Annotated in this window: 45 protein-coding genes and 1 pseudogene (1 of these 46 running past the window's edge); 28 read left to right on the plus strand and 18 right to left on the minus strand. The window is 73.2% G+C overall.

The window, feature by feature from the left end; all coding sequences use genetic code 11:
* From ACF1AK_RS24025 to ACF1AK_RS24045, 5 genes are all read left to right on the plus strand, one after another.
* Window positions 1-679 carry the 3' portion of an LAETG motif-containing sortase-dependent surface protein gene (locus tag ACF1AK_RS24025; protein ID WP_391500874.1) on the plus strand. It extends 89 nt beyond the left edge of the window, so 679 of the gene's 768 nt are visible here — the last part of the coding sequence; its start codon lies off the left edge, out of view; its stop codon occupies window positions 677-679.
* A gap of 172 nt (window positions 680-851) precedes the next feature.
* Window positions 852-1286: a hypothetical protein gene (locus ACF1AK_RS24030; RefSeq protein ID WP_391500875.1), complete on the plus strand. Its 435-nt coding sequence runs from the start codon at window positions 852-854 to the stop codon at window positions 1284-1286.
* A gap of 3 nt (window positions 1287-1289) precedes the next feature.
* Window positions 1290-1769, plus strand: coding sequence for a hypothetical protein (locus ACF1AK_RS24035; RefSeq protein WP_391500876.1), 480 nt, complete (start codon window positions 1290-1292; stop codon window positions 1767-1769).
* Between the two features lie 50 nt (window positions 1770-1819).
* Window positions 1820-2986: an alpha/beta hydrolase gene (locus ACF1AK_RS24040; RefSeq protein ID WP_391500877.1), complete on the plus strand. Its 1167-nt coding sequence runs from the start codon at window positions 1820-1822 to the stop codon at window positions 2984-2986.
* Complete coding sequence (locus tag ACF1AK_RS24045; RefSeq protein ID WP_391500878.1) at window positions 2983-3519, plus strand: hypothetical protein; 537 nt, start codon at window positions 2983-2985, stop codon at window positions 3517-3519. Before ACF1AK_RS24040 ends, ACF1AK_RS24045 begins: the two co-directional genes overlap by 4 nt.
* 65 nt (window positions 3520-3584) lie before the next feature.
* Here ACF1AK_RS24045 and ACF1AK_RS24050 read toward each other — a convergent pair whose 3' ends face one another.
* A complete protein-coding gene (locus ACF1AK_RS24050; protein WP_391500879.1) occupies window positions 3585-4373 on the minus strand; it encodes an ABC transporter permease in 789 nt (262 codons plus the stop codon).
* Window positions 4370-5296, minus strand: a complete 927-nt coding sequence (locus tag ACF1AK_RS24055) for an ABC transporter ATP-binding protein (protein ID WP_391500880.1) — start codon at window positions 5294-5296, stop codon at window positions 4370-4372. Before ACF1AK_RS24055 ends, ACF1AK_RS24050 begins: the two co-directional genes overlap by 4 nt.
* Before the next feature lie 164 nt (window positions 5297-5460).
* On the opposite strand from ACF1AK_RS24055, the gene ACF1AK_RS24060 reads away from it, so the two are divergent.
* The 8 genes from ACF1AK_RS24060 to ACF1AK_RS24095 all read left to right on the plus strand — a co-directional run bounded on the left by ACF1AK_RS24060 (window position 5461) and on the right by ACF1AK_RS24095 (window position 12271).
* Window positions 5461-6306, plus strand: coding sequence for a helix-turn-helix transcriptional regulator (locus ACF1AK_RS24060; RefSeq protein ID WP_391500881.1), 846 nt, complete (start codon window positions 5461-5463; stop codon window positions 6304-6306).
* Window positions 6307-6315: 9 nt separating this feature from the next.
* Window positions 6316-7731: a Fe-S cluster assembly protein SufB gene (gene sufB, locus ACF1AK_RS24065; protein WP_350567561.1), complete on the plus strand. Its 1416-nt coding sequence runs from the start codon at window positions 6316-6318 to the stop codon at window positions 7729-7731.
* A 61-nt stretch (window positions 7732-7792) separates the two neighbouring features.
* Window positions 7793-9040, plus strand: a complete 1248-nt coding sequence (gene sufD / locus ACF1AK_RS24070) for a Fe-S cluster assembly protein SufD (RefSeq protein WP_391500882.1) — start codon at window positions 7793-7795, stop codon at window positions 9038-9040.
* A gap of 5 nt (window positions 9041-9045) precedes the next feature.
* Complete coding sequence (locus ACF1AK_RS24075; RefSeq protein WP_391500883.1) at window positions 9046-9363, plus strand: bifunctional 3-phenylpropionate/cinnamic acid dioxygenase ferredoxin subunit; 318 nt, start codon at window positions 9046-9048, stop codon at window positions 9361-9363.
* A 6-nt stretch (window positions 9364-9369) separates the two neighbouring features.
* Complete coding sequence (gene sufC, locus ACF1AK_RS24080) at window positions 9370-10134, plus strand: Fe-S cluster assembly ATPase SufC (protein ID WP_391500884.1); 765 nt, start codon at window positions 9370-9372, stop codon at window positions 10132-10134.
* A gap of 32 nt (window positions 10135-10166) precedes the next feature.
* Window positions 10167-11414, plus strand: a complete 1248-nt coding sequence (locus ACF1AK_RS24085; protein WP_391500966.1) for a cysteine desulfurase — start codon at window positions 10167-10169, stop codon at window positions 11412-11414.
* Window positions 11415-11434: 20 nt separating this feature from the next.
* Entirely contained in the window at window positions 11435-11887 is a 453-nt protein-coding gene (sufU, locus tag ACF1AK_RS24090) for a Fe-S cluster assembly sulfur transfer protein SufU (RefSeq protein WP_380288504.1), read from the plus strand.
* 9 nt (window positions 11888-11896) lie between these two features.
* The gene (locus ACF1AK_RS24095; RefSeq protein WP_391500885.1) at window positions 11897-12271 is read left to right on the plus strand and encodes a metal-sulfur cluster assembly factor; all 375 of its coding nucleotides are present in this window, start codon (window positions 11897-11899) and stop codon (window positions 12269-12271) included.
* A gap of 68 nt (window positions 12272-12339) precedes the next feature.
* On the opposite strand, the gene ACF1AK_RS24100 is transcribed toward ACF1AK_RS24095, so the two are convergent.
* The 4 genes from ACF1AK_RS24100 to ACF1AK_RS24115 all read right to left on the minus strand — a co-directional run bounded on the left by ACF1AK_RS24100 (window position 12340) and on the right by ACF1AK_RS24115 (window position 16826).
* Entirely contained in the window at window positions 12340-13443 is a 1104-nt protein-coding gene (locus ACF1AK_RS24100) for a serine hydrolase domain-containing protein (protein ID WP_391500886.1), read from the minus strand.
* Window positions 13444-13484: 41 nt separating this feature from the next.
* Window positions 13485-14357, minus strand: coding sequence for a hypothetical protein (locus ACF1AK_RS24105; protein WP_391500887.1), 873 nt, complete (start codon window positions 14355-14357; stop codon window positions 13485-13487).
* Between the two features lie 433 nt (window positions 14358-14790).
* The gene (locus ACF1AK_RS24110) at window positions 14791-15222 is read right to left on the minus strand and encodes an NUDIX domain-containing protein (RefSeq protein ID WP_391500888.1); all 432 of its coding nucleotides are present in this window, start codon (window positions 15220-15222) and stop codon (window positions 14791-14793) included.
* Window positions 15223-15494: 272 nt separating this feature from the next.
* A complete protein-coding gene (locus ACF1AK_RS24115; RefSeq protein ID WP_391500889.1) occupies window positions 15495-16826 on the minus strand; it encodes an MFS transporter in 1332 nt (443 codons plus the stop codon).
* Window positions 16827-17161: 335 nt separating this feature from the next.
* Here ACF1AK_RS24115 and ACF1AK_RS24120 point away from each other — a divergent pair, with 335 nt between their 5' ends.
* Entirely contained in the window at window positions 17162-18766 is a 1605-nt protein-coding gene (locus ACF1AK_RS24120; RefSeq protein WP_391500890.1) for a hypothetical protein, read from the plus strand.
* Window positions 18767-18837: 71 nt separating this feature from the next.
* Here the strand turns inward: ACF1AK_RS24120 and ACF1AK_RS24125 are convergent, their stop codons facing one another.
* Entirely contained in the window at window positions 18838-19284 is a 447-nt protein-coding gene (locus tag ACF1AK_RS24125; RefSeq protein WP_391500891.1) for a VOC family protein, read from the minus strand.
* 244 nt (window positions 19285-19528) lie between these two features.
* On the opposite strand from ACF1AK_RS24125, the gene ACF1AK_RS24130 reads away from it, so the two are divergent.
* Together ACF1AK_RS24130 and ACF1AK_RS24135 are read left to right on the plus strand one after the other, a co-directional pair.
* Window positions 19529-20692 carry a hypothetical protein gene (locus ACF1AK_RS24130; protein WP_391500892.1) on the plus strand — a complete coding sequence of 388 codons (1164 nt, stop codon included), beginning with the start codon at window positions 19529-19531 and terminating at the stop codon, window positions 20690-20692.
* Window positions 20693-20946: 254 nt separating this feature from the next.
* Window positions 20947-22428: an alkaline phosphatase PhoX gene (locus tag ACF1AK_RS24135; RefSeq protein WP_391500893.1), complete on the plus strand. Its 1482-nt coding sequence runs from the start codon at window positions 20947-20949 to the stop codon at window positions 22426-22428.
* Between the two features lie 45 nt (window positions 22429-22473).
* Here ACF1AK_RS24135 and ACF1AK_RS24140 read toward each other — a convergent pair whose 3' ends face one another.
* Window positions 22474-24075, minus strand: a complete 1602-nt coding sequence (locus ACF1AK_RS24140; protein WP_391500894.1) for a PucR family transcriptional regulator — start codon at window positions 24073-24075, stop codon at window positions 22474-22476.
* 188 nt (window positions 24076-24263) lie between these two features.
* Here ACF1AK_RS24140 and pruA point away from each other — a divergent pair, with 188 nt between their 5' ends.
* From pruA to ACF1AK_RS24155, 3 genes are all read left to right on the plus strand, one after another.
* Window positions 24264-25892, plus strand: a complete 1629-nt coding sequence (gene pruA, locus ACF1AK_RS24145; RefSeq protein ID WP_391500895.1) for an L-glutamate gamma-semialdehyde dehydrogenase — start codon at window positions 24264-24266, stop codon at window positions 25890-25892.
* Between the two features lie 151 nt (window positions 25893-26043).
* Window positions 26044-26973, plus strand: coding sequence for a proline dehydrogenase family protein (locus ACF1AK_RS24150; RefSeq protein ID WP_391500896.1), 930 nt, complete (start codon window positions 26044-26046; stop codon window positions 26971-26973).
* Between the two features lie 214 nt (window positions 26974-27187).
* Window positions 27188-27883 (plus strand): RraA family protein, encoded by a 696-nt coding sequence (locus tag ACF1AK_RS24155; RefSeq protein WP_391500897.1) that lies wholly within the window; start codon window positions 27188-27190, stop codon window positions 27881-27883.
* A gap of 62 nt (window positions 27884-27945) precedes the next feature.
* Here the strand turns inward: ACF1AK_RS24155 and ACF1AK_RS24160 are convergent, their stop codons facing one another.
* Both ACF1AK_RS24160 and ACF1AK_RS24165 read right to left on the minus strand, forming a co-directional pair.
* The gene (locus ACF1AK_RS24160) at window positions 27946-29235 is read right to left on the minus strand and encodes a TerD family protein (protein ID WP_391500898.1); all 1290 of its coding nucleotides are present in this window, start codon (window positions 29233-29235) and stop codon (window positions 27946-27948) included.
* A 148-nt stretch (window positions 29236-29383) separates the two neighbouring features.
* Window positions 29384-30793 carry a hypothetical protein gene (locus ACF1AK_RS24165; RefSeq protein ID WP_391500899.1) on the minus strand — a complete coding sequence of 470 codons (1410 nt, stop codon included), beginning with the start codon at window positions 30791-30793 and terminating at the stop codon, window positions 29384-29386.
* A gap of 503 nt (window positions 30794-31296) precedes the next feature.
* On the opposite strand from ACF1AK_RS24165, the gene ACF1AK_RS24170 reads away from it, so the two are divergent.
* Window positions 31297-31833, plus strand: a complete 537-nt coding sequence (locus tag ACF1AK_RS24170; protein WP_391500900.1) for an SsgA family sporulation/cell division regulator — start codon at window positions 31297-31299, stop codon at window positions 31831-31833.
* A gap of 62 nt (window positions 31834-31895) precedes the next feature.
* On the opposite strand, the gene ACF1AK_RS24175 is transcribed toward ACF1AK_RS24170, so the two are convergent.
* The 3 genes from ACF1AK_RS24175 to ACF1AK_RS24185 all read right to left on the minus strand — a co-directional run bounded on the left by ACF1AK_RS24175 (window position 31896) and on the right by ACF1AK_RS24185 (window position 35108).
* On the minus strand, window positions 31896-33401 hold the full coding sequence (locus ACF1AK_RS24175; RefSeq protein WP_391500901.1) for a GAF domain-containing protein: 1506 nt from the start codon (window positions 33399-33401) through the stop codon (window positions 31896-31898).
* 154 nt (window positions 33402-33555) lie between these two features.
* Window positions 33556-34731 (minus strand): M48 family metalloprotease, encoded by a 1176-nt coding sequence (locus tag ACF1AK_RS24180; RefSeq protein ID WP_391500902.1) that lies wholly within the window; start codon window positions 34729-34731, stop codon window positions 33556-33558.
* Window positions 34728-35108, minus strand: a complete 381-nt coding sequence (locus ACF1AK_RS24185; protein WP_391500903.1) for a BlaI/MecI/CopY family transcriptional regulator — start codon at window positions 35106-35108, stop codon at window positions 34728-34730. The genes ACF1AK_RS24180 and ACF1AK_RS24185 overlap by 4 nt, the downstream gene beginning before the upstream one ends.
* A gap of 273 nt (window positions 35109-35381) precedes the next feature.
* Here ACF1AK_RS24185 and ACF1AK_RS24190 point away from each other — a divergent pair, with 273 nt between their 5' ends.
* From ACF1AK_RS24190 to ACF1AK_RS24210, 5 genes and pseudogenes are all read left to right on the plus strand, one after another.
* Window positions 35382-36056, plus strand: coding sequence for a phosphatase PAP2 family protein (locus ACF1AK_RS24190; RefSeq protein ID WP_391500904.1), 675 nt, complete (start codon window positions 35382-35384; stop codon window positions 36054-36056).
* 165 nt (window positions 36057-36221) lie between these two features.
* Window positions 36222-36734: a pyridoxamine 5'-phosphate oxidase family protein gene (locus ACF1AK_RS24195; RefSeq protein WP_391500905.1), complete on the plus strand. Its 513-nt coding sequence runs from the start codon at window positions 36222-36224 to the stop codon at window positions 36732-36734.
* Window positions 36735-36884: 150 nt separating this feature from the next.
* Window positions 36885-38006 carry a TIGR03364 family FAD-dependent oxidoreductase gene (locus ACF1AK_RS24200; RefSeq protein ID WP_391500906.1) on the plus strand — a complete coding sequence of 374 codons (1122 nt, stop codon included), beginning with the start codon at window positions 36885-36887 and terminating at the stop codon, window positions 38004-38006.
* Between the two features lie 63 nt (window positions 38007-38069).
* Window positions 38070-38747, plus strand: a complete 678-nt coding sequence (locus ACF1AK_RS24205; protein WP_391500907.1) for a phosphonatase-like hydrolase — start codon at window positions 38070-38072, stop codon at window positions 38745-38747.
* Window positions 38748-38844: 97 nt separating this feature from the next.
* Window positions 38845-39150: pseudogene (locus ACF1AK_RS24210) on the plus strand (VOC family protein); the annotation flags it as partial.
* A 140-nt stretch (window positions 39151-39290) separates the two neighbouring features.
* Here ACF1AK_RS24210 and tgmC read toward each other — a convergent pair.
* From tgmC to ACF1AK_RS24230, 4 genes are all read right to left on the minus strand, one after another.
* Window positions 39291-40406 carry an ATP-grasp peptide maturase system methyltransferase gene (tgmC, locus tag ACF1AK_RS24215; protein ID WP_391500908.1) on the minus strand — a complete coding sequence of 372 codons (1116 nt, stop codon included), beginning with the start codon at window positions 40404-40406 and terminating at the stop codon, window positions 39291-39293.
* Complete coding sequence (gene tgmB / locus ACF1AK_RS24220; RefSeq protein ID WP_391500909.1) at window positions 40403-41356, minus strand: ATP-grasp ribosomal peptide maturase; 954 nt, start codon at window positions 41354-41356, stop codon at window positions 40403-40405. The genes tgmC and tgmB overlap by 4 nt, the downstream gene beginning before the upstream one ends.
* Before the next feature lie 11 nt (window positions 41357-41367).
* The gene (gene tgmA / locus ACF1AK_RS24225) at window positions 41368-41631 is read right to left on the minus strand and encodes a putative ATP-grasp-modified RiPP (RefSeq protein ID WP_391500910.1); all 264 of its coding nucleotides are present in this window, start codon (window positions 41629-41631) and stop codon (window positions 41368-41370) included.
* A gap of 268 nt (window positions 41632-41899) precedes the next feature.
* A complete protein-coding gene (locus ACF1AK_RS24230; protein ID WP_391500911.1) occupies window positions 41900-42079 on the minus strand; it encodes a hypothetical protein in 180 nt (59 codons plus the stop codon).
* Between the two features lie 166 nt (window positions 42080-42245).
* On the opposite strand from ACF1AK_RS24230, the gene ACF1AK_RS24235 reads away from it, so the two are divergent.
* Both ACF1AK_RS24235 and ACF1AK_RS24240 read left to right on the plus strand, forming a co-directional pair.
* Window positions 42246-43472 carry a helix-turn-helix transcriptional regulator gene (locus ACF1AK_RS24235; RefSeq protein WP_391500912.1) on the plus strand — a complete coding sequence of 409 codons (1227 nt, stop codon included), beginning with the start codon at window positions 42246-42248 and terminating at the stop codon, window positions 43470-43472.
* A gap of 180 nt (window positions 43473-43652) precedes the next feature.
* Window positions 43653-44435, plus strand: a complete 783-nt coding sequence (locus tag ACF1AK_RS24240; protein WP_391500913.1) for an alpha/beta fold hydrolase — start codon at window positions 43653-43655, stop codon at window positions 44433-44435.
* 28 nt (window positions 44436-44463) lie between these two features.
* Here the strand turns inward: ACF1AK_RS24240 and ACF1AK_RS24245 are convergent, their stop codons facing one another.
* Window positions 44464-45132: an HAD family hydrolase gene (locus tag ACF1AK_RS24245; protein ID WP_391500914.1), complete on the minus strand. Its 669-nt coding sequence runs from the start codon at window positions 45130-45132 to the stop codon at window positions 44464-44466.
* Window positions 45133-45629: 497 nt separating this feature from the next.
* Between ACF1AK_RS24245 and ACF1AK_RS24250 the strand changes: the two genes are divergently transcribed.
* Window positions 45630-47057 carry a sulfatase gene (locus ACF1AK_RS24250; protein ID WP_391500915.1) on the plus strand — a complete coding sequence of 476 codons (1428 nt, stop codon included), beginning with the start codon at window positions 45630-45632 and terminating at the stop codon, window positions 47055-47057.
* Window positions 47058-47189 lie beyond the last annotated feature (132 nt).

The raw sequence follows: 47189 nt of genomic DNA on the forward strand, positions 1-47189 counted from the left end.
GGCGACCAGCGCCTCGGCCCATGTGCCGACCTGGCGGGTGACGTGCGACAGCATCGTGGTCGACCTGACCAACTACAGTGCCGAGGCGGGGATCAAGAACGCCGTCAGCCTGACCCTGGACGGCGTGAAGCTGCTGGACCAGAAGGAGTTCGGCAAGGAGTTCCACCAGACCTTCCCGGTGGCGGCGCACAACGCGCCGGTCGACGCCACGCTCGTGGTAACCACCACCGAGGACCCCAAGAACAGCGACTGGAACAAGACCGAGACCAAGACGATCCCGGTCTGCGCCACACCGACGCCCAGCCCCACCCCGACGGTGACGCCGACCCCCACCCCGACGGTGACGCCGACGCCCACCCCGACCCCCACGGTGACGCCGACCCCGACGCCGACGCCCACCCCGACGCCGACCCCCACGCCCACCCGGACGGCCACCCCGACCCCGACGCCCACCCCCACCCCCACGCCGACGCGCACGGTGACGCCCACCCCCACCCCCAGCCGCACGGCGACCCCGGCCCCGGTCGTCACGCCGACCCCGGCCGCCCCGGCGCTCGCGCAGACCGGTAGCAGCGACGCCACCCCGGTCATCGCGGCCGTCGGCGGCGGCGTGGTGCTCCTCGGCGGCGCCCTCCTCCTGCTCGCCCGCCGCCGCCGCAGCGCCGACACCGAGAGCTGACGCACGTACGACGGGCAACGGCAAGGGCTCGCCGCTCACTTGAGCGGCGAGCCCTTGCCGTTCACCGTGCGGCGGGCCGTGGAGTTGAGTACGGGTACTCATTCACACCGGCAGGGCGAGCCCGACAGACTGTGCGGCATCACGATCTCAAGACGACGCACAGGGGGGAACCGTGCCGAATCCCGATCTTGCTTCGGAGTTCAAGGTCAATCCAGCGGTGCTGGCGAGCTGCGGACAGAGCGCCCAGTACATGGCGAGCCAGGTGCCGGGGGAGACGGCGAAGATCATCGCGCCGAGCAGTCAGGCGGCCGCCACCCTGCAGGGCTGGCTCACGGCACCTGCGATACAGAACTGCGGCACGAACTGGAAGACACTGCTGGACAAGCTCGCCGGGACCATGGCGGACACCGGCTCCAGGCTCGTCCAGACGGCGGCCCACTACCGGCAGGGCGAGCAGAGCGTGTACGCCCACCTCCGCGGCGCGGCGGGCCCCGCCCAGGCGGGCCCGGCGCCGGCACCGGAGACCGACCCGTTCGGTACGGTCCTGGCCGGCGGGAACCCCTCCGCCGCCGCGGGCCGTGCCGCCGCAGAGCGGAAGGCCCAGTAGCCGGTGGATGTCACGAGCCTCTACAACGCCAACATCAACAACATCACCATCGCGAAGAACGCCTTCGATGCTCTGGCCACGGCCTTCGGGCAGCACATGGAAGCCTGGAAGCACGAGGTCACCGACCGGCTGAGCGCCTCGCACTGGACCGGTCCCACCTCCACCGTGGCCCAGGGGCGCGTCGCGGATCTGGGGAGCGAACTGCAGGCCGCCCGGCAGGAGCTGTCGTTCGTCAGCAAGGCGCTGGCCAGTGCCGCCGAACAGTTCGCGCTCGCCCAGTCCCACTTGATCAGCGCCCTGGACGACGCAGGAACGCGAAGCTCGACGTCGCCCCGGACGGGCGGATCACGTGGGACAACGAGCCGTCCTCCCCGAACTTCGCCGGCGCCGGCGCCGAGACGGCCGCAGTCGCCATCAGCGGCCGCATCACCGCCGCACTCAACGAGGCGGCCCATGCCGACCGGGAGATCAGTACGAGGCTGAATCGCCTGGCGTCCAACGCGGGCAACGGCACCGGACTGAACGCCGCCACCGTGGCGCAGGACCAGGCCGCCGAGACCGCCCGCGACAACATCCCCGCCACGGGCACCGACCCGAACAGTGTCAAGCAGTGGTGGAACGGGCTCACCGAAGCCCAGCAGCAGAAGTTCATCGAGGCCCACCCCGACCGGATCGGCAATCTCGACGGCATCCCGTCGGTCGCCCGTGACCGGGCCAACCGCATCACCCTCCAGCAGGCCAAGCAGGACCTCCAGTCGCAGCTCGATCACCTGGGTCCCGAGCCGCCCGCGAAGGTGGCCGACGCGAGCGGCGCCGTGTCGAACCCGGCCCACGACGAGTGGGAGAGGAGGAGGGCCCTCCTGCAGGAACAGCTCACGGGTGTGAACGCCATCGACAAGCGGCTGACGACCAAGGTCGATGACACGCACCCGCCCACCTTCCTGCTGGGCTTCGATACCCAGGGCAACGGTCACGCCATCGTGGCGGTCAACAATCCCGACACGGCTGACAACGTCTCGACGTATGTCCCCGGCACCGGGGCGCGACTCGGCGGCATCGAGGGCGACATCGTCCGGTCGGACCGGATGGTGGCCTCGGCGAACGCCGCTCAAAGGGGACAGAATCCGAAAACCACGTCGTCCATCACCTGGATCGGCTACGACGCACCGCAGTCGATCGTCCCCCAGGCGACGAAGGACACCTACGCCAAGAATGCGGCGAACAGTCTGCACAGCTTCGAGACGGGCCTTCGCGCCACGCATGAGGGAGCGCCTTCGAACAACACGATCCTCGGCCACAGCTACGGGACGACGACCGTCGGCTACGCCATGCGCGACAAGGGCCTGCCGGTCGACAACGTCGTCCTGATCGCCAGCCCCGGGGCCGGCGTCGAGCATGCGCGCGATCTCGGCGTCGATCCGTCTCGCGTCTTCGTCGCGAAGGGCGACATCGACAAGATCGACATGGCGCCCGCTCTGTCCGCCGACAAGCTGGCGAGCAACGGCGGTAACAACCTCGGCTCCTGGTACGGCTTCGTCCAGAGCCCCGACCACCATCTGATCCACGGGCGTGATCCCATGCTTCCCGGCTTTGGCGCGCAGACCATTCCGACCAGTCCCGGAACGGGCCACTCCGATTACTGGAACCCCAATTCACGCTCCCTCAAGGCCATGGGAGAGATCATCGCTGGAAGGAAATGATGAGAATCACCGGGCGCGCATCCGAAACCCCCTCACGGTTCGGCCGGGCAGCCCTCGCCGCAGTGGTGGCTACGTCCATGCTGGCTCTGAGCGCCTGCGGCGTGGAGACCGTCTCGGAGCGCCGGAAGGCCACGATCACGCTGGACCAGGCAAAGGCGCAGGTCGACGGCTATCTCGCGGAGATCGTGGCGAAGCTGCCGGTGGAGCCCCTGGCGAGCCGGTCGGGTGATTTCGTCGACTCCTACTGCGACTCCAACGACGTGGGCCCGCAGGGCAGGAAGCAGACCTCGCGCGGATACGGCTTCGGGGACGTCCCCCTGGACCGCAGGGCAGAGTCCGCTGCTTCGTTCCGCACCCTTCTGATGGCGAAGGGATTCGAGACAGTCCAGGAGGCCACGGCCGACTGGGTGAAACTGAGGAATCCCGAGAACGAGTTCGTGGCGGTCCTCAGCGGAGCGTCGGACGACAGCAGCGATCTCTCGTTGGAGGTCAGCACGCCCTGTCTCTGGCCGAAGGGGACCCCCTCACCCTGAGCCGGCCTGCACGAAGGCCCTCGCCTGGCGGGGCGAGGGCCTTCGAAGCAGTGTCCGGCCGAGGGTCACTCCCAGCGGAAGAAGCGGGCGGCGGCGGTGAGGGCGGCCACGGCCCAGGCGGCGAGGACGGCGAGGTCGGTCCAGGGGGTGGCGGCGCCGGTCTGCAGGACGGCGCGCAGGCCGTCGGAGAGGGCGGCGATGGGGAGGAGTTCCAGGACGGACTGGACGGTGGCGGGGAACTTCGAGAGCGGGACGATCACCCCGCCGGCCAGCAGCAGCAGGACGAAGACCAGGTTGGCGGCGGCCAGGGTGGCCTCGGCGCGCAGGGTGCCGGCCATCAGCAGGCCGAGGCCGGAGAAGGCGGCGGTGCCGAGCACCAGGAGGGCGAGGACGCTGAGCGGGTTGCCCTGCGGGGACCAGCCGAGGGCCAGCGCGATCACCGACAGCAGCGCCACCTGGAGCGCCTCGGTGACCAGCACGCAGCCGGTCTTCGCGGTGAGCAGCGCCCAGCGGGGGAGCGGGCTGGCGCCGAGGCGCTTCAGCACGCCGTAGCGCCGCTCGAAGCCGGTGGCGATGGCCTGGCCGGTGAACGCGGTGGACATCACCGCGAGCGCGAGCAGCCCCGGGGCGAGGAAGTCCACCCGCTCGCCGGGCCCCTCGACGGCGACGACGTCCACGGCGGAGAAGAGCACCAGCAGCACCGTCGGGATGACCACGGTGAGCAGCAGCTGCTCGCCGTTGCGCAGCAGCATCCGGGTCTCGAACGCGGTCTGCGCGAGCAGCATCCGGCCGACCGGCGCGGCGCCGGGCCTCGGCGCGTGGTCGGCGGGGTCGGCGTGGTCGGTGGTGGTCATGAACGCAGGTCCCGTCCGGTCAGGTCGAGGAAGACGTCTTCGAGGCTGCGGCGCTGCACCGCGAGCCGTTCGGGCAGCACGCCGCCGGCCGCGCACCAGGCGGTGACGGTGGCCAGCAGCTGCGGGTCGACCGGCGCCTCGACGCGGTAGCTGCCGGGGGAGGTCTCGGCGGCGGTGGCGCCCTCGGGCAGCTCCTTGAGCAGGGTGGCGAGGTCCAGCCCGGGCGGCGCGTCGAAGCGCACGGTGGACTCCGCGCCGCCGCGGCAGAGCTCGTCCGGGGTGCCCTCGGCGATCACCCGGCCGCGGTCGACGATCGCGACCCGGTCGGCGAGCTGCTCGGCCTCCTCCATGTGGTGGGTGGTGACCACCACGGTGACGCCGTCCCGGCGCAGGTCGCGCACCAGCTCCCAGGTGGCGCGGCGGGCCTGCGGGTCCAGGCCCGCGGTGGGCTCGTCCAGGAAGACCAGCTCGGGGCGGCCGACCACGGCCATCGCCAGGGCGAGCCGCTGCTGCTGGCCGCCGGAGAGCCGGCGGTAGGCGGTGCGCCCGCAGGAGCCGAGGCCGAGCCGCTCGACCAGCGCGTCGACGTCCAGCGGGTGGGCGTGCAGCCGGGCGGTGTGCCGGAGCATCTCGACGGCGCGGGCCCCCGGGTAGACGCCGCCGGACTGCAGCATCACGCCGATCCGGGGGCGCAGCTCGGCGCCCCGGGCGACCGGGTCCAGGCCGAGCACCCGCACGGTGCCGGCGTCCGGCCGGCGGTAGCCCTCGCAGGTCTCGATGGTGGTGGTCTTGCCGGCGCCGTTGGGACCGAGGACGGCGGTGACCGTGCCGCGCGCGATGCTGAGGTCGAGACCGTCCACCGCGGCCTTCTCGCCGTAGCGCTTGACCAGCCCGGTGATCTGGACCGCGGGTTCGGATTGCATACGGGTGAGTCTAAGAGCCCCCAACAGGCCGTTCGTCCACTGGGCTTGATCACTTCATCCGTTGGTCAGGTAAGGCTTGCCTGCGTGACAGATGCCACGGGTGAGGCCTGGGTCACGGCTTGTCCTGCCGGAAGTAATTACGCAACACTGGTGTTGTGAAAAACATGCGCGAGCACCCCACGCAGCAGGAGGCCGAGTCGGCCCCCGGCTGCGCCGTGCCCGCGACGGCGGCCGAGGTGCTGCTGGACGGCCACCGGGCCACCCGGGACCGGGTCGCCCGCTCCATCCTGGACCACGGCCCGTCGTCCGCCGCCGACCTGGCGAGCAGGCTCGGGCTCACGGCCGCGGCCGTCCGCCGTCACCTGGACGGCCTCACCGCCGCCGGTCTGGTCGAGTCCCGCGAGCAGCGGGTCTACGGCAGCCGCGGCCGGGGCCGCCCGGCCAAGGTCTTCGCCCTCACCGACGCCGGCCGGGACGCCTTCTACCAGGAGTACGACCAGCTCGCCGCCGACGCCCTGCGCTGGATCTCCGACTCGGTCGGCGGCGGCAAGGCGGGCGAGGAGGCGGTCGCCGCCTTCGCCCGTGCCCGGTTCGGCCGGCAGGCCGAGAAGTACCTGGAGGCCCTGCGGACCGCCGGGGCGGCGGAACGCACCGAGGCGCTCGCCCAGGCACTCAGTGCCGACGGGTACGCTGCCACGGTGCGGCGGGTCCCGTCGGCCGCGGCGAAGGCCCCGGCGGGCGCCCAGCTCTGCCAGCACCACTGCCCGGTCGCGCACATCGCCGAGCAGTTCCCGCAGCTGTGCGAGGCGGAGACCGAGGTCTTCTCCCAGCTGCTGGGCACCCATGTGCAACGGCTGGCCACCATCGCCCACGGCGACGGGGTCTGCACGACCTATGTGCCGGCACCCGGTGCCGCATCGTCGCCCGCCCTGCGCACCGCCGCGGGCCGGGACACCGGTGCCGCGCCGACTGCCGGTACGTCCACCGATGACTCAGCGTCCGCGCGTTAGGAAGCCCGCATGACTGACACCGTTTCGCACCCCGAGCTCGAAGGCCTCGGCACTTACGAGTACGGCTGGGCCGACCCGGACGTGGCCGGCGCCGCCGCCAAGCGCGGACTGAACGAGGACGTCGTCCGCGACATCTCGGCCAAGAAGAACGAGTCCGAGTGGATGCTGAACCTGCGTCTCAAGGGCCTCAAGCTGTTCGGTAAGAAGCCCATGCCGACCTGGGGCTCCGACCTGTCCGGCATCGACTTCGACAACATCAAGTACTTCGTCCGCTCCACCGAGAAGCAGGCCGAGTCCTGGGAGGACCTGCCGGCGGACATCAAGGCGACGTACGACAAGCTCGGCATCCCGGAGGCGGAGAAGCAGCGCCTGGTCGCCGGTGTCGCCGCCCAGTACGAGTCCGAGGTCGTCTACCACCAGATCCGCGAGGACCTGGAGGAGCAGGGCGTCATCTTCCTGGACACCGACACCGCGCTGCGCGAGCACCCGGAGCTGTTCAAGGAGTACTTCGGCACGGTCATCCCGGCCGGCGACAACAAGTTCGCCGCGCTGAACACGGCCGTGTGGTCCGGAGGCTCCTTCATCTACGTGCCCAAGGGCGTCCACGTCGACATCCCGCTGCAGGCCTACTTCCGGATCAACACCGAGAACATGGGCCAGTTCGAGCGGACGCTGATCATCGTCGACGAGGACGCCTACGTCCACTACGTCGAGGGCTGCACCGCGCCGATCTACTCCTCCGACTCGCTGCACTCGGCGGTCGTGGAGATCATCGTCAAGAAGGGCGGCCGCTGCCGCTACACGACCATCCAGAACTGGTCGAACAACGTCTACAACCTGGTCACCAAGCGCGCCGTGGCGTACGAGGGCGCGACCATGGAGTGGATCGACGGCAACATCGGCTCCAAGGTCACCATGAAGTACCCGGCCGTCTACCTGATGGGCGAGCACGCCAAGGGCGAGACCCTGTCCATCGCCTTCGCCGGCGAGGGCCAGCACCAGGACGCCGGCGCCAAGATGGTCCACATGGCGCCGAACACCTCCTCCAACATCGTCTCCAAGTCGGTGGCCCGGGGCGGCGGCCGCACCTCGTACCGCGGTCTGATCGAGATCGGCGAGGGCTCCAAGGGCGCCAAGTCCAACGTCCTGTGCGACGCGCTGCTGGTCGACACCATCTCGCGCTCGGACACCTACCCGTACGTGGACGTCCGCGAGGACGACGTGTCGATGGGCCACGAGGCGACCGTCTCCAAGGTCAGCGAGGACCAGCTCTTCTACCTGATGAGCCGCGGCATGACCGAGTTCGAGGCCATGGCGATGATCGTCCGCGGTTTCGTCGAGCCCATCGCGCGCGAGCTGCCGATGGAGTACGCGCTGGAGCTGAACCGGCTGATCGAGCTGCAGATGGAGGGGTCCGTCGGCTGACCCGCCGACCGCCCCGCCGTCCATCGACACGTTTTTGAGGAAGAGAGCACAACGAACAGCCATGGCTGACACGCCTTTGAACGCCGCTGCGAACACTGCCGGCTCCACCACCGCCGGTTCGATCGAGGTCGGCACCGCCGGCGCCGGCGCCCAGCTGGCCGGCCCCGGCACCGGCCGGGACAGCGTCCGGCAGCCGATCGACGCCCGCGTCGCCGTCGCGCCGTCCTTCGACGTCGCGGACTTCCCGGTGCCCACCGGCCGCGAGGAGGACTGGCGGTTCACCCCGCTGCACCGCCTCGGCGGCCTGCACGACGGCACCGCCGTCGAGGCCGAGAAGGGCGAGGACAAGGTCGAGCTGAGCCTGCCCGAGGGCGTCACCGCCGAGACCGTCGGCCGTGACGACGCCCGCCTCGGCAAGGCCGGCAAGCCGGTCGACCGGGTCGCCGCGCAGGCGTTCAGCGCCTTCGAGCAGGCGCTCGTGGTCACCGTCCCCAAGGAGACGGCGCTCACCGAGCCGGTGCGGATCGACGTGCACGGCGAGGGCGGCACCCGCTTCGCGCACGTGGTCCTCGACGTCAAGCCGTTCGCCGAGGCCGTCGTGGTGCTGAACCACACCGGCACCGGCACCCGGGCCGCCAACGTCGAGCTGCTGCTCGGCGACGGCGCCAAGCTCACCTTCGTCTCGGTCCAGGACTGGGACCGCGACGCCGTGCACGCCGCCCAGCAGACCGCGCTGATCGGCCGCGACGCCTCGCTGAAGTCCGTCGTCGTCACCTTCGGCGGCGACGTGGTGCGCCTGCACCCGCGGGTCACCTACGCCGCGCCCGGCGGCGAGGCCGAGCTGTTCGGCCTCTACTTCGCCGACGCCGGCCAGCACCTGGAGCACCGTCTGGTCATCGACCACGACACCCCCCACTGCCGCTCCAACGTCGTCTACAAGGGCGCGCTGCAGGGCCAGGACGCGCACGCCGTGTGGATCGGCGACGTGCTGATCCGCGCCGCCGCCGAGGGCACCGACACCTACGAGCACAACCGCAACCTGGTGCTCACCGACGGTGCCCGGGTCGACTCGGTGCCGAACCTGGAGATCGAGACCGGCGAGATCGTCGGCGCCGGCCACGCCTCCGCCACCGGCCGCTTCGACGACGAGCAGCTCTTCTACCTGCAGGCCCGCGGCATCCCGGCCGACGAGGCCCGCCGCCTGGTGGTGCGCGGCTTCTTCGCCGAGCTGGTCCAGCAGATCGGCGTCGCCGAGATCCAGGACCACCTCATGGAGAAGATCGAGGCCGAGCTGGAAGCGGCGGTCTGACCCCGATGAGCTTCCTTCGCGCCTGCGCGCTGAGCGACCTGGCTGAGGACGTGCCCAAGCGCGTCGACCTCAACGGCGTGCCGGTGGCCGTCGTCCGCACCGACGAGGGGGTGTTCGCGATCAACGACGTCTGCTCGCACGCGAACGTCGCGCTCTCCGAGGGCGAGGTCGAGGACTGCATGATCGAGTGCTGGCTGCACGGCTCCAGCTTCGACCTGCGCACCGGCAAGCCCTCCGGCCTGCCCGCCACCAAGCCGGTCGCTGTCTACCCCGTAAAGATCGAAGGGGACGATGTGCTCGTCTCCGTCAACCAGGAGTCCTGAGTACACATGGCTACCCTTGAAATCCGCGACCTGCACGTCTCCGTCGAGGCGGAGAACGGCCCCCGGGAGATCCTGAAGGGCGTCGACCTGACCGTGAAGCAGGGCGAGACCCACGCCATCATGGGTCCCAACGGCTCCGGCAAGTCCACCCTGGCCTACTCGCTGGCCGGCCACCCCAAGTACACCGTCACCGGCGGCTCCGTCCTGCTGGACGGCGAGGACGTCCTGGAGATGTCCGTCGACGAGCGCGCCCGGGCCGGCGTCTTCCTGGCCATGCAGTACCCGGTCGAGGTCCCCGGCGTCTCGGTCTCCAACTTCCTGCGCACCGCCGCCACCGCCGTCCGCGGCGAGGCCCCCAAGCTGCGCACCTGGGTGAAGGAGGTCAAGGAGGCGATGGCCGCCCTCCAGATGGACCCGGCCTTCGCCGAGCGCAACGTCAACGAGGGCTTCTCCGGCGGCGAGAAGAAGCGCCACGAGATCCTCCAGCTGGAGCTGCTCAAGCCGAGGATCGCGATCCTCGACGAGACCGACTCCGGCCTGGACGTCGACGCGCTGCGGATCGTCTCCGAGGGCATCAACCGCGTGCGTTCGACCGGGGAGGTGGGCACCCTGCTGGTCACCCACTACACCCGCATCCTGCGCTACATCAAGCCCGACCACGTCCACGTCTTCGCGGGCGGCCGCATCGTCGAGTCCGGCGGTGCCGAGCTGGCCGACAAGCTGGAGGAGGAGGGCTACGAGGCCTACGTGAAGGGTGGCGCGTCCGAGTGATCCATACGCACGAGTCGCACGGGCCGGCGGTCCTGCCGGGCCTGCTCGACACCGACGCGATCCGCAAGGACTTCCCGGTCCTGCAGCGCCTGCTGCACGACGACAAGCAGCTCGTCTACCTGGACAACGCGGCCACCTCGCAGAAGCCCCGCCAGGTGCTCGACGCGCTGAACGCCTACTACGAGCGGCACAACGCCAACGTCCACCGCGGCGTGCACGTGCTCGCCGAGGAGGCCACGGCGCTCTACGAGGGCGCCCGGGACAAGGTCGCGGCGTTCGTCAACGCGCCGAGCCGCGACGAGGTGATCTTCACCAAGAACGCCTCGGAGTCGCTCAACCTGGTCGCCAACATGCTCGGCTGGGCCGATGAGCCGTACCGGGTCGACAAGGACTCCGAGATCGTCATCACGGAGATGGAGCACCACTCCAACATCGTGCCGTGGCAGCTGCTGGCGCAGCGCACCGGCGCGAAGCTGAAGTGGTTCGGGCTGACCGACGAGGGTCGGCTCGACCTGTCGAACATCGACGAGCTGATCACCGAGAAGACCAAGGTGGTCTCCTTCACCCTGGTCTCCAACCTGCTCGGCACCGTCAACCCGGTCGAGGCGATCGTGCGCAAGGCGCAGGACGTCGGCGCCCTGGTCGTGATCGACGCCTCGCAGGCCGCGCCGCACATGGTGCTGGACGTGCAGGCCCTGGAGGCGGACTTCGTCGCCTTCACCGGGCACAAGATGCTGGCCCCGACCGGCATCGGCGTGCTCTGGGGCCGCCAGGAGCTGCTGGAGGACCTCCCGCCGTTCCTCGGCGGCGGCGAGATGATCGAGACCGTGACCATGGGCTCGTCCACCTACGCCCCGGCGCCGCACAAGTTCGAGGCCGGCACCCCCCCGATCGCCCAGGCGGTCGGTCTCGGCGCGGCCATCGACTACCTGTCCGGCATCGGCATGGAGCGGATCGCCGCCCATGAGCACGCCATCACCGCGTACGCGGTCGAGCGGCTGCTGGAGGTCCCGGACCTGCGGATCATCGGCCCGCGCACGGCCGTCGACCGCGGTGCGGCGATCTCGTTCACGCTGGGCGACATCCACCCGCACGACGTGGGCCAGGTGCTCGACGAGCAGGGCATCGCGGTGCGCGTCGGCCACCACTGCGCGCGGCCGGTCTGCCTGCGGTACGGAATTCCGGCGACCACCCGGGCGTCGTTCTACCTGTACTCGACGCCGGGCGAGGTCGACGCGTTGATCGACGGCCTGCACCACGTCCGGAATTTCTTCGGCTGACGGGACGGGGCAACGCGACCATGAAGCTCGACTCGATGTACCAGGACATCATCCTGGACCACTACCGCAACCCGCACGGCAAGGGGCTGCGCGACGGTGACGCCGAGGTGCACCACGTCAACCCGACGTGCGGCGACGAGATCACCCTGCGGGTGAAGCTCGACGGCGCCACCGTCACGGACGTCTCCTACGAGTCCCAGGGCTGTTCGATCAGTCAGGCCAGCGCCTCGGTGCTGAACGACCTGGTGGTCGGCAAGAGCGTGGGCGAGGCGCAGGCGGTCCAGGAGGCCTTCCTGGAGCTGATGCAGAGCAAGGGCCAGGCCGAGGGCGACGAGGAGGTGCTGGAGGACGCCGTCGCGTTCGCCGGCGTCTCCAAGTACCCGGCCCGGGTCAAGTGCGCCCTGCTGAGCTGGATGGCCTGGAAGGACGCCACCGCCAAGGCCCTCGCCGAGCACCCCGCCGTCACCGACTGAGGACACCACATGAGCGACGAAACCACCTCCCCCGCGGAGGAGACGGCCACCGGCCCGGTCGGCACCAGCGCCGGCACCGTCTCCGTCGAGGACCTGACCGAGGCCCTGATGGACGTCGTCGACCCCGAACTGGGCATCGACGTCGTCAACCTCGGCCTGATCTACGGCGTCCACATCGACGAGTCCGACGTGGCCACCATCGACATGACCCTCACCTCGGCGGCCTGCCCGCTGACCGACGTGATCGAGGACCAGGCGAAGACCGCCACCGACGGCCTCGTCCAGGACCTGCGGATCAACTGGGTCTGGATGCCGCCGTGGGGCCCGGACAAGATCACCGACGACGGCCGCGAGCAGCTGCGGGCCCTCGGCTTCAACGTCTGAGGCCTGGCTGACGCCTGCCGCTTCCGCATGGCCCCTTCCCCTTTTCCGGGGAAGGGGCCATGCGCGTTTCAGCCCTCCACGGCCTTCGCGACCAGCTCGCCGATCCGGTCGACGGCGGTGGAGGGGCCGGGGAAGAACCGGTTCCTGGTCAGCGCGAAGGCGACTCCGGTCGCGGTGTCGGCGTACGCCGCGCTGCCTCCCATGCCGGGCATGCCGAAGGTGCTCAGGGTCTGCTGCGGGTCGGCCCCGGGCCGGCCGAGGTTCCAGCCCAGCGCGCGCGGCACCGGGAAGCCGACCAACTGGTCGACGTCGGCCGTGGCCAGAGCCGTGACCTCGCGCAGCCGCTCGTCCGGGAGCAGCCGGACCCCGTCCACCTCGCCGAGCAGCGCGGCGTACATCCTGGCCACCGCGCGGGCGGACATCGTGCCGCCCGAGGGGATGTCCGAGGTGAGCACCAGGGGGTCGTTGCCGTACGCGGCGCTCGGGGTCACGGCGGGCGGCGTGGCCCTGAACAGCGGCAGGTCGGCGGGCATCGCCGCCATCATCTCGGCGGAACCGGGCGCGTCCTCAAGCCGCGCGAGCCGCCCGAGCTCGCTCTCCGGGACGCCGAGGAACAGCTCGTCGGCGATGCCCAGCGGCTGGGCCACCTCCTCCCGGAGCACCTGCGAGACCGGCCTGCCGGTGGCCCGGCGCACGATCTCGCCCAGCACGAAGCCCCAGGTCACCGCGTGGTAGCCGGTCCTGGTCCCGGGCTCCCACCAGGGCTCGGAAGCGGCGATCAGCGCACACATCCCGTCCCAGTCGGCGAGCTCCCGCACCGTGAGCCCGGCCGGCACCGCCGGGACGCCGAGCGAGTGCGTGAGCGCGTGCCGCACGGTTGCCCCGCCCTTGCCGTGCGCCCCGAACTCGGGCCACAGCTCCACGATCCGCTGGTCGTACCCGATCACCCCGCGCTCCGCCAGCACGTGCACCACCGTCGCGGTCACGCCCTTCCCCGTGGAGGCGCTGTAGAACGGCGTGTCCGGCCGGACCGCCCGCCCGCTCACCGGATCGGCCACCCCCGCCGCGACGTCCACCACCAGCTCCCCGTGCCGGTACACCGCGACCTGGATCCCCAGCTCCTCGCCCGACTCCACCATCGCGTCGACGACCCGCTGCACGAGCTCCTGCATCCCGCTCTCCTCCTCGGCTGCGGCGCTCCGGTGCGCACCGCTCACCCTTGGGTCGCCACCGGCGGAGCGATCTCGACATGCGGTGCTCTCGGCCCCAGCAAGGCCGCACGTGCGCGGGCGACACCTCTCGCCGTTGCCCCGGAAACGCCGCCCCCGACCGCCTTGGGCTGCCCGCCGAGGCCCGCGCAGGGACGGCAGATCCCCGGCCGGGGCACCGGATCGTGGCACCTGGCGCACTCGGAGTAGCTGACCTTCCGGGTCCCTTCCACCTGCCGACAGGGCGGCAACTTGTGCTCCAGCCGGTAGCGGAGCACGGCCGCTGCCGAATGCATCGGAGCGGGCAGACCCGGCACCAGGGCGTGCGCGAGGTCGGCCGCAGTACAGCCGCGCGCCAACCACTGCTCCACCAGAGGCGCCAGTTCCCGCGCCTCGGCCTCGCCCAGACGCAACCGCGGCTCGCCCCGGATCGCGCGGAACAGGGTGTCCACCGCTTCCCGGTCGCCGTCGTCGGCCGGCCCCGGGGGGAGGGTGGGTTCTTGACCCCGGTCCTTTACCACAGGGCTGTCAGCACGGCCGGTTGGCGGCCCACCGGACGCCGGGAGGGTGACACCCGGGCGCACGAGCTGCGGGGTGTCGTAGACGTGCGCCTCACTGCGGAGCGTCCCGTCGGGCAGCCGGACCTTCTCGACCCGGTAGTACCCGGCGTCGGCGAGCTCCTTCAAGGCCTTGCGAACGGCCCCGCGCCCCTGCGGACTGGTGTCCGCCATGTGCCGCCCGTCCTCCCGCCACCCGTCGGGCCGGGAGAGCAGATCCGCGAGCAGACCGCGGGCGGTGTAGCTCAACTGCCGATTCTGCAACACGCAGTTGGGTAGAACGGTGAAGTTGCGCGTGTGCGCGCTACGATGGATGTGCATGGGAGGGTTTGCTCCTGTTGCCTGACCCCGGGGTGTTCCAGCACCGCCGGGGTCGCACTTTTCTCTTCGAGCACGGAACGTACCACGCCCTTTGACGCAGCGTGAGACGTTCGTGACTGTCTGATAGGGTCGAAGGCTTCCCGTGGCGGACTCTGCGCCGGGTGCCCGTGGACGAGGTGCTGGAACGGGTCGAAACCGCGCGGGGAACCCGGCCCGACCGGGCATCGGTGGTCCGCAAGCGCCGCTCCGTGGGCGCCCGCCCGCCCCGGCCACCCGCGTCCGCACCGAGCGAACCGCGGACTTCGCGACCAGCGACGGCAGGCTGATGACCCTGTTCGCCGCGGCGAAGATCCTCGGGCCGCACGCGCATCCGAGGACCCTCGCCTTGAGGGGGCCCGCACCTCGGCGGAGCGGACGGTGGAGGAACTCGTGACTACCTGACGGCGGTGAAGCCCCCGCGTGCGACGGCCTCGCGGAGGACCGTGGCGATCTCCTGCGGCAGGAGGTTGACCGCGTCAAGGGCGTCGGTGGTCAGCGGGATCTCCTCCAGGAGGTACTCGCCCCGTCCCTCCTGGCTGAACTCGGGACCGCTGCGGTCCTCGAAGCTCCACTTCTCGATGGTGGCGAGGTAGAAGTCCTGGCGCTCGCCGCCGCCCTCGATGGTGTGGAGCAGGCGGACGATCTCCGCTTCACCGGCGATCTCCTCCCGCACCTCGCGCAGCAGGGCGTCCTCGGGGCCGGTGTCGGTCGGCTCGACCTTGCCGCCGACGATCACCCAGTAGGGGTCGACGCCGGGGCGGATGCGTTTGATCAGCAGCATGGTGCCGTGAGGAGTGAGGAGGACGGCCCGGACTCGGTGCTGCATGTCGCCTTCTTCCTGGGTGGGGCGGGTTCCTTCTGCTCAACGGCCCGGCGGCGTCGGGGTTCCAGGTGTCGGCCGCAGAAATCAGCACCGAGAGGTGGAAGTCCCCTCCGGGCGGCACGTGGCCAGACCAGGGGCGGGCACCCGCCGGCGGGCGGGTGGGGGCGGATGGGTGGGGAACGGCGGTAGGACTGCTCGACGAAGCGGATGAGGCGTGGAAACGGCGCTGCCCGGGACTTCGGAGGGAGTCCCGGGCAGCGCCGTGGGTGGGCGGGTCAGGCCGGCCTGGGCTTGCGGGCGACGGCGATGGCCAGGGTGGCGCAGAGGAGGGCGGCGAGGAGGGTGAAGCCGCTGGTGGCGGGGAGGAGGCCGTAGGCCTGGACGAGGGCGCCGACGGCGACGATGGGGAGGGAGGAGCCGAGGTAGATGATGATCCAGAGGGAGGAGAGTTCGGAGCCCCTCCGTTCGGGGTTCATGGCGGCGACGGCGGCGGTGAACAGGGAGCGGAAGGCGATGCCCTGGCAGGCGCCGCCGAGGACGCTGCCGATGAAGAGGAGGGCGGGGGTGCCCGTGTACTGGGCGGTGACCACCAGGGCGAGGCCCGTCGCGAGGCCGGCCATGCCGAGGGCGATGACCAGGCGGTCGGCGGTGGGCGGGACGAGCAGCTGGGCGACGGCCGAGGAGCCGAGCAGCAGGGCCGCGACCACGGCGCCGATCAGCTTGGAGTCGGTGTGCAGCAGCTTCGCGGCGAAGGCCGGGGCCAGGCTGAGGTAGACGCCGAAGACCGCGTAGGAGATGAACCCGGCCGAGGCGGCGAGCAGGAACTCCCGGCGGCCGGTGCGCGGCAGCCGGGGGCGCTGGGGGCGCAGGTGGGCCGGGGTGGTGATGCGCGGCGGGGACGCCGGGGGGCGGTTGCGGCCGGGCATGCGGGGGTGGACGAGGGCGAGCGGCACGCAGAGTGCGAGCAGGGCGATGGAGTGCAGCAGGAACGGGCTGAGCAGGGGGTCGGCTCCGCCGGCCAGTAGGGCGCCGATCACCGGGCCGAGGGCGACGCCGCCCGCCGAGCAGGCCAGGGTGATCTTGGCGGCCCGGGCCGGGTGGTCCGGCATCAGGTCGCCGAGGGCGGCTCCGGCGGCGCCGGTCGACAGGCCCACCGCGATGCCCTGGACGGCGCGCCCGGCGGCGAGCTGCCAGAAGCTGCCGGAGGTCGCGAACACGACGTCGCCGACGGCGGACAGGGCCACGGCGGGCAGGATCAGGGCGCGTCGGCCCAGGTGGTCGGACCAGTGGCCGACCACGGCCAGCACCGGGACCAGGGCGAACACGTAGATCGCGAAGAGGATCGTGGTGTCCAGCGCGGTCAGGTGCAGCTGCTGCTGGAGCAGCGAGTAGATCGGCGTGGCCAGGTTGGCGCCGATCAGCATGAGGAGCAGGGCGGCGGCGACGAGGCCGACGCGTACGCCGCGCAGCGCGTTCCAGCGGCTGATCGCGGAGAGCTGGAGCTGGGCGCGTGGCGCGAGCTCCAGGGGAAGCAGGGCCTCCGACAGTCGGCGTCCGTCGAACTGCGCGGTGCGCAGGCCGGAGCCGGCGGGGGAGAGGTCCGCCATGGCAGGGATCTCCTGTGGCCGGGCACCACCCGGGTCGGCGGGGTGTGCCGGCACGCCCGTCCTGGCGGCGCTGTGGTGGTGGCCTCGGTGCGGGCTCCCTGGTGGAGCGGGTGAGCTTGAAGAGGGGGGCTACGTTGCCCGTCGGCGCGCGCGGGGTTGTGCGCGGTACCGACTTCGAAGGATAAGGGGTGGGCGCACGGTTGCGGCGCGCGCCCCTTGAGGCCGGGCGTCGGGGGTGCCCGGCCTATACGCTGAGGTGGTGGACCGGTGACGCGGAGGTGATCTCCGCGGGCCCCGGCCCCGCTGACCGCTCGGCGTAGGGAGAACGCGCAACGATGGCCGCACGACGTCGTAGGAACGCCGACACCCCGGCGGCGGGTGCGCCGGGCGAGGGCGCGGTGCTGCCCGCCGACCTGGAGCTGCAGGATCTGTACGGGGCGTTCGCCGCGCACGGGCTGGACGACGACGACCTGGACGACGCGGCCGTGCTGGTGCCGCCGGTCACCCTGCCGTCCGAGGCGGAGCTGGCCGAGCAGGCGAAGGCCGTCCCGATGATCGGCTGGGCGCTGAAGCTGGCCCGCTGGGCGGCCCCGCACCGCGCGGTGGACGAGCTCGGCGACCTCACCGGCCCGGACCGGGCCCCGGCCGCCCGGCTGCTGGGCCTGGCCCCCGAGCAGGGGGACGCGCCGCAGGAGGCGGTGGTCGAGGCGATGCGCGCCTGGTCGCTGGCCTGCGACCTCGACCTGGTCGAGATCGGCACCACGGCGGCCGGCGAGCACGTCGCGGTGCCCGGCCCGGACCTGGAGCAGGCCGAGGCGGGCGACCCGGAGACCGTCCTGGAACTGTGGCTGACCGCCGCCGGGATCGTCCGGGAGCTGGCGGTGGAGGCGGACTCCCAGGAGCTGGAGTCCGCCGAGGACACGGCGGAGGCGGACGAGGACGGCCTGAACGAGGTCGAGGACGCCCGCGACGAGGCCGCCGAACTGCTCGACGAGGCGCTCCAGGTGCTCTACGAGACCACGGCCTTCGCCGAGCCGGGCAACGAGACGGTGCCGCTGGGCGTGCTGGCCGCGCTGCTGGTCGTCCCGGAGGGCGAGGAGCCGAGCGACGAGCTGCTCGGTGACATCACCGATGTGATGGTCGCCCTGGACCCGATGCTCGCCGACCTCGCCGAGCTGGGCGTGCTGGAGTACCGGCCGATCGATCCGGAGCTCTTCGACGAGGAGGAGGGCGAGGACGAGCAGGCGGAGCCGGCGGAGCTGGACGAGGCGGAGTCCGCCCGGTTCGGGCTGGTCCGGCTGACCCCGCTGGGCCAGTACGGGATCCGGCAGTGGCTGCTGGAGGACGGGTACGACGCGCCGCTGGTCGGTGACCTGGCCCGGGGCGACGCGGCCGAGCTGCTCCGCGGGATCAGCGAGGCCACCAATGTGCTGCCCGAGGAGGAGCTGAAGGTCTGGGTGGCCGGCCGGGAGCCGGTGGCGGCGGCGCGCGAGCTGCTCGCGGCGGCGCGCGGCACCGACGCGTACGCCCCGATGCGGCGGCTGCTCTGCCACTCGGCGCTGAGCCTGCTCGGCGCGCCCGCCGAGCCGGCCGCCCGGGAGGTGCTGGACGACCCGGAGCTGGGCGGCGGCGTGCGGGCCTGGCTGGTGTCGCTCGGGGTGGCGGACGTGCCCGCGCCGGACCGGGCGATGGCCCTGTGGACGGTCGTGGACGCCTTCGCGGCCCAGCTGCTGGACACCGGGGGCGATCCGGACCAGCTGCGCGAGCTGGTGACCGAGCTGCCGGTGACGGACGAGCCGGTGGGCTACTTCGGCGAGCTGTGGCGGGTCGAGCACCCCTACACGGCGGACGTGCTGGAGGCGGTCGGCGAGCTGCATCCGGACCGGGCGGTGGCCAAGGAGGCCCGCAAGGCGGCGTTCAAGGCGCGCTCCCGGGGCTGAGAGCTCCCGGGTCCGAGCGTCCGGGTCCGAGCGTCAGGGGCCGGGGCCCGCGCCCGCGCCCGGGCCCGCCGTCAGTTCGGCAGGTCGAGCGAGCCGTCCTCGGTGAAGGCGAAGAACGGGTTGTGGGCCAGCTCCCAGAGGTGGCCGTCCGGGTCCTCGAAGTACCCGGAGTAACCGCCCCAGTCGGTGGCGGCCGGTGCCTTGACCACGACGGCGCCGGCCGCCACCGCCGTCTCCAGGGCGGTGTCCACCAGCGCCGGGGACTCCAGGTTCACGGCGAGGGTGACGCCGCGGAACGCCGGTTCGCCGGCGGACGGCACGCCCGCGTCGGCGGCCAGCTCGTCGTGCGGGAAGAGGCCGAGCACCGAGTCGGCGGTGCGGAACCAGACGATCGAGGGACTGGAGGCGGCGGAACGCCGCCAGCCGAGCGCCTCGTAGAAGCGGGCGCTGCGGTCGAGGTCGGCCACACCGAGGGTGACGATGCTGAGCCGGGCGGGGAAGGACGTGGTTGCTGTCATGCCCGCCAGCCTAGGGAGGGGGACCGACAGCGGCGCCCCGGACGGGGCCGTCCGGCGGGGCAGCCGATCGGCCCGGCGGGCAAAGGGCCTGATGACCCGGCAGTTCGGGGCACGTATCGTTGCCCGGGTGTCGACGGCGCGGTGCCGACGGCACGGCGGGACGGCGAGGACAGGGGGTGCGACGCGGGTGACGCGGGCGAGCGGAGGGGGCCGGGACGGCCGGTACGGGGACGGTGCGGGGACGGTGGACCCGTACGACCACCCGGGGGAACCCCTGGACGGGCGTCCGGACGGACCTGCGGCCGGCGACCTGGAGGAGTTCCTCGCCGTCCAGGAGGAGCTCGCCCGCCGCACCCTCGGTGCGGCCGGCTTCCCGGTGTACGGCGTCGTGTCCGTGCCGGACCTCGGCGCCGCGGCGCTGGTCGACTACGGCGCGGACGGCGGCACGCCCGGCTGGATCGAGGTCGGCTTCGGCGACTGGGCCTCGCCGCAGGGCCCCTACATCACCGTGCGCACCCACCGGCCCGGCGTCGAGCGGTGCGAGCCGCTGCCGGAGCTGGAGGACGTCGTCGAGGACGAGCGCGACCGGGTCTACGAGCAGCTCGGCGTCGACGAGGGCGACACCCCCGGCCGGGTCCGGGCGCTGCGCGAGTGGATCACCGTGGACGGCGTGGCCTGCGCGCTGGAGGTGCACGAGGACCGGCGCGGCCCGTGGTCCGGCGCGGCGCTGCCCGGCTGCTGCCCGATCGGCGGGGCCGAGCCGGTCTGGGCGGGCCGGTTCCGGGTGGACGGGCTGACCGTCACGGTCTGCGGGCGCGGCGTGCCGCCGGGCGGCGTCGAGCTGGCGCGGGTCCGCGACCACGAGCACTGGCTGAGCGGCCGCACCGCACTGCTGCGCGAGCTGGCCGTGCGCCGCGGCCGGCACCTGCCGGTGGAGCGGCGCGAGCTCGCCCCGGTCGCCGGGCTGGAGGCGCACCGGGCGGTGATCTCCCACGGCATCGCCGAGGCCGCCGCGCTGGAGGCGCGGCTGCGCTCCGGACGCCCGCCCCGCCCGCCCCGGGGCGCGCGCGCGGAGGCGGGCGCGCTGCGCTGGGAGGCGGCGGTGCGCCAGCAGATGCGGCTGGCCTCGGAGACCCGGGCGGAGGCGGCCGAGGCGGTGGCCGCGATGGTCGAACAGCTCGGCCGGCTCTCCCAGCTGACGCACTGGGTGGTGGGGACGCCGGAGGGCGACGCCGCGGTGGAGGAGTCGATCCGGTACACGGTGTTCGCCAGCGAGGTGGCGAGCGTGCCGGCGCAGCGCGCCTGGCAGCAGGTCAGGGCCGGGGAGCGCGGCGAGCACGGGATGGGCGAGCGGCTGTGGCTGGCGGCCTGGGAGCAGTGGCGGTCGGCGCGGACCGGCGGGCGCTGAGCCGACGGACCGTCGGTGGCCGAACAGCGGGTGACGGCGGGCCGACCCGCGGTGTGACCAGTGGTGACGGGGCAAAGGGTGGGTCATGGGTTCGCATAAGGTCGGCAAATGACCACTCCGGCGAGGCGTCCGCTTCACCGGCCGTTCACCGGGCGGGCCGAGTCTGCTGGGCGTCGACGACCACCTCGACACCTCGCACGGCCTCGCACCGGGAAGCTCCCCGGTCGGCGGCCCACCCCTCAGGAGTGACTGCCATGTCGCTGTCCCGCCGGGACTTCGTGAACCGTTCCACCATCGTCGGGGCCGGCGTTCTGATCGCCGGCAGCGCCGAGGCCCTGGCGAGCGCGCCGGGCGCGATCGCCGCCCCGGCCGGTGGCGAGGTGCCGGTCGCCGAGGCCGCCGCCGCCGAGCGCGTCGCGGTCGGCTACGGCCAGCTGGTCGCCGACCCGGAGGGCCTGCTCGCGCTGCCCAAGGGCTTCAAGTACAAGGTCCTGAACCGGGCCGGCGTCACCAAGCTGCGCACCGGTGAGTTCACCCCGAGCAACCACGACGGCACCTCGGCGTTCGAGGACGAGCGCGGCGGCAACCTGCTGGTCGTCAACCACGAGCTGGGCGGCGCCCGCGCCAACTGGCCGAACCCGGTCCCGCTGACCGAGGGCCACGTCTACGACCCGGGCGCGGCCGGCGGCTGCACCATCGTGCACGCCAAGGCCAACGGCAAGGTCGAGCAGTGGGTCGGCATCGCCGGCACCGCCACCAACTGCGCCGGCGGCGTCACCCCGTGGGGCACCTGGCTGTCCGGCGAGGAGACCGAGGACAAGGCCGGCAAGAACGGCTTCACCAAGGACCACGGCTACATCTTCGAGGTCGACCCGTTCGACGACGACTACAACCGCGACCCGCAGCCGGTCAAGGCGTTCGGCCGCTTCGCCCACGAGGCCGTCGTCGTCGACCCGAAGCGCGGCCACGTCTACCTGACCGAGGACGCGGGCAACCCCAACGGCCTGCTGTTCCGCTGGACCCCGCCGGCCGGCTTCAAGCACGGCCGCTACCAGCTGCGCAAGCTGGCCGCCGACGCCGGTGTGCTGGAGGCCTTCAAGGTCTTCGACGCCCAGGGCAAGTTCATCGACGACCTGTCCCGCGCCACCAAGGTCGGCACCACCTACGGCGTGGACTGGGTCAAGGTCGAGGACCGCGACGCCAGGACCGTCTCCATCCGCAAGCAGTTCAAGGACGGCGAGGTCACCCGCGCCCGCAAGCTGGAGGGCATGTGGTGGGGTGACGGCGGCTTCTACTTCGTCTCCAGCTTCGCCCGCTCCGAGAGCCCGGTGCAGCACGACGGCCAGGTCTGGTTCTACAACCCGGCCCGCCGCACCATCACCCTGAAGGTCCTGCTGGGCGTCAACACCGACGTCTGGGGCGACCACGACAACTTCGACGGCCCGGACAACATCACCGTCTCGCCCTACGGCGGCATCGTGATCGCCGAGGACGGCGAGGGCGTCTCGCACCTGTTCGGCGCCACCGAGGACGGCCTGACCTACGCCATCGCCCGCAACGAGCTGAACATCGGCACCGCCGAGAAGCCCGAGTTCAGCGAGTTCACCGGCGTCACCTTCTCGGACGACGGCAAGACCCTCTTCGCCAACATCCAGACCCCGGGCATCCAGCTGGCCATCACCGGCCCGTGGCACCGCCTGAACGAGCACAAGCGCGGCCAGGGCTACGGCGCCTGAGCCCGATCGCCGAGCAGGGGGCCCGTTCCTCGGAGCGGGCCCCTCTCACGTGTCCGCGGGCAGCCGCAGCTGGAGCATGGCGAGCAGCCGCTGCTGGGGCTGGGCCAGGTCGATGCCGGTCAGCTGCTCGGCGCGGCGGACCCGGTAGCGCAGGGTGTTCGGGTGGATGTGCAGGGCGTCCGCCGCGACCCGGACCTCGCCGAGCGCGTCCAGCCAGGCCAGCACCGACTCGGCGAGCCGGGTGCCGTGCCGCCGGTCGTACTCGGCGAGCGCGGTCAGCCGCGGGTCGCGCAGGCCGCCGCGCTCCTGGAGCAGCGCCAGCATCTCGCTGACCAGCACCTCCGCCTGGACGTCGATCAGCGCCGCGACCTCCAGGTCCACCCCGCCGCGGCCCATCGCGTCCAGGATCCGGTCCGCCTGGGCGCGCGACTCGGGCACCCGGGCGAGGCCCTCCACCGTCGAGCCGATCGCCGCGCGCAGCGGGACGCCCAGGTGGTCGCGGGCCGCCTCGACCACCTCCTGCGCCCAGCCGCGCACGGTGGCCATCGGCAGGTTGGCGGGCAGTTCGGGCAGCAGCACGTAGACCCGGGACTCGATCGGCGCGAGCAGCGCGGCGCGGTGCCGGGCCGCCGTGTGCACCGAGATCAGGCCGGTCACCTCGGCCCGGGTCAGCTGCTCGGTGGTGCCCGCGCTGTACGCCAGCACGGTCGCCGGGCGGCGCAGGTCGAGGCCGAGGTGGGTGGCGAGCGACTGCGGGCCGGTGGAGCCTTCCAGCAGGCCGGTGAGCAGGGTCTGGGTGAGCCGCACGTCCGCGGACAGCTCCCGGCGCCGGCGCACCAGCTGGGCCGCGGCGACCCGGGCCGCGCCGACCAGCGCCTGCTCGGCGAGCGGTGCGAGCGGCTGGGCGCCCTCCTGGACCCAGATGGTGCCCAGCGGCTGGGCGCCGGCCCGGATGCCGATCGCCAGCCGGCGGCGCAGGCCCAGCTCCGGGTGCGGGTCGACCGCGAGGGCGGTGTCCGAGGTGCGCAGGTGCTGGAAGACGCCCCACTCGCGGAGCTTGGAGAGGTACGGCTCGGGGCCCTGCCAGCCGAGGATGGACAGCCGGCGCAGGTCGTCGACCTCGTCGGAGTCGGAGGAGCGGGAGTAGGCGAGCACCCGGCTGGAGGTGTCCTCGATCGAGACGATGCCGTTGGTGAGGACGGCGACGGTCTGGGCGAGCGAGAAGAGGTCGCCGGCGTTGTGCTCGCCGCTGCCGGGCGCGTCCGGGGCGTCCGGCCCGGCGATGATCGCCCGGGCGAGCGAGTCGAGGTGCTCCCAGCGGGTCTCCCGGCGCACCGAGAGCAGGGCCACGCCCGCCTCGGTGGCGGCCTCGCGCAGCGCGTCGGCCTGCCCGGGGGCGTCCAGCTTGACGGCCACCGCGGCGGCCCCGGCCCGCCCCGCGGCGCGCAGGGCCGGGAGCGCGGCCCGGCCGCGGGCGCCGATGGCGAGCACCAGCTCGCCGGGGGCGGCGGTCGGGGGGTCCTCGGGGTCGAGGATGGCGACGTCGCGCACCGGGACGTCCAGCCCGTTCGGCGCGGCCTGGAGCTCGACGAGCGGCTCGCCCAGGGACATCAGCAGCTGCCGGAGGGGGAGGCCGGGGGTGGTCATACGGGCCTCCTCGGGGCGGCCGGGGCGCTCGCACCCCGATCCTTCATCCGGGCGGACAACGCCGTCCGGATGATTTTAGCCGTCCGGCCAATCAAGCGGGGGCCGGTGCAGGAATAGCGTTCGTCATGTGGCCGGCGTGCGACCCGCGCCGGCATCCCCCCGCAAGAAACGAAGGAGAGCGTGCGCTCATGGACGCTGTGACCCAGGTCCCCGCGCCGGTGAACGAGCCGGTCCACAGCTACGCCCCGGGCAGCCCGGAACGGGCCCGTCTGGAGGCCAAGCTGAAGGAGCTGGGCGGCCAGGAGCCGGTCCAGCTGACCATGACGATCAACGGTGAGCGCCGGATGGGCGGCGGCACCGAGTTCCACGTCGTCCAGCCGCACAACCACGCGGCTCGGCTCGGCACCCTGCGCAACGCCACCCAGGCGGACGCGCAGGAGGCCATCGACTCTGCCCTGGCCGCGGCCCCGGCCTGGCAGGCGCTCTCCTTCGACTCCCGCGCCGCGATCTTCCTGCGCGCCGCCGACCTGCTGGCCGGCCCCTGGCGCGAGACCCTGGCCGCCGCCACCATGCTCGGCCAGTCCAAGACCGCGCAGCAGGCCGAGATCGACACCCCCTGCGAGCTGGTCGACTTCCTGCGCTTCAACGTGCACTTCGCCCGCCAGATCATGGCCGAGCAGCCGCTCTCCTCGGACGGCGTGTGGAACCGCAGCGACCACCGCCCGCTGGAGGGCTTCGTCTACGCGATCACCCCGTTCAACTTCACCGCCATCGCCGGCAACCTGCCGACCGCCCCGGCGCTGATGGGCAACGTGGTGCTCTGGAAGCCCTCGCCGACCCAGCAGTTCTCCGCGCACCTGCTGATGCAGCTGCTGGAGGAGGCCGGCCTGCCCAAGGGCGTCATCAACATGGTGACCGGTGACGGCCTGGACGTCTCCGCCGTCGCGCTGAAGCACCCGGCGCTGGCCGGCATCCACTTCACCGGCTCCACCGCGACCTTCCAGCACCTGTGGCGCGAGGTCGGCAACAACATCTCCGGCTACCGCACCTACCCGCGGATCGTCGGCGAGACCGGCGGCAAGGACTTCCTGGTCGCCCACCCGTCCGCCGACCGGGCCGTGCTGAAGACCGCGATGACCCGCGGCGCCTTCGAGTTCCAGGGCCAGAAGTGTTCCGCCCTGTCGCGCGCCTACGTCCCGGCCTCGATCTGGGCCGAGCTGAAGGACGAGCTCCGCGACGAGGTCGACGGCCTCACCATGGGCGACGTCACCGACCTGTCCAACTTCATGTCGGCCGTCATCGACGACCGCTCCTTCGCCAAGAACAAGGCCGCGATCGACCGCGCCCAGGCCGACCCGAAGGTCGAGGTCCTGGCCGGTGGCACCTACGACGACTCGGTCGGCTACTTCGTCCGCCCGACCGTCCTGGTCTGCGAGGACCCGGCGAGCGAGTACTTCAAGGACGAGTACTTCGGCCCGATCCTGTCCGTGTACGTCTACGAGGACGACAAGTACGACGAGATGCTGGAGCAGATGGAGTCGGTGTCGGCCTACGGCCTGACCGGTTCGATCATCTCGCAGGACCGCGAGGCCGTGCAGCACGCGATGCACAAGCTGCGCTTCGCCGCCGGCAACTTCTACATCAACGACAAGCCGACCGGCGCGGTCGTCGGCCAGCAGCCCTTCGGCGGCGGCCGGGCCTCGGGCACCAACGACAAGGCCGGCGCGAAGCAGAACCTGGCGCGCTGGACCTCGACCCGCTCGGTCAAGGAGACGTTCGTCCCGCCGACGGACTACCGCTACCCGCACATGGGCTGAGTGCCCCACCGGGACCCCTTCGCGGTCCCCTGACGCCCCCGGTCCCGCAGCCGGGCGCGTCACGCACGGGCGGCGGACTGACCACCCCTCCGGTCCGCCGCCCGTCGCTTTTCTGCCACCCTTTTCAGAAGCACCAGCTCCAGGAGTCACGATGCTCCGTTCCGCCCTCCTCGCGGCCTCCCGTTCCTCGCAGGTCCGCACCGTCGTCGAGAAGTTCCCGCCGACCCACGCGATAGTCGAGCGGTTCGTCGCCGGCGAGGCCCTCGACGACGCCGTCACCGCCTGCGACGACCTGGTCGCCACCGGCCGCAAGGTCACCCTGGACCACCTCGGCGAGGACACCCGCGACGCCGCCCAGGCCGCCGGCACCGCCGAGGCCTACGAGTACCTGCTCAAGGCGCTCAAGGAGACCGGCCTGGCCGCCGGCGCCGAGGTCTCGGTCAAGCTCTCGGCCGTCGGCCAGTTCCTCCCGGTGGACGGCGAGAAGATCGCGCTGGAGAACGCCCGCCGGATCTGCGAGGCCGCCGCCGACGCCGGCACCACGGTGACCCTCGACATGGAGGACCACACCACCACCGACTCCACCCTCGCGATCGCCCGCGAACTGCGCGAGGACTTCCCCTGGCTGGGCGTCGTCCTCCAGGCCTACCTGCGCCGCACCGAGGACGACTGCCGCGAGTTCTCCGGCGCCGGTTCGCGCGTGCGCCTGTGCAAGGGCGCCTACAAGGAGCCCGAGTCGGTCGCCTTCCAGGGCAAGCACGAGGTCGACCTCGCGTACGTCCGCGCGCTCAAGATCCTGATGGCCGGCGAGGGCTACCCGATGATCGCCTCGCACGACCCCAACATGATCAAGATCGCCGGCCAGCTGGCCCAGTGGAACGGCCGCAAGCGCGACTCCTTCGAGTACCAGATGCTCTACGGCATCCGCCCCGAGGAGCAGCTGCGCCTCGCCGGCGAGGGCAACACCATGCGGGTGTACCTCCCGTACGGCCAGGAGTGGTACGGCTACTTCATGCGCCGCCTCGCCGAGCGCCCGGCCAACCTCACCTTCTTCCTGCGCGCCATGGCCACCCGCGGCTGACGCGCACGAGCACCCGACGGCCCGCGTCCTCCCTCCGGAGGGCGCGGGCCGTTTGCGTGCGGCGCTGGAGGACGGTGTCGGGCCGGCGTCCACGCCGGTGCCGGGTGCGGCGGACGTGTGCCGTGCGCGGCGGCATTTCACCCGGCGGTGTGCGGGGGTGGACGGCGTAGGCTCTGCTTGCTGGTGAACTGGGCTTTCGGCGATGGGAGTTGGCATGGTGGTGAAGCGGTTCGCGGAGTTGTCGACGCCGTTGGTGGCGGACGCGTGCGTGCGGCTGGGCGTGCCGGTGCGGGTGGCGCCGGCGGGGGTGCGGGCGGTGGTGCCGGGGAGCCGGGTGGCCGGCCGGGTGCTGCCGGTGCGGCACTACGGGAGCGTGGACGTGTTCCTGGAGGCGTACGGCGCGGCCGGGCCGGGGGACGTCGTGGTGATCGACAACGGCGGGCGCACCGACGAGGCCTGCATCGGGGACCTCGCCGTCCTGGAGGCGCGGGCCGCCGGCGCCTCCGGGGTGGTGGTCTGGGGGCTGCACCGGGACACCCCGGAGCTGGTGGAGATCGGGCTGCCGGTGTTCAGCTACGGCGCCCTGCCGCTCGGGCCGCTGCGGCTGGACGGGCGGGAACCGGAGGCGCTGTCCAGCGCCAGGTTCGGGCCGCACCTGGTGGGCGTCGAGGACGTGGTGTTCGCGGACGCCGACGGCGTGCTGTTCGTGCCCGGCGACCGGCTGGACGAGGTGCTGGAGGCGGCGGACGGCATCGCCCGCACCGAGCGCGCGCAGGCCGGGCGGATCCGCGCGGGCGACACCCTGCGCCGGCAGACCGACTTCGACGCCTACCTGGAGCGCCGCGCCGCCGATCCGGCGTACAGCTTCCGGCAGCACCTGCGGCGGGTCGGCGGGGCGATCGAGGAGTGAGCGGACGACGGCGCCCCCCGGCACGGAGCCGGGGGGCGTCGTCGGGGGCGCCGGCGGAAGGGTCAGAGCATCGCGGCGGCGGGCTTGACCATGGCGCGGGCGGTCTTGGCGTCGACGTACTCGCCGATCGCGGTCATCACCCACTCGCCGGAGAACTGGCGGACCAGCTTGCACATCACCACACCGGTGCGCGCCTCGGAGTGGGTGAGGTCGAAGCGGACCAGCTCCTGGTTGGTGGCGGCGTCCACCAGGCGGCAGTAGGCGTTCTTGACCTCGGTGAACTTCTGGCCGGAGAAGGAGTTCACGACGAAGACCAGACCGCAGACCTCCGCCGGCAGGCCGTCGAGGTGGACGGTGATCGACTCGTCGTCGCCGCCGCCCTCGCCGGTCAGGTTGTCGCCGGAGTGGGCGATCGCGCCGTTGAAGATGCCCAGCTTCATGAACCAGGCGGTGTCCAGCTTCTCGCGCCTGGCGTCGAAGGCGAGGCAGGACGCGTCGAGGTCGATGTTGCGGCCGCGGCCGGCGGGCTCCCAGCCGAGGCCCATCCGGACGGCGGAGAGGAACGGCTTGCCGTTCTTCTCCAGCGAGACCGAGCCGCCCTTGGTCAGGCTGACCCGGCCCTTGTCCAGGGTGACCTTGGTGAAGGACGGCGCGGCGGCGGGCGGGGCCGGGGGAGCGGGGGGCATCGGGGGTGCGGACTGCGGCATCGGCGGGGCGGAGGCCATGGCGAGCCTGGGGTCGACCGGGGCCGGGGGCGCCGGCGGCGGGGTGACCGGGGCCGGTGCCGGTGCGGGTGGCGCCGGCGGGGCGAGCGGCGGCGCGGCGGGGGCCGCGGCGGCGGCCGGCTGGTCGTCGACGGTGACGCCGAAGTCGGTGGCGATGCCGGCCAGGCCGTTGGCGTAGCCCTGGCCGACCGCGCGGACCTTCCAGGCGCCGTTGCGCTGGTAGACCTCGACCACGATCAGCGCGGTCTCCCGGCTGAGCGGCGGCGGCGTGAAGGTGACCAGCACCGCGCCGGTGGCGGCGTCCCGGACGGTCGCGGTCGGCTCGATGCCCGCGAAGGTGGCCCCGGCCTCGTCGGGGCTGGCGGTCACCACGATCTTGGTGATTCCGGCCGGGACGGCCGTGGTGTCGACGATGATCGCGTCCGGAACCCCGGCGGCGGCCGGACGGTGGGTCACCCCCGGCCCGTTCGGGGCGTTGTAGAAGACGAAGTCGTCGTCCGAGCGGACCTTTCCGGCGTCGGTCAGCAGCAGGCCCGAAACGTCCAGCGCCTTGGGCGCGGTGACCTCGACGGTCACCCGCGCGGCGGTCAGCGGGGCGTTGCCGCCTTGGGTCAGGACCGTGGACACGAACTCCTCCTGGGATGCGGTGGTACGGCGCCGGCCCCGGCGGTGGGGCGGCTGTGCCGGCTGGCGACCACAGTAACGAACGAGCCCGGCCGGATGAGCCCGAACGGGGCGCTGACCTGTCGGGTTGCCGGCCCCGGCCGGACCGGGTTCAGCCGGCCGGGGCGGCGGCGTGCGGTGCCGGTGCGGGCACCGGTGCCGGCACCGGCGCGGCGAAGGCGCCCAGGGCGGCGACGGCGCGCGGCCGGCCGATGCCGAAGGCGCTGGCGCTCCAGGACTCGGGGCTGCGCCGCCCGGGGGCGTGCCGGCCGGCGGTCCGCCGGTCGGTGCTGCGGGGCGGGGCGGTGGTGGCCGGGCGGGCGGCGTGCCCGGCGGGCCGGTTGCCGCGCACGGTGAAGGTGTAGCGGCCGGCGCGGACGTCCGTGCCGGGCGGGGTGGTGAAGCGGTAGACCACCGCGCCGTGGTCCTGATGGCTGGTGACCACGGCTCCGGCGAGGTCCGTCCAGGCGGCGCCGGTCCCGGGGGCCGCCGTGCCGGGGGCGAGGCGGATCTCGGCCTGCAGCGCGGTGAGCGGCTCGGTGACGGTCAGCGCGAGGACGTGCCGGGTGCCGTCGCGGCCCAGCGACTGGACCGCGGCCGTACCGGCGAGCGCCTGGTCGTCGCTCTCCTCCGGGGCGCCGGCCGGGCGGCCCGCCCCGGTGCCGCCGGTGCCCTCGCCGCCGACGGCGGCGTCGTCGGCCGTGCCGAGGATCCCGCCGGTCCACTCGCGGGGGGCGGGAGCGGGGACGAACGGCCTGGGCGCGCTCGGCGAAGGGGAGGGCGCGGGCTCGGAGGGGGACGGCGAGGGCGACGGGGACGCTCCGGGCGGCGCCGGGTCCTCGCCGGGCCGGCGGGCGGTCTGCGCGCCGGTGCCGTCGGCCGAGAGCGGCTCGTCGGCGGACTGCGCGCCGTCCGCCGGGTCGTCGGCCAGGGTTCCCTGACCGCCCCCGGGGCCGCTGCCGTCGTCCTGGGGACCGACGGTGACGCCGTGTCGGGGTGCCCGCCCGTCGGCGAGCGGTGCGGTGGAGGGGCCGTTGCCGGGGTGGGGTGCGGGCGGGGCGGAGGCGCGCGGGCCGGGCACGGCCCCGGGGGCGCGGGTGCCCGGCGCCGGGGTGCCGGACGCTCCGGGGGCGGGCGTGGCCGGGGCGGCCGGGCGGCGGCCGGCCGCCGGACCGGGGCCGGCGGAGTCCTGGCCGGCGAGGCTCCCGGTGCCGGGGGCGGTGCTGCCGCCGGGGCCTGAGGTGGCGTCGGGGGAGGTGTCGGGGCTCGGCGGCGGCGCGCTGGAGCCGACCCGGGCGACCCCGGCCCGGCGGCCCACGCCCTGCTGCTCGTTCAGCAGGAAGGTGGTGGCGATGCTGATGCCCACCACGGTGGACATCGCCATCGCGGCGCCGGAGAACCGCAGGGTGGGCAGCCGCAGGCGGCCGCCGAACGGGCCGGGGCGGCCGTGCCGGCCGTGGCGCGCGCGGTCCCGGTCGTGCGCGTACGGTGCGTCCGGCCCGGTGTCGTCGGACAGCTTCACCTGCCCCCTCCCTCCCCTGAAGTCGCCGTTGCGGTCGTCGCATTCTCCCACGTACCGACGGCGGTGCCGCTGGCGCCGGCCCGGGCGGACGGCCCGCCGGACCCCGGCGCGGCCGGCGCGTTCGGGCCGGGCCCGTCGGATCCCCGCCGGACCGGTCGGAGCCGGTGCCGTCCGCTCCGGTGCGGTACCGGCTGGTCCGGTCCGCCCGGGAGCGTGCTTCGGGGGTCGTCCGGGCGCGGTCCGCCCAGGTCGTCGGGGGGCGCGCGTGCGGAGTCCGGCCGGATGCGCGCGCGGGCGTGCGCCGGCAGGGGGACGAGCGTAGCAGCGGGGCCCCGGGCGGTGGCCAGGGGTCGGACGGAATTGATCCGGTCCGTGGACAGTCCTGTGACCAGCGGAAGTTGACGATCCGTCTGACAAGGCCGGTAAGGGACCATCGGTCGGTGCGGGGATTATTGCAACCCCTTTGCAACCCTTGCCCGGCCCTCGCGCGGTGGAGCACGCTGGTGGACATCCCACGCCGTCCCGGAGAGACCGTCATGCCGCCCGACCCGCTGCCAGCACCCTCCAGTGCCCCCCTCGCCGCTACCCCCACGGGCGGCGATGAGGCAGGCTCCACCGCCGCTCCGGCGGCGGTGGAGGAGGTGCTGACGCTGCGGATCTCGCTGGGCGAGGAGGTGGTCGGAGAGGTCCGTACGCGGTTCCGGTTCGACACCGAGCGCCCGTACGAGGTGCTGCTGACGTTCCACCTGGGGCGGCCGGACGAGGCCGACTGGGTGTTCTCGCGCGAACTGCTGCGCGACGGCCTGCGCTCGTTGAGCGGCCAGGGCGACGTCAAGCTGTGGCCGGCGTACTGCCCGTGCCACGGCTCGACGTTGCACCTGGCGCTCGACTCGCCGCACGGCAGCGCACTGCTGGAGGCCTCCAGGCCGATGGTCCAGGCCTGGCTGGACCGGACGTACGCGCTGGTCTCGGAGGAGGCCGAGCGGTCCCACGGGCCGACCGACGCCCAGCTGTCCGAACTGCTCGCCGGCGGCCGCTGAGCCGGGGCCGCCGCCGGGCCGCCGCTGAGCCGTGGCGGCTGCCGGGCCGGGGCGGCCGGGCCCTACGCGGGCGGTACGGGGAGGGGAGCGGAACGGGAACGGCGCGGCGCGGACCCGTCGGCCGGAGGGCGCGGCCCCGGTAACGGCGGGGTGCCGGGCAGCCGGACCGTTCCGTCGGCCAGACCGCTGCGCAGCCTGCGCACGGCGGGCGCCGAGGAGGACGGCAGCAGGTCGTACGGGTCCTCCGGGCCGGCCACGGTGACCAGGACCGATTCGGCGAAGCGGTACGGCCGGTGGGCCAGCAGACCGCCCAGGTAGCGGCGGAGCCGGGAGAGTTCGGCCCGCACCGTCACCGTGCGGCCCGGGTCCCCGAACAGCGCGCCGGCCAGCTGCGCCGCGCTCAGACCGTCCCGGTCGGTGGCCAGCAGGAGCAGGAGCTCGGCGTGGCGCGGGCTGAGCGCGTGCGACCAGCTGCCGGCCGCGCCGCGCACCGACAGTTCGGGGCTGCCCGGGCGGCGCAGGTCGAGCCGGAGCCTGGCCCCCTCGGCCTGTTCGGCGAGCAGGCCTGCGGTGTCCGCCTCCGGTCCGTCGGCGCCGGCCGGCGCGGCCGGGGCGCCGTCCTGCGGCCGGACCGGCCGGACCAGCCAGCCGTCGGCGAGCGGTTCGATCACGCACTCGCCCAGGCTGGGCAGCCAGTGCACGGTGGCCGAGTCCCAGCCCTCGGCGGGCAGTCGCAGCCGGGGCGGCGGGGGCAGTCCCGCCGCGGCGGCCGTCCAGCCCGCCGCGTCCACGACCAGGGCGGGTCCGTTCACCCGGGCCAGCATCGGGGCGGCCAGGGTGCGCAGGTGGTGCAGGGACTCCAGGCGGCGGGCGCGCAGTTCGGTCTCGGCGAGCTTGGCGGCGGTGGCGGTCAGCTGGAGCAGGTAGGGGCGCACCGAGTGGGCCGGGCCGCTGAGGTTGATCGCGCCGATCAGCCGTCCGGTGCCGGGGTCGCACACGGGGGCGGCGACGCAGGTCCAGGACTGGTGGCTGCGCAGGTAGTGCTCGGCGGAGTGGACGTGCATCGGGCGCCGGGCGCGCAGGGCGGCGGCTATGCCGTTGGTGCCGACGCGCTCCTCCACCCAGCGGGCGCCGGTGAGGAAGCCGATCCGTTCGGCGCTGCGGCGCAGTCCGCGCTCGCCCTCCTGCCAGAGGATGTGGCCGTCGGCGTCGGTGATCGCGAGGATCAGCGGCGGCTGGTCGGCCTGTTCGACCAGGGTGCCGCGGAGGATCGGGAGCAGCGGGTCGAGGCCGCTGCTCCGGCGGAGGTGTTCGATCTCGGCGGGGCCGAGGTGGACGGCGTCGGCGCCGGAGTCCGGGTCGAGGCCGAGGCGGCGCAGGCGCTCCCAGGAGTCGCCGATCTCGGGGCGGGGCTGGAGGAAGGGCGGGTCCTCGGGGGCGGCGGTGTCCCGGTTGGCGCTGCGGGCGGCCGCCTCGGCGAGGGCCCGCTCGTGGATCCTGGCCAGTTCGGCCGCGCTCTGCGGGGTTCGGCGTTCGGGCCGTCGGGTCTGCCGTCCGGGCTGCCGCACTCGTGTCGCTCCTCGCCGCCGTTCGAGGGCGCGCCGGGGCCGACGCGCTGACGAAAGAGTACGGGCGCCACCGGTTCCTGTGGATGGTGTCTGCCAACTCGGAATACCAGACGGTACGCGGGCGTTCCGGCCGGGGAATTGCGGCGGTTGCGACCTAGTGGGCCGGGGGTCGGCGCTGGGCGGACTCGACGCTGTGGTGGAGGTCGGTGGTGGCATCGAGGCTGGTCGCGGCGGTGAGGGCGAGGCAGCCGGCCAGGGCGGCGGCGGCGATCCGGCGGGCGGCGGCGGACCCCGCGGGGCGTGGGTGGAGCAGGGCGGCGACCCGGCGGGGGACCGGTCCGCCGTGGGCCGCCGGGGCGTGCCGGGGGCGGCCGGGCCGGGGGGAGCGCCCGGCGGCGAGGGCGGCCCGGCCCACCGCGCGGGCGGTCACCGCGCGGTCGCCGACCCGGGCGGCGGCGGCTTCGTCGGCCCAGCGCTCCAGGTGGTAGCCGAGCGGGGCGCGCAGCGCCCGCAGGGCCGGGTGGGCGACGGCCGCGTGGGCGGCGAGGGCGAGGAAGAGGTGGTGGCGGGCGGTCAGGTGGGTGCGCTCGTGGGCGAGCAGCGCCGTGCGTTCGCGGGCGTCCAGGGCCCGCAGCATGCCGGCGGTGACCACGATCCGGCCGGGTTCGGCGGGGCGGCCCGGGCGGCGGGGGCGGCCGGGCAGGGCGAAGGCGTCGGCGCGCTCGTCGGGCAGGACGGCGAGCGCGGTGGCGGGCGGGGTGATGAGCCGCGATCTGGTGCGCTGGGTCCACGGGGTGCGCGCCCGGCGCATGGATGCGCGCGAGGGGCGCGTGTCCGGATGCCGGTCGTGCGGGCCGGTTGTCCGGACGGTGGCGGTGCTCGCGGGGGTGGCGGCGCCGGTCCCGAGGGGTCCGGCGGCGGCCCCGTCGACGGGCCCGTCGGTGGTCGCGGCGGCGGCCCCGCCGGTGGTTCCGACGGCGCTCCGGGCGGCGTCCAGGTCGCGCCGGTGGTGCCGGGCGGTGCGCAGCGCGAGGGCGGTGAGGACGGCGAGCGCCAGGGCGGCCGGCAGGGCCGCCGCGGCCGGGGTGCCCGGCGTCCCGGCGGCGAGCCAGCGGGGCGAGAGGTGGCCGAGGGCGGCGACCGGCGGCAGCCGGAGCAGCCCGGCCGCGGTGAGCAGGCCGAGCGAGCAGAGCGTGCCGCCCGCGAGCACGGCCGCCGTGGCGGCCAGCGTCCACGCGGCGGCGCGCGGCGGCAGGGCCTCGGCGAGCCGGCGGGCGGGCAGGACGGCGAGGAAGGGCAGCAGCAGCGGGGCCCAGACGGCGACGGTCACCGGGCGGTGTCCTCGTCGCCGAGCAGGTCGCGCAGCAGGCGCTCGTCCTCCGCCGAGAGGTCGGAGACGAACCGGGCGAGCACGGTCGAGCGGTCGCTCTCCCGGCCCAGTTCGGCGTGCATCCGGCGGGCGGCCAGCCCGGCCGGGTCGGCGACGGCCGGGGTGTAGGCGTAGCCGCGGCCGGCGCGGGTGCGGTGCACCGTCCCCTTGTCGTGCAGCCGGGCGAGGATCGTGGCGACGGTGGTCCGGGCCAGGCCGTCGCCGAGGGCGCCCTGGATGTCCTGCGGCGTCAGCGGCCGGTCCGCGGCCCAGAGGGCGGCGAGCACCTCGGCCTCCAGCTCCCCGGCGGGCCGGCGGGCCGGCGGTACGTCGGACATGGCGGGGTTTCCTCCAGATGTCGTCTACAGTCATGTAGACCGTCTACGCGATTGTAGACAGTCGGGCGTGCCCTGCGGTGCCGTCCACCAACGTACGGGAGGTCCGTCGGTCATGGTCCAGTCGCTCGTCGGGGGTCCCTTCGGATCATTCATGACCGAAATCGACCGTTATCCGATGTCTGGCATCGGTCTGGTAGTAGTTGTCTCCATGCTCCCGATTGTTCGTGACGTGTTCCCCGCCGCGCGGGCCCGCCGACGCGGCGGTGACGCCCGGTGACGGCGGCCCGCGAGCTGCTGGCCGTGTACGACGGCAGCGGCATCGACGGCGGCCTGTACCGCCGGGTGGTCGGCTGGGCGGACGCCGCGCCGCACTGGTTCGACCGGCTGGCCGAGCTGTGGTCACTGCTCGGCCTCGGCCTGTTCGCGCTGCTGATGCTCGCCGCCTGGTGGCGGGCGCGCGGCGCCGCTCCGGCGGTGATGGCCCGGGTGCTGGCCTCGCCGCTGGTCGTGCTCGTCGCCTACGCGGTGAACTCCGGGTTCAAGGGGCTGGTGGAGGAGGTCCGCCCGTGTGCCCAGCTGCGGGTGCAGGACACCCTGGAGGCCTGCCCGGGCCCGGGTGACTGGTCCTTCCCGAGCAATCACACGGTGATCGCCGTCGCGGCCGCCGCCGCGCTCTGGTTCGCCGACCGGCGGATCGGCGCGGTGGCCGCGGTGGCCGCCGTGCTGATGGGCGCCTCCCGGGTCTGGGTCGGGGTGCACTATCCGCACGACGTGCTGGCCGGAGCGCTGGTCGGCCTCGTGGTGGCCGTCCCGCTCGCGCTGGCGGCGAGCGGGGCCGGGCCGCTGGTGGAGCGGGCGCGGACCGGGCCGCTGCGGCCGCTGCTCGGCGCGGGTCCGCGGGCGGAGGCGGACCGGGAGGGCCGGCCGGTCGGCGCGCGGCGGGACTGACCGGCCGCCGGTTCCGCCCCGGGCGCCGTCCCGGGCCTTGTGTGCCCGGGGCGGCGGGGAGAGCATGTGAGCCGGGCGCGGCCGCCCCCGAGGGGCGCACCCGCCCGGCTCAGTCGTGCCGGCGCGCCGCGCGCGCCGGGCGTGCCAGTGGAGGGGATGCTGCCCATGCCGTACCGACTCGACATCACCCAGGGGGACTGGCCGGCCGAGGAGCTCGGCAAGGGCGTCGAGGGGCTGCTGGCCGAGGCGATGGTGCTGACCCTCGCGACCGCCGGGCACGAGCGCGGCCCGCACGCCAACCTCGCCTTCTTCGCGTACGACGACGACCTCGTCCTCTACTTCGTCAGCGAGCGCGCCACCCGGCACAGCCACCACCTGGCCGAGGAGGCCCGGGCGGCGGCCACGGTGTTCCTGCCGCCGCCGGCCTTCGGCGAGCAGTTGCGCGGCCTGCAGCTGACCGGCAGCGCGGGCGAGGCCTGGGGGCACCAGGCGCAGGCGGCGCTGGCCGCCTACCAGGGGCGCTACCCCGCCTTCGCGCAGGACGACGAGGTCCGGCGGCAGTTCCTGACCGGCGGCGGGGCGGCGGCGCTCTACCGGTTCCAGGTGGAGGAGCTGACGGCGGTGGACGAGCCGAAGTTCGGCCGGCGGCACTACCTGCGGGCGGCCGTGCGGCGCTGAACCGGAGGGGCGGCGCGCCGGGGCCGGGGGCTCCGCCCCGGGGACGCGGTCGAGGTTACCGTCAGGTTGTCTGTACAACTTATCGGTCGGTTCATCCACGGGCCGCCGCCCGGACGCCCCTCGGTCACCTGGCGGCACCAGTCTGGCCGCATGAGAGTCATCGTCGTAGGAGCGGGCGTGCTGGGCACCATGCATGCCTGGCAGGCCGTCGAGCGCGGTCACGAGGTCGTCCACCTGGAGCGCGAGGCGCAGGCGCGCGGCGCCTCGGTGCGCAACTTCGGCCTGGTCTGGGTCAGCGGCCGGGCCCAGGGCGAGGAGCTGGAGACCGCGGTGCGGGCCCGCGAGCTGTGGGAGCGGATCGGCGGGCAGGTGCCCGGCCTCGGCTTCCGGGCCAACGGATCGCTCACCGCGATCCGCACCGAGGCCGAACTCGCGGTCGCCGAACAGGCGCTGACCCTGCCCGACGCCGAGCTGCGCGGCTACCGGCTGCTCGACCCGGAGCAGACCCGGGCCCTCAACCCGGCCCTGCGCGGCACGCTGCTCGGCGCCCTGCACTGCGAGCGGGACGCCGCCGTCGAGCCGCGCGTCGCCCAGCCCGCGCTGCGCGCCGCGCTGACCGCCACCGGCCGCTACACCTTCCTGCCCGGGCGCGAGGTCCGCGACGTCATCGGCGAGAACGCCGTCCGCGACGACCACGGTGACGTCCACACCGGCGATGTCGTCATCCTGTGCACCGGCGCCTGGCTGGGCGGCCTGGTCCGGGAGCTGGCGCCCGGGCTGCCGGTGCGCAAGGTGCGGCTGCAGATGATGCAGACCGACCCGCTGGGCGAGGCGCTGACCACCTCGGTCGCCGACGGCGACTCCTTCCGCTACTACCCGGCCTTCGCCGGCTCCGCCCTGGACCGCCTGCGCGAGGTGCAGCCGCAGCCGCCGGTCGCGGCCGAGCACAAGATGCAGTTGCTGATGGTGCAGCGCCTGGACGGCGGCCTCACCATCGGTGACACCCACGAGTACGACCAGCCCTTCGGCTTCGACGTGGTCGAGGACCCGTACGACCACCTGGTGGGCGTGGTCGAGGACCTGCTCGGCCGCCCGCTGCCGCGCGTCCGCCGCCGCTGGGCCGGCGTGTACGCGCAGTGCGTCGACACCACCCGGGTCGTCCACCGCGAGCGGGTGCGCGACGGCGTCTGGCTGGTCACCGGCCCCGGCGGCCGCGGCATGACCTGCTCGCCCGCCATCGCCGAGACCACGGCGGACCTCGCCAACCTCTGAGCCCGTCCGTCCGTAAGCCCGTCATCCCGCAAGCCCGTTAGTCCGTCGAAGGAACTGAACATCATGTCGTACGACATCCGCCTGGTGGTCCTGGACATGGCCGGCACCACCGTGGCCGACGACGGCCTGGTCGAGCGCGCCTTCCAGGCCGCCGCCGGCTCGCTCGGCGTCGAGGCCGGCAGCCCCGAGCACGCCCGCATGCTGGACCACGTCCGCGCCACCATGGGCGAGTCCAAGATCTCCGTCTTCCGCCACCTGTTCGGCGAGGAGGAGAAGGCCCAGCGGGCCAACACCGCCTTCGAGGCCGCCTACCACGACCTCGTCGACGCCGGCCACTGCGAGGCGCTGCCCGGCGCGGCCGAGGCCATCGCCGAACTCCGCGGCCAGGGCCGCAAGGTGGTCCTCACCACCGGCTTCTCCCGGGCCACCCAGGACCGCATCCTGACCGCCCTCGGCTGGGAGTCGGTCGCCGACCTCACCCTGTGCCCCGCCGAGGCCGGCCGCGGCCGCCCGTACCCGGACCTCGCGCTCACCGCGCTGCTGCGCACCGGGACCGACGCGGTGCACCAGATCGCCGTGGCCGGCGACACCGGCTACGACATGCTGACCGGCTCGCGCGCCGGCGCCTCCGTGGTGGCCGGCGTCCTCACCGGCGCCCACGGCGAGGAGCGCCTGCGGGCGGACGGGGCGACGCACGTCCTGGCGTCCGTCGCCGGACTGCCCGCACTGCTGGCCGGCTGAACCGGGGAGCACACCGGAGGGCGGCCGACCGGGCGGGCGCGGCGGGAGGCGCGCCCGCCCGGCCGGCCGGCCGTCCGCTTCGGCCTGGGCTCTGCCCATGAGCCTTCGCGTGTACCCGATCGCCGTCGACGCCCACGACCCGGCCGCGCCGGCCCGCTTCCGGGCGCAGGCGCTCGGCCGGCGCATCCTGCTGGAGAACGCCGCCGAGGTGGTGGCCGGCGCGGACGAGCACACCCGGCCGGGGCTGGTGTTCCTGCCCGTCCCCGGGGACAAGGCGGGCAAGGACCGGTTGCCCCTCGACCTCTCCCCGGACGACCAGGAGGCCGGGGCGGCCCGGCTGCTCGCCCTCGGGGCGGTGCGGGTGGACGTCGGGCAGTCCCCGCGGGCGGGGCGGGTCGTCCTCGCGGACCCCAACACACGCGATGACCAGTTCTGCCGAGCTTACCGTCACGTCAGAGCATGCAAGAGGCCCCGCACGGTCAGAGACCGCACGGGGCATCGTCGTACGTGGGGCCTACCGGGCAGGAGCCCGAACCGCTGGGCTCAGTCCCATTCGATCCGTTGGCCCTCGACGCTGACGACCATCCGCAGCCGCTCGCCCGTGGGCTCACCCGCGACACGCCACCGGGTGATCAGCTCGGCCACCGCGTCCCACAGCCGGACCGGCCCGCCCTGCCGGACCAGCCACCGGCCCCCGTCCTCGAACACCACGGCCCACGACCCGCCGTCCACGTCCACCAACACGTGCTCGGTGCGTCCGTTCCGAGGCATGGCGAAGTACTGCGCCGTGGGCGCCGCGAACTGCGCCACGAACCGGGCCGCCCACTGGTCGAGCACGTCAGCACCGATCCCCGCCGGACGGGCCTCGCCCTGGTCGAGCGTGGGCAGCATGCCGAGCGGCGGGGGCATGTGCGGGCGGGCGAGCATGAACGACACACCGCCGCCGAGCACCGGACCGGTTGCCGTGCCGTCCTCGGCCACCGTGAGCCGTACCAGCTCGGAAGCGTTCATCCAGCCGCCCACGGTCACCAGGATTTCGCCGCGCGGCCGGGTCTGCGCGATCCACTCGGCCGGAACGGCCCGGACCCCGCACGTGGCGATGATCCGGTCATACGGCGCCCCCTTGGCGTACCCGGCGAGCCCGTCACCGGTCACCAGCTCGGGCCAGTAGCCGAGTCCGCCCAGTACCACGGACGCCCGAGCCGACACGTCCGCGTCCACCTCGACTGATGTCACCTGGTCGTCGCCAAGGACGTGCGTCAGCAGCGCAGTTGAGTAGCCGGTTCCGGTGCCGATCTCCAGTACGGACATGCCGGGTTGCACCCGCAGGTCTTCGAGCATTCGGACCACCAGGCCGGGCAGAGTCGATGACGACGTGGGCACCTGCGCCAACCGGCCCTCGACCTGTCGGGGCACCACACAGCCGGCGAGTTGCGTCACCAACGTGTCGTCCTCGTACACGCGGCCGATCAGCTTGGGCGTCTTCTCCAGCGACACGGGCCGGTACCACCCGTCGCCGTCGTACTCGAACCAGCCGTCACGCAGGAACGCTTCACGCGGGACGGCCAGCACCGCCGCTTCCCACTCGGCGGTCAGGATCACCCCCGCTTCCTTGAGCTGTGCGGCCAGTACCGCCCGCAGCCCTTCGGACTCGTTCACCCGGTTACTCCGTTCTCCAGAAGATCGGCGATTGCGGACGTGATCGGCAGGCCCGCCGCGTGCTCCAGCCACGCCCATTGACCGTTCGGGTTGCACTCCAGGAACCACCATTCACCCTCGGGGGTCACGGCGAAGTCGAACGCCCCGAAGCGCAGGCCGAACTCACCGAGGAACCGCAGCAGGGCGGCCCGCACCGGATCGGGGCAGTCCACGGGTTCGTACGTCAGGTTCCGGTATTCGCTGCGCCAGTCGAGCACCCCGACAGGGGCGGTGATCAGCGCACAGAACGCCTGGTCCCCGACCACCACGGCGCGCACGTCGCCGGACTTCGGCACCTGCGCCTGAAAGAGATGGGCGCACTTGCTCACGGCGTCGGTGATCTCCCCCGGCTCGACCGATGCCGCCCAGATACCGGCCGGTTCGCCGTCCACGTGATAGGCCCCGGCATGCAAGGGCTTGTAGATCGTGGGTTGCGCGCCGGCAAACAGCTTCGCTTCGGTCGGGTTGTTGGTGATCAGCGTCGCCGGGACCGGCAGTCCGAGCTTGGAGGCGAGGGCGAGTTGCGCGGGCTTGTACTCGGCGCGGGCAATGGCCTGCGGGTGGCTCAAGTAGAGACAGCCCGGAAGTGTGCCGAGCACACCATTCAGCCCCCGGCGGTTCTCCTGTGCGGCGAACCGGTCGGCCTGGTGGCCGGTGTCCGGCGTGTACGGGTTCGGCCGCCGATGGTAGAGCGCGCGGACGCCGGAGAGATCGGCAGCACGTTTGCCCACCGTGAGACTCCCCGACCAGCCGTCAGCCGTGATCGACGCGGCCAACGTGGCGCGGGTCGGGAAGTCCCGTCCGGGGTCGAACCGGAGGATGGGCACCCGGCGCCGGTTCAACTCCGCTATCACCAGATCGGCGGTCGGGTCTTCGGCTTCGGTGGAGACCAGCACCGGGCGTCCGTCCATGGCGCTACCTCCTAGTCCTGCGTCGCGTCGTGGCCGGAATCGCCGTCAACCTTGCCGTCCTTGCCCACCTGGGTGGGCGGGTAGGTGCCCACCGACGTGCCGTGCTTGCCCAGCTCGGCGGGGCCCATGGCGCCGTCCTCGCCGAACCACAGACCGGTCTGCGTCGCGGGGTCCAGCCCCGCGTACTGCCACTGCGACGGCTCGCCGTTGCGCAGCGGCGCCATACGCCCCATGCCCCACGGGGCAACGGGGACGAGTTCGGTAGCGGTGCTCAACTTTCCTCCTACGTATCGATGTTGCTCGGAGGTGCGAAAGACCCACCTTGCCCGCTCCAGCCTGTTGCCGGGTGCGAACGGCAAACGTGGGGTTGTGCCCCGCCCTGGCGGCTGATTCCCTTTCCGTCCGCCAGGGCGGGAGGTCATGAGGCGCGACTATCCGCGCCCGAGAGAGCGCGCCTTGCGGAGTGGAGTCGGCTCACCGTGGCGCGTCCACCCGAGGGGAACAGCATCGGTTCACCAGGGAACAGCGCGGCCCACTCGGGGGTCATGACGCCGCCCAGTCCCGGCCGTACACGACGCCGAGCATGGCGACCGCCAGTCCGACGAACAGCCACACCGACCGCCGGTCGGCCTGCGGGTCGAGCTTGCCGAGGGCGAGCACCAGGGTGGCCGGTCCGATCCCCGCCACCACCAGGGCGCCGGTCACGATGCTTGGGCGTTTCACTGCTGTCCCTCCGATCAGCGCCGGACTGTGTGCTTCACCAGTACAGGGCCGCCGTTCGCCGGTGGACAGAGCAGCGATGACGCATCCGTGTGGCATCCATGTCTCAGAGTCTCCGCATCGGGTGCCCTGAGCTGCTAGAACGGGTAGTCAGAGACCGGGAGGCGGCATGGCAGAGCGGCGCAGGGCCCTTATTGAAAGGCGAAAGGCCCTTGGGTTCACTCAGGAGTCCTTGGCACAGGATCTGGGTGTAGATCGCTCTACTGTGGCGAGATGGGAAAGCGGAAAGGTAGACCCCCAGGATTGGCAGCGCCCGGCCCTTGCCAAGGTCTTGCGAGTCACGCTAATTGAGCTTGACTCTCTCCTGCATGCCGCAGCAGCCCCGAAGCCTTCACAGGACGAAAATGTGCCCGCCATTGCGCTCGAATATGACGACGAGATCGAAGCGTTGGAGCTTGCGTGCAGGGTCTCTGCCAGCGACGTAGGCAGAGAAACGCTTGAACGCCTTGAGCTGACCTTTCATGATCTGGCAACCAAATACCCGACCGTAGCCCCCAATGAACTCCTGGGTCAGGTGCGGAAATATGCAACCTATGTAGCCAGACTCATGGATGCAAAAAAGACCCTCGCCGAGCATCGGCAACTACTCGTGATAGGTGGCTGGTTCTCTCTCCTCGGCGCCACCCTGCACATTGACCTCAATCAGCAGGACGCGGCGACGGCAAGGCTGCGAACGGCAATGACTCTGGCGCAGCATGCCGAGAACTCAGAAATCCAGGCTTGGTGCTTCGAAACTGACGCTTGGCGGGTTCTCACTGACGGCGATTACTCAAAAGCGGCAGAACTTAGCGCGACTGCTCAACAGTTGGCGCCCGCCGGAAGCTCGGTTGAAATTCAGTCCCTTGCGCAGCAGGGGCGAGCATTTGCACGCCTGGGCCACTCGACCGAGACGTACGCCGCAATAGATCGAGTGCAAGCACTCTCCGCAGCGATGGGCACCCCAAATCGGCCAGAGCATCATTTTCAATATGATCCGGCCAAGTCACTCGCCTATGCGGCGACCACGCTTGCATGGCTCGGCGATCCGGCGGCCGAAGCCTACGCGCGAGAAGTCATTTCACGGCTCTCGCCCTCGGAGGAAATTAGCAAATGGCCTCGCAGGGTGGCATCCGCCAATATCGACCTCGCGCTATCTTTGGTGGCCACTGATCGATTGGACGAAGCATGCGATTCGGCACAGCGTGCCATGCTCTCTGGCCGAGTGGCGCCATCTAATCATTGGCGCGCCCTCGAAGTCGTCAAAGCAGTAGAAGTGCGAAAGACTTCCGATGCGCGGGACCTTAGAGAAGTCTATGAAGGAATGCGCCTGCAGATAGCGCCGTCGGGCGATCAATAGCGCGACATCCAGTTCTGTTTGTTGGGAGATCCCGAGGGGGACGAGTTCTGCGTCCTGGAGCCGAAGCGCTCGCTGGTCGTCCGAGCCCCGCACGCGGCGCGGGCGGGGGCCTCACGGGAACGGCGGTACCGGCGGGTCCGTGCGCTGGTGCCCGCCCCCGGCGCCGTCAGACTGGGAGCCATGGAGACGATGGTGGCCGTCGCCGGCGGCGAGCTCTGGGCGGAGGACTCGGGCGGGGCGGGACTGCCGCTGGTCCTGCTCCATCCGGGCGTCGGGGACTCCACCCTCTGGGACCCGGTCCTGCCCGCACTCGCCGCCCGGCACCGGGTGGTCCGCTACGACTGCCGCGGCTACGGCCGCTCGCCCGCGCCCGCCGTGCCGTACTCCCAGCTCCGGGACCTCGTGGCCGTCCTCGACCACTTCCGGCTGGAACGGGCCGTGCTGGTGGGCAACAGCAACGGCGGAGCCACCTCGATCGACCTGGCCCTGACGGCCCCGGAGCGGGTGGCGGGCCTGGCCCTGCTCGTCCCCGCCGTGAGCGGCTACGACCTCACCGGCGCCGAGCTGTACCGGCGGATGGGCCGGCTGGCCGAGGCCGGCGACCTGGAGGGCATCGTCCGGCTCGGACTGGGCCTGTGGGGGAAGGCCGGCGGCGGCACCCCCGAGGCCGACCCGGTCGGCGCCGCGCACCTGAGGGCCGTGCTGCCGGCCTGGTTCGCCAACCTCGGGTACCTGCGGAGCGAACCCGCCGCCTTCGAGCGGCTGGGCGCGATCACCGCGCCCACCGTGCTGGCCCTGGGGGAGCTGGACCGGCCGGTGGTCGTGGAGTTCAACGAGCGGATGGCGGCCCGGATCCCCGGCTGCCGGCTGGTGCGGCTCGCCGCCTCCGACCACTACCCGACGCTGCGGGAACCGGAGGCCGTCGCCCGGCTGGTCGAGGAGCTGTACGGCGCCGTGGCCTGAGGGACGCGTCGGTCCGGCGCGCGGCCCGCTACCCGGCGGCGAGCAGGGCCGGGAGTTCGCGCATGTCGTCGAAGAGCACGGTGCCCGGGCCGGCCAGCCGGGCGGCGGGGGTGAGGCCCCCGGCGTAGCCGAAGGCACGCATGCCGGCGGCGCGTGCGGCCTGTACACCGGGCGCGCTGTCCTCGACGACCGCGCAGGCGGACGGCGGCACGCCCATCCGGCGGGCCGCGTGCAGGAAGAGGTCGGGCTCGGGCTTGCCCCGGGCGACCTCGGTGGCACTGAAGATGCGCCCGGCGAAGCGGTCGAACAGCCCGGTGCGGCCCAGGGTGTGCGCCATCTTCTCGTGCGAGCCGCTGGACGCGACGCAGGTCGGCAGGGTGATCGCGGCGAGCGCTTCGGGCAGGCCGTCGACCGGCTCCAGTCCCGCGTCCACCTCCTCCTCGTGGCGCCGCACGAACTCCGCCCACCACCGGTCGGCGGCCGGCCGGCCGAGCCTGGCGGCGATCTGCTCGTCGATCGAGGCCATCGACCGGCCGATGAAGCGCTCGACCACCTCCGCCTCGGTCAGCGGCCAGCCGAGCTCGGTGCCGAGCGCGAGCTGGACGCGCAGCGCGATCCGCTCGCTGTCCACCAGGACGCCGTCGCAGTCGAAGATGACGAGTCGTACGGGGCCGGCCGGCCGGGTCGTCGTGATCACAGCGGAAGGATAGGCGCGGCGCCCGGTTGTTGACGAGCGGAAACCTGCGGCCGGATATCCGACATGACCCGGAAACAAAAGCGTCCGGGTATTGCCAGCGTTCACCGGGAACTCCTACAGTCGCACGCATGGCAGCTGGAGAGTTCCTGGCTGCTCGCCGGCACGTCGATTTCGGACGGCTCGCGAGCGCCCTCTGTACCGCCGCTCCGGTGTGAGCCGGCGGCGGCCCCCGGACGGGTGGACGGGGGCCCGCCGCAGCCCGCCGGACCTCCCCGGGGTGGCTCGCCCCCGCACCGTTCGTGCAGGTCGGTGACGTGCCCCGGTTCCTTCGCCGCGGATCCCCGGTGAGCCGCCGTGCCCGTGAACGTCGTCCGGGGTGCGGGCGCGGCCGTCGTGCGGACCGGTGGGCCGCTTCCCCGTGAATGATTCCGGGGCCCTTCGCGGGACATTTCCCGCAGGGCCGCCCCCGGAATCACCGAAAAGCATGGAGGGAATTCATGAGCGAGATCGGCGATTCGGAAACGAACGGTTCGCCCCGGGTCGGCCGGCGCGGCTTCCTCGCCGGCGCCGCGGCCGCGGCTGCCACCGCCGCCGCCCCGGCGGCCTTCACCCTGGCCTCCGCGGGCCGGGCCGAGGCGGCCGGCGCCACCCGCCCCAACATCCTGCTGATCGTCACCGACGACCAGCCCAAGCACACCGAGTGGGCCACCCCGCAGATCGTGGACTGGATCGCCGGCCACGGCGTCCGCTTCACCAACGGCCACGTCACCACGCCGCTCTGCGCGCCCTCGCGCTCCTCGGTGTTCTCCGGCCGCTACGCCCACAACCACGGCGTGCGCAACAACGGCGCCTCGCACAGCCTGGACCAGCACACCACCGTCCAGCGCTACCTCAAGCAGGCCGGCTACCGCACCGGGCTCTTCGGCAAGTACCTCAACTCCTGGGCGGTGGCCGACAACCCGCCGCACTTCGAGGAGTGGGCGCTGCTCCAGCCCGCCTACAACAACGCCACCTGGAACATCGACGGCGACGTCCAGACCCTCACCGGCTACACCACCAACATCATCCGCAACCGCACCCTGGCCTTCCTCGACAAGGCCGCCACCGACACCCGCCCCTGGTTCGCCTACGTCACCCCGTACGCCTCGCACGAGCCCAACGTGCCCGCCCCCAAGTACGCGGACACCGTCGTCCCGCCGTGGAACGGGCGCCCCTCGGTGCCCGAGGCCGACCGCAGCGACAAGCCCGGCTACATCCAGAACGCCACCGCCACCCTCGCCGACGCCCAGGACGTGCGCACCCGCCAGCTGCGCACCCTGCTCTCCGTCGACGACGCCGTGCAGGCGATCCACGACAAGCTGGTGGCGCTGGGCCAGTTGGAGAACACCCTGGTCATCTACCTCGGCGACAACGGCTACACCTGGGCCGACCACGGCTGGCTCAAGAAGTCCGTGCCCTACTCCCCGGCGCACGAGGTGCCGTTCTACCTGTCCTGGCCGGCCGGCGGCCTCGGCGCGGGCACCACCGACCACCGGATCGTCGCCAACATCGACGTCGCCCCGACCATCCTCGACGCCGCCGGCATCACGCCCGACACCCCGCAGGACGGCCACTCGCTGCTCACCGCCGCCACCAGGAACCACCTGCTGGTGGAGTGGTGGAAGCAGGGCACGGCGGCGGGCGGCCCGCCCACCTGGTCCTCGTACGTGGCCGCCGGCAAGCAGTACACCGAGTACTACGCGCTGCACACCGATGCCGACGGCACGGTGTCCGGCACGGGCGAGGTGAAGTTCCGCGAGTACTACGATCTGGCGGCCGACCCCTACCAGCTGAGCAACCTGCTGTACCAGGCCACACCGCAGCAGGAACAGGCGCTCGGCATCCCGGCGCTGGCGGCGCAACTGGCCGCCGACCGGGCCGCCTGACCCTTCCCCCTGTGGTGCGGGGGGGGGGGGGCGGGCGCCCCCCCCCCCCCCCCCCCCCCCCCCCGGCCCCCCCGGCCCCCCCCCCCCCCCCCCCCCCCCCCGCCGGCCCCCCCCCCCCCAAAACCCCCCCCA

Origin of the sequence: Kitasatospora sp. NPDC015120 (genome assembly GCF_043080305.1) — a bacterium.
Taxonomy (GTDB): domain Bacteria; phylum Actinomycetota; class Actinomycetes; order Streptomycetales; family Streptomycetaceae; genus Kitasatospora.

Excerpts from the sequence above, each read along its gene's own strand:
- ACF1AK_RS24155 (WP_391500897.1), top strand. The coding sequence starts at position 27,188 with ATGGTGGTGAAGCGGTTCGCGGAGTTGTCGACGCCGTTGGTGGCGGAC.
- sufD (WP_391500882.1), top strand. The coding sequence starts at position 7,793 with ATGGCTGACACGCCTTTGAACGCCGCTGCGAACACTGCCGGCTCCACC.
- ACF1AK_RS24205 (WP_391500907.1), top strand. The coding sequence starts at position 38,070 with ATGTCGTACGACATCCGCCTGGTGGTCCTGGACATGGCCGGCACCACC.
- ACF1AK_RS24195 (WP_391500905.1), top strand. The coding sequence starts at position 36,222 with ATGCCGTACCGACTCGACATCACCCAGGGGGACTGGCCGGCCGAGGAG.
- ACF1AK_RS24075 (WP_391500883.1), top strand. The coding sequence starts at position 9,046 with ATGAGCTTCCTTCGCGCCTGCGCGCTGAGCGACCTGGCTGAGGACGTG.
- sufB (WP_350567561.1), top strand. The coding sequence starts at position 6,316 with ATGACTGACACCGTTTCGCACCCCGAGCTCGAAGGCCTCGGCACTTAC.
- ACF1AK_RS24135 (WP_391500893.1), top strand. The coding sequence starts at position 20,947 with ATGTCGCTGTCCCGCCGGGACTTCGTGAACCGTTCCACCATCGTCGGG.
- ACF1AK_RS24150 (WP_391500896.1), top strand. The coding sequence starts at position 26,044 with ATGCTCCGTTCCGCCCTCCTCGCGGCCTCCCGTTCCTCGCAGGTCCGC.
- ACF1AK_RS24250 (WP_391500915.1), top strand. The coding sequence starts at position 45,630 with ATGAGCGAGATCGGCGATTCGGAAACGAACGGTTCGCCCCGGGTCGGC.
- ACF1AK_RS24125 (WP_391500891.1), bottom strand. The coding sequence starts at position 19,284 with ATGACAGCAACCACGTCCTTCCCCGCCCGGCTCAGCATCGTCACCCTC.
- ACF1AK_RS24045 (WP_391500878.1), top strand. The coding sequence starts at position 2,983 with ATGATGAGAATCACCGGGCGCGCATCCGAAACCCCCTCACGGTTCGGC.
- ACF1AK_RS24140 (WP_391500894.1), bottom strand. The coding sequence starts at position 24,075 with ATGACCACCCCCGGCCTCCCCCTCCGGCAGCTGCTGATGTCCCTGGGC.
- ACF1AK_RS24055 (WP_391500880.1), bottom strand. The coding sequence starts at position 5,296 with ATGCAATCCGAACCCGCGGTCCAGATCACCGGGCTGGTCAAGCGCTAC.
- sufU (WP_380288504.1), top strand. The coding sequence starts at position 11,435 with ATGAAGCTCGACTCGATGTACCAGGACATCATCCTGGACCACTACCGC.
- ACF1AK_RS24200 (WP_391500906.1), top strand. The coding sequence starts at position 36,885 with ATGAGAGTCATCGTCGTAGGAGCGGGCGTGCTGGGCACCATGCATGCC.
- pruA (WP_391500895.1), top strand. The coding sequence starts at position 24,264 with ATGGACGCTGTGACCCAGGTCCCCGCGCCGGTGAACGAGCCGGTCCAC.
- tgmB (WP_391500909.1), bottom strand. The coding sequence starts at position 41,356 with ATGGACGGACGCCCGGTGCTGGTCTCCACCGAAGCCGAAGACCCGACC.
- ACF1AK_RS24115 (WP_391500889.1), bottom strand. The coding sequence starts at position 16,826 with ATGGCGGACCTCTCCCCCGCCGGCTCCGGCCTGCGCACCGCGCAGTTC.
- ACF1AK_RS24240 (WP_391500913.1), top strand. The coding sequence starts at position 43,653 with ATGGAGACGATGGTGGCCGTCGCCGGCGGCGAGCTCTGGGCGGAGGAC.
- ACF1AK_RS24235 (WP_391500912.1), top strand. The coding sequence starts at position 42,246 with ATGGCAGAGCGGCGCAGGGCCCTTATTGAAAGGCGAAAGGCCCTTGGG.
- ACF1AK_RS24110 (WP_391500888.1), bottom strand. The coding sequence starts at position 15,222 with ATGCAGCACCGAGTCCGGGCCGTCCTCCTCACTCCTCACGGCACCATG.
- ACF1AK_RS24095 (WP_391500885.1), top strand. The coding sequence starts at position 11,897 with ATGAGCGACGAAACCACCTCCCCCGCGGAGGAGACGGCCACCGGCCCG.
- ACF1AK_RS24185 (WP_391500903.1), bottom strand. The coding sequence starts at position 35,108 with ATGTCCGACGTACCGCCGGCCCGCCGGCCCGCCGGGGAGCTGGAGGCC.
- ACF1AK_RS24100 (WP_391500886.1), bottom strand. The coding sequence starts at position 13,443 with ATGCAGGAGCTCGTGCAGCGGGTCGTCGACGCGATGGTGGAGTCGGGC.
- ACF1AK_RS24105 (WP_391500887.1), bottom strand. The coding sequence starts at position 14,357 with ATGCACATCCATCGTAGCGCGCACACGCGCAACTTCACCGTTCTACCC.
- ACF1AK_RS24060 (WP_391500881.1), top strand. The coding sequence starts at position 5,461 with ATGCGCGAGCACCCCACGCAGCAGGAGGCCGAGTCGGCCCCCGGCTGC.
- sufC (WP_391500884.1), top strand. The coding sequence starts at position 9,370 with ATGGCTACCCTTGAAATCCGCGACCTGCACGTCTCCGTCGAGGCGGAG.
- ACF1AK_RS24120 (WP_391500890.1), top strand. The coding sequence starts at position 17,162 with ATGGCCGCACGACGTCGTAGGAACGCCGACACCCCGGCGGCGGGTGCG.
- ACF1AK_RS24050 (WP_391500879.1), bottom strand. The coding sequence starts at position 4,373 with ATGACCACCACCGACCACGCCGACCCCGCCGACCACGCGCCGAGGCCC.